Origin of the sequence: Spirabiliibacterium pneumoniae, from assembly GCF_014884995.1 — a bacterium.
In the GTDB taxonomy this organism is placed as follows: Bacteria; Pseudomonadota; Gammaproteobacteria; order Enterobacterales; family Pasteurellaceae; genus Spirabiliibacterium; species Spirabiliibacterium pneumoniae.
In genome coordinates, this window is record NZ_JABMII010000004.1 from 1 (window position 1) to 52,104 (window position 52,104).

General features: G+C 42.3%; 76 protein-coding genes and 1 tRNA gene (1 of these 77 only partly in view). 30 read left to right on the plus strand and 47 right to left on the minus strand.

Annotation, left to right across the window (positions count from 1 at the left end):
- Positions 1-248 precede the first annotated feature (248 nt).
- The 4 genes from HPC38_RS02225 to HPC38_RS02240 form a co-directional block, all read right to left on the minus strand.
- Entirely contained in the window at positions 249-686 is a 438-nt protein-coding gene (locus HPC38_RS02225; protein WP_208119663.1) for a type II toxin-antitoxin system YafO family toxin, read from the minus strand.
- A complete protein-coding gene (locus HPC38_RS02230) occupies positions 671-1,126 on the minus strand; it encodes a hypothetical protein (protein WP_208119664.1) in 456 nt (151 codons plus the stop codon). The genes HPC38_RS02225 and HPC38_RS02230 overlap by 16 nt, the downstream gene beginning before the upstream one ends.
- A gap of 489 nt (positions 1,127-1,615) precedes the next feature.
- On the minus strand, positions 1,616-2,008 hold the full coding sequence (locus HPC38_RS02235; protein WP_208119665.1) for a hypothetical protein: 393 nt from the start codon (positions 2,006-2,008) through the stop codon (positions 1,616-1,618).
- A 64-nt stretch (positions 2,009-2,072) separates the two neighbouring features.
- Positions 2,073-2,246, minus strand: a complete 174-nt coding sequence (locus HPC38_RS02240; RefSeq protein ID WP_208119666.1) for a host cell division inhibitor Icd-like protein — start codon at positions 2,244-2,246, stop codon at positions 2,073-2,075.
- Between the two features lie 354 nt (positions 2,247-2,600).
- On the opposite strand from HPC38_RS02240, the gene HPC38_RS02245 reads away from it, so the two are divergent.
- On the plus strand, positions 2,601-2,825 hold the full coding sequence (locus HPC38_RS02245; RefSeq protein ID WP_208119667.1) for a hypothetical protein: 225 nt from the start codon (positions 2,601-2,603) through the stop codon (positions 2,823-2,825).
- A gap of 290 nt (positions 2,826-3,115) precedes the next feature.
- Here HPC38_RS02245 and HPC38_RS02250 read toward each other — a convergent pair whose 3' ends face one another.
- The 32 genes from HPC38_RS02250 to HPC38_RS02400 all read right to left on the minus strand — a co-directional run bounded on the left by HPC38_RS02250 (position 3,116) and on the right by HPC38_RS02400 (position 23,241).
- Entirely contained in the window at positions 3,116-4,366 is a 1,251-nt protein-coding gene (locus HPC38_RS02250) for a tyrosine-type recombinase/integrase (RefSeq protein ID WP_208119668.1), read from the minus strand.
- 170 nt (positions 4,367-4,536) lie between these two features.
- On the minus strand, positions 4,537-4,659 hold the full coding sequence (locus HPC38_RS10525) for a hypothetical protein (RefSeq protein WP_268932815.1): 123 nt from the start codon (positions 4,657-4,659) through the stop codon (positions 4,537-4,539).
- 15 nt (positions 4,660-4,674) lie between these two features.
- A complete protein-coding gene (locus HPC38_RS02255; protein WP_208119669.1) occupies positions 4,675-5,640 on the minus strand; it encodes a hypothetical protein in 966 nt (321 codons plus the stop codon).
- Positions 5,641-5,653: 13 nt separating this feature from the next.
- Positions 5,654-6,580, minus strand: coding sequence for a hypothetical protein (locus HPC38_RS02260; protein WP_208119670.1), 927 nt, complete (start codon positions 6,578-6,580; stop codon positions 5,654-5,656).
- 74 nt (positions 6,581-6,654) lie between these two features.
- Positions 6,655-6,852, minus strand: a complete 198-nt coding sequence (locus tag HPC38_RS02265; protein ID WP_208119671.1) for a hypothetical protein — start codon at positions 6,850-6,852, stop codon at positions 6,655-6,657.
- Between the two features lie 142 nt (positions 6,853-6,994).
- Complete coding sequence (locus HPC38_RS02270; protein ID WP_208119672.1) at positions 6,995-7,204, minus strand: DUF7940 domain-containing protein; 210 nt, start codon at positions 7,202-7,204, stop codon at positions 6,995-6,997.
- Positions 7,205-7,225: 21 nt separating this feature from the next.
- Positions 7,226-8,290: a hypothetical protein gene (locus HPC38_RS02275; protein WP_208119673.1), complete on the minus strand. Its 1,065-nt coding sequence runs from the start codon at positions 8,288-8,290 to the stop codon at positions 7,226-7,228.
- A gap of 11 nt (positions 8,291-8,301) precedes the next feature.
- On the minus strand, positions 8,302-9,198 hold the full coding sequence (locus tag HPC38_RS02280) for a hypothetical protein (protein WP_208119674.1): 897 nt from the start codon (positions 9,196-9,198) through the stop codon (positions 8,302-8,304).
- A 5-nt stretch (positions 9,199-9,203) separates the two neighbouring features.
- The gene (locus tag HPC38_RS02285; RefSeq protein ID WP_208119675.1) at positions 9,204-9,569 is read right to left on the minus strand and encodes a hypothetical protein; all 366 of its coding nucleotides are present in this window, start codon (positions 9,567-9,569) and stop codon (positions 9,204-9,206) included.
- Positions 9,566-9,982 carry a hypothetical protein gene (locus tag HPC38_RS02290; RefSeq protein ID WP_208119676.1) on the minus strand — a complete coding sequence of 139 codons (417 nt, stop codon included), beginning with the start codon at positions 9,980-9,982 and terminating at the stop codon, positions 9,566-9,568. Before HPC38_RS02290 ends, HPC38_RS02285 begins: the two co-directional genes overlap by 4 nt.
- Positions 9,964-10,335 (minus strand): hypothetical protein, encoded by a 372-nt coding sequence (locus tag HPC38_RS02295; RefSeq protein WP_208119677.1) that lies wholly within the window; start codon positions 10,333-10,335, stop codon positions 9,964-9,966. Before HPC38_RS02295 ends, HPC38_RS02290 begins: the two co-directional genes overlap by 19 nt.
- A 10-nt stretch (positions 10,336-10,345) precedes the next feature.
- Positions 10,346-11,227 (minus strand): hypothetical protein, encoded by an 882-nt coding sequence (locus HPC38_RS02300; RefSeq protein ID WP_208119678.1) that lies wholly within the window; start codon positions 11,225-11,227, stop codon positions 10,346-10,348.
- 11 nt (positions 11,228-11,238) lie between these two features.
- Positions 11,239-11,841, minus strand: a complete 603-nt coding sequence (locus HPC38_RS02305; RefSeq protein ID WP_208119679.1) for a hypothetical protein — start codon at positions 11,839-11,841, stop codon at positions 11,239-11,241.
- Between the two features lie 11 nt (positions 11,842-11,852).
- On the minus strand, positions 11,853-12,107 hold the full coding sequence (locus tag HPC38_RS02310) for a hypothetical protein (protein WP_208119680.1): 255 nt from the start codon (positions 12,105-12,107) through the stop codon (positions 11,853-11,855).
- Positions 12,100-12,369 (minus strand): hypothetical protein, encoded by a 270-nt coding sequence (locus tag HPC38_RS02315; RefSeq protein ID WP_208119681.1) that lies wholly within the window; start codon positions 12,367-12,369, stop codon positions 12,100-12,102. The genes HPC38_RS02310 and HPC38_RS02315 overlap by 8 nt, the downstream gene beginning before the upstream one ends.
- 8 nt (positions 12,370-12,377) lie before the next feature.
- Complete coding sequence (locus HPC38_RS02320; protein WP_208119682.1) at positions 12,378-14,372, minus strand: hypothetical protein; 1,995 nt, start codon at positions 14,370-14,372, stop codon at positions 12,378-12,380.
- Positions 14,369-15,841 carry a hypothetical protein gene (locus HPC38_RS02325; protein WP_208119683.1) on the minus strand — a complete coding sequence of 491 codons (1,473 nt, stop codon included), beginning with the start codon at positions 15,839-15,841 and terminating at the stop codon, positions 14,369-14,371. The genes HPC38_RS02320 and HPC38_RS02325 overlap by 4 nt, the downstream gene beginning before the upstream one ends.
- The gene (locus HPC38_RS02330; protein WP_208119684.1) at positions 15,841-16,371 is read right to left on the minus strand and encodes a hypothetical protein; all 531 of its coding nucleotides are present in this window, start codon (positions 16,369-16,371) and stop codon (positions 15,841-15,843) included. Before HPC38_RS02330 ends, HPC38_RS02325 begins: the two co-directional genes overlap by 1 nt.
- A 1-nt stretch (position 16,372) precedes the next feature.
- Positions 16,373-16,687, minus strand: coding sequence for a hypothetical protein (locus HPC38_RS02335; protein ID WP_208119685.1), 315 nt, complete (start codon positions 16,685-16,687; stop codon positions 16,373-16,375).
- A 13-nt stretch (positions 16,688-16,700) separates the two neighbouring features.
- Entirely contained in the window at positions 16,701-17,171 is a 471-nt protein-coding gene (locus HPC38_RS02340; protein ID WP_235977610.1) for a lysozyme, read from the minus strand.
- Between the two features lie 9 nt (positions 17,172-17,180).
- Positions 17,181-17,423, minus strand: a complete 243-nt coding sequence (locus HPC38_RS02345) for an HNH endonuclease signature motif containing protein (RefSeq protein ID WP_208119687.1) — start codon at positions 17,421-17,423, stop codon at positions 17,181-17,183.
- Between the two features lie 12 nt (positions 17,424-17,435).
- Positions 17,436-18,122, minus strand: coding sequence for a DNA-methyltransferase (locus tag HPC38_RS02350; RefSeq protein ID WP_208119688.1), 687 nt, complete (start codon positions 18,120-18,122; stop codon positions 17,436-17,438).
- A gap of 245 nt (positions 18,123-18,367) precedes the next feature.
- Positions 18,368-18,730, minus strand: coding sequence for an antiterminator Q family protein (locus HPC38_RS02355; protein ID WP_208119689.1), 363 nt, complete (start codon positions 18,728-18,730; stop codon positions 18,368-18,370).
- A 9-nt stretch (positions 18,731-18,739) separates the two neighbouring features.
- Positions 18,740-19,099 (minus strand): RusA family crossover junction endodeoxyribonuclease, encoded by a 360-nt coding sequence (locus HPC38_RS02360; protein ID WP_208119690.1) that lies wholly within the window; start codon positions 19,097-19,099, stop codon positions 18,740-18,742.
- Complete coding sequence (locus HPC38_RS02365) at positions 19,092-19,394, minus strand: DUF1364 domain-containing protein (RefSeq protein ID WP_208119691.1); 303 nt, start codon at positions 19,392-19,394, stop codon at positions 19,092-19,094. Before HPC38_RS02365 ends, HPC38_RS02360 begins: the two co-directional genes overlap by 8 nt.
- Before the next feature lie 16 nt (positions 19,395-19,410).
- A complete protein-coding gene (locus HPC38_RS02370; protein WP_208119692.1) occupies positions 19,411-19,869 on the minus strand; it encodes a DUF1367 family protein in 459 nt (152 codons plus the stop codon).
- The gene (locus HPC38_RS02375) at positions 19,866-20,366 is read right to left on the minus strand and encodes a DNA N-6-adenine-methyltransferase (protein ID WP_208119693.1); all 501 of its coding nucleotides are present in this window, start codon (positions 20,364-20,366) and stop codon (positions 19,866-19,868) included. Before HPC38_RS02375 ends, HPC38_RS02370 begins: the two co-directional genes overlap by 4 nt.
- Complete coding sequence (locus HPC38_RS02380; protein WP_208119694.1) at positions 20,356-21,042, minus strand: replication protein P; 687 nt, start codon at positions 21,040-21,042, stop codon at positions 20,356-20,358. The genes HPC38_RS02375 and HPC38_RS02380 overlap by 11 nt, the downstream gene beginning before the upstream one ends.
- Positions 21,032-21,886, minus strand: coding sequence for a replication protein (locus HPC38_RS10420; protein WP_235977589.1), 855 nt, complete (start codon positions 21,884-21,886; stop codon positions 21,032-21,034). Before HPC38_RS10420 ends, HPC38_RS02380 begins: the two co-directional genes overlap by 11 nt.
- Positions 21,886-22,593: a Rha family transcriptional regulator gene (locus tag HPC38_RS02390; RefSeq protein WP_235977591.1), complete on the minus strand. Its 708-nt coding sequence runs from the start codon at positions 22,591-22,593 to the stop codon at positions 21,886-21,888. Before HPC38_RS02390 ends, HPC38_RS10420 begins: the two co-directional genes overlap by 1 nt.
- Positions 22,594-22,696: 103 nt before the next feature.
- The gene (locus tag HPC38_RS02395; protein WP_235977593.1) at positions 22,697-22,924 is read right to left on the minus strand and encodes a hypothetical protein; all 228 of its coding nucleotides are present in this window, start codon (positions 22,922-22,924) and stop codon (positions 22,697-22,699) included.
- A gap of 89 nt (positions 22,925-23,013) precedes the next feature.
- Positions 23,014-23,241, minus strand: coding sequence for a helix-turn-helix domain-containing protein (locus HPC38_RS02400; RefSeq protein ID WP_208119696.1), 228 nt, complete (start codon positions 23,239-23,241; stop codon positions 23,014-23,016).
- 120 nt (positions 23,242-23,361) lie between these two features.
- Between HPC38_RS02400 and HPC38_RS02405 the strand changes: the two genes are divergently transcribed.
- The 4 genes from HPC38_RS02405 (at position 23,362) to HPC38_RS02420 (ending at position 26,249) form a co-directional block, all read left to right on the plus strand.
- Positions 23,362-24,048 (plus strand): S24 family peptidase, encoded by a 687-nt coding sequence (locus tag HPC38_RS02405; protein WP_208119697.1) that lies wholly within the window; start codon positions 23,362-23,364, stop codon positions 24,046-24,048.
- A gap of 94 nt (positions 24,049-24,142) precedes the next feature.
- The gene (locus HPC38_RS02410; RefSeq protein ID WP_208119698.1) at positions 24,143-25,348 is read left to right on the plus strand and encodes a hypothetical protein; all 1,206 of its coding nucleotides are present in this window, start codon (positions 24,143-24,145) and stop codon (positions 25,346-25,348) included.
- Between the two features lie 9 nt (positions 25,349-25,357).
- Positions 25,358-25,699: an STAS-like domain-containing protein gene (locus HPC38_RS02415; protein ID WP_208119699.1), complete on the plus strand. Its 342-nt coding sequence runs from the start codon at positions 25,358-25,360 to the stop codon at positions 25,697-25,699.
- Position 25,700: 1 nt separating this feature from the next.
- A complete protein-coding gene (locus HPC38_RS02420; RefSeq protein WP_208119700.1) occupies positions 25,701-26,249 on the plus strand; it encodes a type II toxin-antitoxin system VapC family toxin in 549 nt (182 codons plus the stop codon).
- Positions 26,250-26,416: 167 nt separating this feature from the next.
- Here the strand turns inward: HPC38_RS02420 and HPC38_RS02425 are convergent, their stop codons facing one another.
- The 3 genes from HPC38_RS02425 to HPC38_RS02435 form a co-directional block, all read right to left on the minus strand.
- Positions 26,417-26,755: a helix-turn-helix domain-containing protein gene (locus tag HPC38_RS02425; RefSeq protein WP_235977595.1), complete on the minus strand. Its 339-nt coding sequence runs from the start codon at positions 26,753-26,755 to the stop codon at positions 26,417-26,419.
- Between the two features lie 6 nt (positions 26,756-26,761).
- On the minus strand, positions 26,762-27,061 hold the full coding sequence (locus HPC38_RS02430) for a hypothetical protein (protein WP_235977597.1): 300 nt from the start codon (positions 27,059-27,061) through the stop codon (positions 26,762-26,764).
- 330 nt (positions 27,062-27,391) lie between these two features.
- Positions 27,392-27,676 (minus strand): hypothetical protein, encoded by a 285-nt coding sequence (locus HPC38_RS02435; RefSeq protein ID WP_208119701.1) that lies wholly within the window; start codon positions 27,674-27,676, stop codon positions 27,392-27,394.
- A 273-nt stretch (positions 27,677-27,949) separates the two neighbouring features.
- Between HPC38_RS02435 and HPC38_RS02440 the strand changes: the two genes are divergently transcribed.
- Positions 27,950-28,225, plus strand: coding sequence for a hypothetical protein (locus HPC38_RS02440; protein WP_208119702.1), 276 nt, complete (start codon positions 27,950-27,952; stop codon positions 28,223-28,225).
- 133 nt (positions 28,226-28,358) lie between these two features.
- Here the strand turns inward: HPC38_RS02440 and HPC38_RS02445 are convergent, their stop codons facing one another.
- Positions 28,359-28,820, minus strand: coding sequence for a hypothetical protein (locus HPC38_RS02445; RefSeq protein ID WP_208119703.1), 462 nt, complete (start codon positions 28,818-28,820; stop codon positions 28,359-28,361).
- A gap of 499 nt (positions 28,821-29,319) precedes the next feature.
- Here HPC38_RS02445 and HPC38_RS02450 point away from each other — a divergent pair, with 499 nt between their 5' ends.
- The 19 genes from HPC38_RS02450 to HPC38_RS02535 all read left to right on the plus strand — a co-directional run bounded on the left by HPC38_RS02450 (position 29,320) and on the right by HPC38_RS02535 (position 40,573).
- On the plus strand, positions 29,320-30,216 hold the full coding sequence (locus HPC38_RS02450) for a P22AR C-terminal domain-containing protein (protein WP_208119704.1): 897 nt from the start codon (positions 29,320-29,322) through the stop codon (positions 30,214-30,216).
- An 89-nt stretch (positions 30,217-30,305) separates the two neighbouring features.
- Positions 30,306-30,581: a hypothetical protein gene (locus HPC38_RS02455; protein ID WP_208119705.1), complete on the plus strand. Its 276-nt coding sequence runs from the start codon at positions 30,306-30,308 to the stop codon at positions 30,579-30,581.
- On the plus strand, positions 30,578-31,240 hold the full coding sequence (locus tag HPC38_RS02460) for a hypothetical protein (RefSeq protein ID WP_208120072.1): 663 nt from the start codon (positions 30,578-30,580) through the stop codon (positions 31,238-31,240). Before HPC38_RS02455 ends, HPC38_RS02460 begins: the two co-directional genes overlap by 4 nt.
- A 92-nt stretch (positions 31,241-31,332) precedes the next feature.
- Positions 31,333-31,659, plus strand: a complete 327-nt coding sequence (locus tag HPC38_RS02465) for a hypothetical protein (protein WP_208119706.1) — start codon at positions 31,333-31,335, stop codon at positions 31,657-31,659.
- Positions 31,647-32,558 carry a hypothetical protein gene (locus HPC38_RS02470; protein WP_208119707.1) on the plus strand — a complete coding sequence of 304 codons (912 nt, stop codon included), beginning with the start codon at positions 31,647-31,649 and terminating at the stop codon, positions 32,556-32,558. Before HPC38_RS02465 ends, HPC38_RS02470 begins: the two co-directional genes overlap by 13 nt.
- Positions 32,555-33,433 (plus strand): phage recombination protein Bet, encoded by an 879-nt coding sequence (gene bet / locus HPC38_RS02475; protein ID WP_208119708.1) that lies wholly within the window; start codon positions 32,555-32,557, stop codon positions 33,431-33,433. Before HPC38_RS02470 ends, bet begins: the two co-directional genes overlap by 4 nt.
- Entirely contained in the window at positions 33,430-34,041 is a 612-nt protein-coding gene (locus HPC38_RS02480; protein ID WP_208119709.1) for a YqaJ viral recombinase family protein, read from the plus strand. The genes bet and HPC38_RS02480 overlap by 4 nt, the downstream gene beginning before the upstream one ends.
- A 3-nt stretch (positions 34,042-34,044) precedes the next feature.
- Entirely contained in the window at positions 34,045-34,509 is a 465-nt protein-coding gene (gene ssb / locus HPC38_RS02485) for a single-stranded DNA-binding protein (protein WP_208119710.1), read from the plus strand.
- Between the two features lie 266 nt (positions 34,510-34,775).
- Positions 34,776-35,207, plus strand: coding sequence for a nucleoside triphosphate pyrophosphohydrolase family protein (locus HPC38_RS02490; RefSeq protein WP_208119711.1), 432 nt, complete (start codon positions 34,776-34,778; stop codon positions 35,205-35,207).
- 95 nt (positions 35,208-35,302) lie between these two features.
- Positions 35,303-35,431, plus strand: coding sequence for a hypothetical protein (locus HPC38_RS10530; protein ID WP_268932816.1), 129 nt, complete (start codon positions 35,303-35,305; stop codon positions 35,429-35,431).
- Positions 35,432-35,650, plus strand: a complete 219-nt coding sequence (locus HPC38_RS02495; RefSeq protein ID WP_208119712.1) for a type II toxin-antitoxin system death-on-curing family toxin — start codon at positions 35,432-35,434, stop codon at positions 35,648-35,650.
- Between the two features lie 245 nt (positions 35,651-35,895).
- Positions 35,896-36,792 carry a BRO family protein gene (locus tag HPC38_RS02500; protein ID WP_208119713.1) on the plus strand — a complete coding sequence of 299 codons (897 nt, stop codon included), beginning with the start codon at positions 35,896-35,898 and terminating at the stop codon, positions 36,790-36,792.
- A gap of 180 nt (positions 36,793-36,972) precedes the next feature.
- Positions 36,973-37,521: a DNA methyltransferase family protein gene (locus HPC38_RS02505; protein WP_208119714.1), complete on the plus strand. Its 549-nt coding sequence runs from the start codon at positions 36,973-36,975 to the stop codon at positions 37,519-37,521.
- Positions 37,522-37,833, plus strand: a complete 312-nt coding sequence (locus HPC38_RS02510; protein ID WP_208119715.1) for a DUF6378 domain-containing protein — start codon at positions 37,522-37,524, stop codon at positions 37,831-37,833.
- Positions 37,830-38,090, plus strand: coding sequence for a hypothetical protein (locus tag HPC38_RS02515; protein WP_208119716.1), 261 nt, complete (start codon positions 37,830-37,832; stop codon positions 38,088-38,090). The genes HPC38_RS02510 and HPC38_RS02515 overlap by 4 nt, the downstream gene beginning before the upstream one ends.
- Complete coding sequence (locus HPC38_RS02520; protein ID WP_208119717.1) at positions 38,087-39,046, plus strand: riboflavin synthase subunit alpha; 960 nt, start codon at positions 38,087-38,089, stop codon at positions 39,044-39,046. The genes HPC38_RS02515 and HPC38_RS02520 overlap by 4 nt, the downstream gene beginning before the upstream one ends.
- Positions 39,043-39,312 carry a hypothetical protein gene (locus tag HPC38_RS02525; protein WP_208119718.1) on the plus strand — a complete coding sequence of 90 codons (270 nt, stop codon included), beginning with the start codon at positions 39,043-39,045 and terminating at the stop codon, positions 39,310-39,312. Before HPC38_RS02520 ends, HPC38_RS02525 begins: the two co-directional genes overlap by 4 nt.
- Positions 39,312-39,614: a helix-turn-helix domain-containing protein gene (locus HPC38_RS02530; protein ID WP_208119719.1), complete on the plus strand. Its 303-nt coding sequence runs from the start codon at positions 39,312-39,314 to the stop codon at positions 39,612-39,614. Before HPC38_RS02525 ends, HPC38_RS02530 begins: the two co-directional genes overlap by 1 nt.
- On the plus strand, positions 39,524-40,573 hold the full coding sequence (locus HPC38_RS02535; RefSeq protein ID WP_208119720.1) for a site-specific integrase: 1,050 nt from the start codon (positions 39,524-39,526) through the stop codon (positions 40,571-40,573). The genes HPC38_RS02530 and HPC38_RS02535 overlap by 91 nt, the downstream gene beginning before the upstream one ends.
- Positions 40,574-40,596: 23 nt before the next feature.
- Here the strand turns inward: HPC38_RS02535 and HPC38_RS02540 are convergent.
- From HPC38_RS02540 to rpsU, 4 genes are all read right to left on the minus strand, one after another.
- A tRNA-Ile gene (locus tag HPC38_RS02540) sits at positions 40,597-40,673 on the minus strand.
- A 113-nt stretch (positions 40,674-40,786) separates the two neighbouring features.
- Positions 40,787-42,646 carry an RNA polymerase sigma factor RpoD gene (gene rpoD / locus HPC38_RS02545; protein WP_208119721.1) on the minus strand — a complete coding sequence of 620 codons (1,860 nt, stop codon included), beginning with the start codon at positions 42,644-42,646 and terminating at the stop codon, positions 40,787-40,789.
- Between the two features lie 79 nt (positions 42,647-42,725).
- Complete coding sequence (gene dnaG, locus HPC38_RS02550) at positions 42,726-44,471, minus strand: DNA primase (protein ID WP_208119722.1); 1,746 nt, start codon at positions 44,469-44,471, stop codon at positions 42,726-42,728.
- 108 nt (positions 44,472-44,579) lie between these two features.
- A complete protein-coding gene (gene rpsU / locus HPC38_RS02555) occupies positions 44,580-44,795 on the minus strand; it encodes a 30S ribosomal protein S21 (RefSeq protein WP_013745715.1) in 216 nt (71 codons plus the stop codon).
- Between the two features lie 212 nt (positions 44,796-45,007).
- On the opposite strand from rpsU, the gene tsaD reads away from it, so the two are divergent.
- Entirely contained in the window at positions 45,008-46,027 is a 1,020-nt protein-coding gene (gene tsaD, locus HPC38_RS02560; protein ID WP_208119723.1) for a tRNA (adenosine(37)-N6)-threonylcarbamoyltransferase complex transferase subunit TsaD, read from the plus strand.
- A 9-nt stretch (positions 46,028-46,036) separates the two neighbouring features.
- Positions 46,037-46,543: a DUF308 domain-containing protein gene (locus tag HPC38_RS02565; RefSeq protein ID WP_208119724.1), complete on the plus strand. Its 507-nt coding sequence runs from the start codon at positions 46,037-46,039 to the stop codon at positions 46,541-46,543.
- Between the two features lie 34 nt (positions 46,544-46,577).
- Here the strand turns inward: HPC38_RS02565 and plsY are convergent, their stop codons facing one another.
- The gene (gene plsY / locus HPC38_RS02570; RefSeq protein WP_208119725.1) at positions 46,578-47,186 is read right to left on the minus strand and encodes a glycerol-3-phosphate 1-O-acyltransferase PlsY; all 609 of its coding nucleotides are present in this window, start codon (positions 47,184-47,186) and stop codon (positions 46,578-46,580) included.
- Between the two features lie 96 nt (positions 47,187-47,282).
- Here plsY and folB point away from each other — a divergent pair, with 96 nt between their 5' ends.
- Complete coding sequence (gene folB / locus HPC38_RS02575; protein ID WP_208119726.1) at positions 47,283-47,639, plus strand: dihydroneopterin aldolase; 357 nt, start codon at positions 47,283-47,285, stop codon at positions 47,637-47,639.
- Here folB and HPC38_RS02580 read toward each other — a convergent pair.
- Positions 47,634-48,344, minus strand: a complete 711-nt coding sequence (locus HPC38_RS02580; RefSeq protein WP_208119727.1) for an HAD family hydrolase — start codon at positions 48,342-48,344, stop codon at positions 47,634-47,636. The two genes, folB and HPC38_RS02580, sit on opposite strands and share 6 nt — an antisense overlap.
- 122 nt (positions 48,345-48,466) lie before the next feature.
- Here HPC38_RS02580 and HPC38_RS02585 point away from each other — a divergent pair, with 122 nt between their 5' ends.
- Complete coding sequence (locus HPC38_RS02585) at positions 48,467-49,300, plus strand: class I SAM-dependent methyltransferase (RefSeq protein ID WP_208119728.1); 834 nt, start codon at positions 48,467-48,469, stop codon at positions 49,298-49,300.
- Positions 49,301-49,329: 29 nt separating this feature from the next.
- Here the strand turns inward: HPC38_RS02585 and prlC are convergent, their stop codons facing one another.
- On the minus strand, positions 49,330-51,363 hold the full coding sequence (prlC, locus tag HPC38_RS02590; RefSeq protein ID WP_208119729.1) for an oligopeptidase A: 2,034 nt from the start codon (positions 51,361-51,363) through the stop codon (positions 49,330-49,332).
- Between the two features lie 134 nt (positions 51,364-51,497).
- On the opposite strand from prlC, the gene HPC38_RS02595 reads away from it, so the two are divergent.
- Positions 51,498-52,104, plus strand: the 5' portion of a protein-coding gene (locus HPC38_RS02595; RefSeq protein ID WP_208119730.1) for a 23S rRNA (adenine(2030)-N(6))-methyltransferase RlmJ. It continues 239 nt past the right edge of the window; 607 of the gene's 846 nt are visible here — the first part of the coding sequence; its start codon is at positions 51,498-51,500; its stop codon lies off the right edge, out of view.

The window sequence follows — 52,104 nt, forward strand, 5'->3', positions numbered from 1 at the left end:
CATCAGTGGGCATGGTTAAGTAACGGTTACGCAAGCATAAAACGCGCTAGCCCTTGCGGTGTGGGTGTGGGTGTTGGCGTGGTTGCTGGGGTTGCTGTTTAACTTTCACCGCTGGTGGTTGTTAGTGTTGTTGGCTTTGCTGTTCCGTTAGGGGTTCCGCTCTGCTTGTTCAATCTTGGCAAGCCTTGCGCGGTGTGGGTTCTTGTTCTTTGGGGTGTTCCGCTTTTGGGCTTTGTGGTTTATTGGTGTCAGTGCTTTTGGGTGGCGGTGTAATGTTTGAATTTCTGCAACGCCTGCAAGTTTAACGCGTGAAACTCTTCAGCCTTTGCGATTAATCGGGGCAATAGATTATCAATTCTCGCGTGTGCGTTAGGCGTAATAATACCTAGCACTAAAAAATAATTTTGATACAAAAAATGCTGTGCATAAATCACAAAATTATCGCTTGTTCGTTTATGGCCGTCTTTGCTACGCCAGTGCTTGGAGAAAAAATCCGCTTGATTGATTGCAATGTGAAATTTAAATAGCTGGCTTGCCGTCGCATTCTGATTATTTTCAAAAGCGCCATAATGCCCTAAAAAGTCCGCGTAAATACCATAGTCATAGAACACCGCTATCGCCTGCGCTATTTGCTCAATAAATAAATGCGATTTTAGGCTATCGTGAACAATTACACGGCTTTGCATAGCTTTTCCCATTGCGCGTTGATGGCTTGCCATTCCCGTGTGGTCATTTGGGTGGCTACGGTTTTATAAACCTGCACGCCCTCTAACCGCTCTTTGATGTTTTGCAAGTGCGCACTAAACGCGGCTCTCTGTGCTGAAAATTGGCGATACTCTGCGAAGTAGTGCGCGTGAATTTCCTGCCCATAGGTTTCCGCCATCATCTGCGCGCAATAATTCAACGCTTGATTAGCCAGTGACAAAATCGCCCGTTGTTGTGCGGTGATGTTATCTTTTTGGGCTTTAATAAAACCATTCAGCTCGGTTAATGTTTGGGTTAAGTGATTAACGCTTCCCATTGCCTGCGCGATAGTATGCGCCTGTGGTGTTAACGTGTTGATCTGCTCAATATTGGCTGATATGTTCGCCAGTAACCGCGCGCTTGTTTGGTTGGCTTTGTTCATAGATTGCCCCCTTTGTGCCTATTCATAGCATATCATAGCGTGTTATTTTGGCGTATTCTAGTATTGATTTTGTTTTTCAGTGTTTACCCTTTGGGTTTTGCATGGTGTCGGATCTGTTCCGTGTGTTGATTTGATTTCAGCAGATAACCGCACTTTGATTTTTTTCTACTTCACTCACTCACAAAAAACCGTTTTCAATGACCAAAATTTTTTTAACTGAGTTTTTGTTTTTTTCTGTATGGTGAAAACTGATTTTTGTGCGCTGGTTTTTGCATGGTTAAAAAATCTCTTTACGGCGTTTTTAAAGCAGTGCATATGGTATATATATATAAAGGAGGTACAAATATGAACTACAGAAAAGCTAAAAAAAGCTGTTTTTGGTTACAAATATGAACTACAAAATGCTATTTTTGATTATTTTTTCTTCTCTTTGGTTACAAATATGAACCACAGTAGTTACAAATATGAACTACAAAAAATCGAAAATTTTTACTTTTTCCAGTCATCGCCCGCGTTATGTGTGGCGTGTTGGCCGCTTGGCTTGGCATTGAGTGCGGTTTGTTCTTGCGCGCTTAACAGTGAGCAATCTAAAACGCCTTCCAGCTCTTCACGCAAAAAGCCAACTTGTGACGCGGTCGCATTCTCTAACGCCTGTAATAATTGATTTAAATCAATCTCACGCGGTGCGCTTAGGCTGTGCAACGGGTCGAAGTCTTGCAAGTCAAAAAGCCGTGGCTTGCTCTGTGCTTGGCGGATACTCACGCATAACACGGTAATCGCGTCCGCTTGGCTGATACTGTGCGCACTGGCTAGTCTTGCCAACACGTCCGCAAGGCGTAAGTATTCTAGCTGCGCGTTTAATCTCAATTTAGGCAAGTTCATAGATTGCCCCCTTTGGGTGAAAAAAAGCCCCTGTGCGCTATGGGATACGCATAGGGGCTAGGCTCTACAAGGTCATAGAAACTTTTTTGCGTGGTGCGATTTGGCCAACAAATAAAAACCGCATTTCAGGGCTTAACATCGCCCGTGCTTGGCTTTCTGTCGGTGCAGTAATTCGGATTTTATAGATATGATTTAGTGTGTCGGTGCGGATAATGCCCGCAAAAATGTAAGTAAACATCGTGATAGCCTCTTGAGTTAATCCAAATCTTGCGCCTACTGTCAAATAGGGGTGGCAAGACGTAACGTGGTTGACAGACTGGTAACTCAAGAAACCAGCAAGCCCGTAGGCTTCCGCCGTTACGCCTCGCCATAATTTGGATATAACAAGGCTTTGCGGATATAAAAATACCGCTTAACGTATAGCGTTAAAAGCGGTCTATCCGCTTGAGTTATTTCAGCCTGTCAAAGCTGTTACAAAATAATCTAATATAATCCGTTATAAACTGCAATACTTTTTTCTGTCGGTGCAGTAATTCGGATTAAGGGTAAGTGTTGAGTATTCGGCGTAACGCCTGCAAAAATGTAAATCATCGTGATAACCTGCCTTAATTTCGGCTATCGCTTGGCTTCTCACGGCTTGGGCGATAGCGTGCAACGGGGTGAGAAACTGGCAAAGACAGGGCAAGACCAGCCAACTATAAAAGTTGCCCGTTACACGCCATCATTGAAACCGCGCTTTGACTTTTTGGCGGCTTGTGTGGGTGCTGCGCATAAAAAAAACACGCTCAAGGCGTGCTATTCTCCGCGCCCGTCTTAAATTTCCAGCTTCTCACGGCTGTGCAATCTTTCTTGATTGCCTTGTTACATTAGCGCATACTTGCGCATAATGCAATAACCTAGATGATTTTATTTTTTACCCTTTACCTAAATCTGAAACAATACTTTTCCCTTGATTAAAATTCTCTTGCTGAAACCATTCAGCTTTCGATTTAAGCGTTTCAAATGGTGAAGCAATACAATCTATCGCCTAAAAGATAAAAACGCCCTAAGGGATTTATATTGCGATTTTTGCCATTGGCACCAGCACCACCACTTTTTAAAGTGCGGTCAATCAAAAAGATTAATTTCACCACCTGCACATTCCTGTACATAATCGCCCCATAACTGCAAGGCTGCGCGCCGTTGCTTAAGGTATTGCGCGCGGTTGTAAACGCCCCTAACGCCTTGAATAGTGTGAGCTAGGCACATCTCTACAACGTCAGGCATTACCTCAGCTTCGTGTAGGTAGGTGCTAGCCATAGCCCGCAAGCCGTGGGCGGTTTGCTTGCCTTTCGTTTCTGGGTGTGTGTTGAAATAGGCGTTTAGCCTGCGCGGAGTATACGCGTGCATTTTTCTTAACAAAAACGGGCTAAACAAAAACGGCTTCGCACTGTTTCGGCGGTCTGCTATCAGTGGCTTTAATTGCTCAATGATTGATTGCGTTTGTGTTGACAGTGGCACCACGTGTGATTTTTCGCCCTTGTTGGCGTGGGTTTTCTTCAGCCTATCCGCTGGGATTGTCCATAGCTGCGCGTCTTCGTCGATTTCTTCCCATAGTGCGCCGCTTGCCTCAGTGGGTCTGCTCATTGTCAGCAGTTGCCAGTAAAACAACGCTTTAAATGCGGGGTCATCGTGTCGGCGGATAACCTCAATCAAGCGCGGTAATTCCTCGTAGTGCAATGTTGCCCTGTTGATTGTTTTGCGTGGTGCGAACGCCTTACTCACTTTTAAGCACGGGTTAAATTCAAGTATGCCAGTATTTACCGCGTGATTTAAAATGCCGTTAATAATCTCTAAGCATTGTTTTAGCGTGGTGATTTTGCCCTGCTCTGCAAGCGGTTTAAACACTTTAACAAGCACCCTTGGCTTGATTTCACTTAGCGGCATAGACCCTAGTTTTTTTAGTGCGTGCTGCTTGATTCTACCGTGGTATCGCTCAAGTGTTCGCGGTGCTATCGTTTGGGCTTTAAAATCTAGCCAGTTGTTAAACGCAACATTAAAAATACTATCACGCTTCGCTTGTTCTGCTCTGCGCTTTCGCTGTTTATGCTCTACTGGATCAATGTCTTTGGCCAACAGTGCGTAACATTCCTCGCGCTGCGCTCTTGCCTGCGCTAGGCTAATCGCTGGGTATTGCCCTAACGAAATTTGCGTGCGCTTACCTGTGTAGGGTTTTGTGTAATCAAGTCGCCAGTGCTTCGCCCCTGTGGGTAATACCGCCAGCGATAAGCCGCGCCCGTCTCTTAGTGTGTAAGCTTTCGCCTTTGGTGCGCTCTTAGCAACTCGTGCGCTTGTAAGTGGTGTTAAAATCTTTGGCATAATGCCCCCTTGCTAACTGTAAAAAATACTGCAAAAACGCTCTGTTATACTGCAAAAAAAAGTAATTTGCTTTACCCGCGTTTGATACGGTATAAGCTACAAATCACTTGCAACATATTGAAAAACAAGGATTAAAAAATACGAAATAATCTCGTTTAATCCGTTATAATTTATTGTAATTTGCTTTCTTCCCAGACCGCACTTTTAATGTGACCATCGGCTGGACGTTGATTAGGAACAATGCGATCTGTAACATCACCATCCCAACCACCTTTAAAAATTTGAAAACTCATATTAACTCCTTAATATTACTCAAAAGCGATACATGCAACTGCAACTTGATCAGGCTGTGTGACATAAGAACCATGCACTTCAGTACCTACTAAATACCAGTCTTGCATACCTTCCCACCATTTGAAGTTATACATATCAGACACAAAACCTGTGGCGTGTTTATCTGCTGCGATAATGTAGTAAATACGTTTACCATTATGAACAGTGCTTAACACTTGGCGATTTGTTTGGTATGGATCGAAGCCAAGAATGGTTTTTGGCAGGTTGCCTTTAACAAGCACGTTGTCTTCACTGCAACAAGTGTTCAATTCAGTGAACAACTTCATTGAGCGGTTTGCAACTAATGTTGGTAAAACCAAAGCGGTATCACCACCAGTTTGCATTGCATTGTTTGCTGACAATACATAGTGCAAATTGAAGAATACACTTTCCAATGCAGCCGCACTTTCTACTGGATCGCGTGGAATAACAATTGGGTTATCAGGCGAACCTAGATTAACCGCACCCATGGCGTTGTTACCAGTATTATCAGCACAGGCCATCATAATCATGTGTGCGAAGTGGCTATCATTCCACGCCATTTCGAGTGAATCGGAAATAGTTTGCTCAATGGTATCAATATAAACGCCATCAAGATCCTCAGCGGACAATCTGCGCAACTGATCAACGGAGACTTTGATTTTGAACTTCTTCAATCCACAAATCTCAGCTTCATCAGTACACAGGTTGATTACATCTGTTTCAGGCTCTTCATTGCCTTGTACCTCTTGGAATAGATCATCGTTGATTGTGTTACGACGAATCCAGGAAATTTTGTTTCCAGCAACAAGATCGCCTTCAAAATCCGCATTAGCCAGCGCAATATTCGGCGCAATAACATCATCAATACGTTTTTCAAATACCTTATGTGAAACCTTAGTTGCAATTAAGTCATCAGGGACAATTTTGCCATGCCCCTGACCCATAATTTGTTTACTCATATTAAATCCTTAATTAACTGTTTTGTTGTTTAAGATAAGCGGCAATAATTTCATTCGCTCGCTTACGTCTAGATGCAACCCCTTTATCCCTAATCGCTTTCATATACTGTTCTTCAGTGATAAGATTTTCTTGCTTCTTAGGCGGTTGCTTTGATGTGTTTTTAACGTTAGGTGTTGTTTTATTTTCAACAACCTTGTTTTTGCCAAGATACTCTGTGATGAGTTTCTTCATAATCTGAATAGCTTCATCGTCTTGATGCTGTGCGCTATCTGCGAACAAAGCTTTTCTAGCTCGATTGCCCATGATGAACTTGTCAAAATCAGGCTCGTTAATCAGCTCAATAAAGCTTGATTCCTCACCTAAATCTTTAAGCTCTTCATCAAGTTTTTGATTGAAGATTGAGTGTCTTTTTTGCTTTTCTTTTTCAGCAAGAATACGCTCAACTTCTTTCTCAACTTCAATATCATCAGCTTTTTTGCTGCCTTTTGACTTTGCTTTTGGCTCTTCATCATCACCCCAATCATAGTCATCTTCAGAATCATCGTCTTGAGATTTGTTTTTAGCTCTCATTTCGGCTTCCAACTTCTCTCTCGCTTTGAATTCTGCAAGGCGCTCTTCAAGCTCTTTTGCTCTTTGTTTCGCTTCGTTTCTTTCACGTTCAACTTGGCTCATCTTTCCTGAAAGGCGTTTGAACTTGCGTTCATAATCGTCTTTAGCAGGTTCAGGATTTGATTCGCTGCCCTCATCTTCTGTGGATTCATCAGGACTCTCATCAGGAAGATTCGCTTGCTGATTCTCTTCGTCATGATTATCGACTTCATTTGATTGCACGTTGTCTGTGATTTCTGTTTCAGTATGATCAGCTCTTTCTTCTTGAGCTTGTGACTCTAACATTTGTTTGCGCTTCTCGTTGATTGCGCGCATTGTTGCACTTGGCATGTTTACTCCTTCTATCGGGCTTAACGCGTGGATAGTTTATAGGTATTAAAAAACCCACCTTTTACAGTGGGCTTCTATGAATTTTTTAAATAATGTATCTGCAAATCTAATTCAGACATAATGCCTTGCCATCGCTTAGTTTCATCAGAATCTCTCAACTCTTTTACGATTTGATAGACTTCTTCTCTTCTAGCTTCTAGCACTTCGATCATAGGTAGCTTTTTATCGCTAGTGTATTTCTCAAAAGTTTTATAGGCATTAGACTTCATCATCGCTTGCAAGCTCCGCATCCGCCAATACGGCGAACATTCTTGCCGTTATCAGGCTTATCACCTTTGCGGACGATAGGGCGGCCATTAGCCTTTGTTCCAGTGCGAACGACTGGACGGCCGCTTGGCTTAACAATAACTCTCATTACTGCTCCTTACTTAGATTAGTTTGTTTTACTGCGCGCGCCAAAATACCAGCCACACTCAATACTGAGATTACTGTTCCATGATATTGCTCAGGAATCAATTTTGAGAACGCTTCCCAATTGTCACTAATAACAGGGAATACTGCTAAAATTGACAACACCCAAACTGACCATGATTGAGCCAGTTGTTTGAATTTGAAAAATTGCATTGATTACCTCCTCTTAATAGATCACGATGCAGGAACAAAATTAAGTAAGCAGTTTTGTACATCTCCTTTGCTGTTTTTCACAAAACCACCTAACAATTTAGGTACGGACTCAAACTTCGATTTTAAATTTTCTTCTGCTAACGTTTCGCCAAAAGAGTGTAGGTAATCATCACCAGAAACCTCTCTATTTACGTTAACAGACGCCCCAGTTTGAATATTAAAAACACCGTAATCAAAAGCACTCTCATTAATCGCACCTTTTGTTTTTTCATAATAACAACGGTGAAATTTGGCTGATACACCTGCACCATTCCATGATTCGGAGATAAATCGTACTTTTGATGCGTCTTCATCAGCATCATGAATAAAACGACAATTAAAAAAGATAGCACTTCCTCTATCGCCGTAAACAAACGAACCAGACCAATAACCTAATCCTTCAGCAGACTCTGATCCATAGAACCGATCTCGCAACCCTTGAATACTAACTGCACCTTTTGTATGAAATTCAATATTTTCAAATTTGATAGTAGAACCAAAGTGTGGCCAAAATGACGGTTTACCATATTTATTATTTACTGTTTTTTCATTTTGAATTACACCCAAAAATAACTTAGCGTGTTTTACACGTTTAGATGAACGACCGTTGTATTGTGGTGCTTGTGGCGTAATCTTCACCTCTTTTTCGACCACAGGATCGCCATAAGTATTTATATGAACATATGCACTATTCGTAATATCTTTAGGACCAGCATAATTATTTTCATCTGATGTCCAAATAAACGTTTCCCCTGCTTTAAGATGCACGTTATAGGACAAATATGAAGGAACCATAGAAAGTGCTTTGCGTAACGTTTTAAATGGCTTACTGCGTGAACCATCACCACTGAAATCTGAGCCTGAAACAGAGCTAACATAAATGTCACGTAATTCTTTAGGCGCAACTGTCCCATAATAAAGCCCATCATTACGCATTTCGATAAGATTACCACCATCTTGCGAGAGCGGAATTAAGCCCTTATCTAGCTTATCTGCAACTTCGTGCATTTTGCGTTCATTGTCATACTGAACTGCTTTCTTACTCATTGTTTAACTCCTTAGATTGTATAAGCTGGGATAACGGTATTGTCACCAACAACAATCCATTTTGTTGGGCGACCCAGCACGACATCGTGGCCACCAATATATGTTGTTGCGATCTCACCATTTTCATTTTCTGTAGGATTTCTCTTCGCTTGTGTACTCAAATCTAACCGCAACGGATTACCGCTTGAACCATCACCAGTAATGCCACCATTAGGTTTGACCGCACTTTGCGCTAAATCGGCGATAGGCGCTTCCAGGTTTTCACCACCACTGACAGTGAATTTGATTGTTTTTGTTTCAGAATCGTAATTCACGCCAGAAAGAAATTTATCTACTGGGATTTCAGATTTAATGCGCTCATACATATCATTCAAGTCTTTACATGTTGTAATGCAAGCGCCTTGAACTACATCTTCACCTGAGTTATCAACACCAAGCTTAATACCTGCACGGCCTTCTTTCACCGCTTTCATATCCGCTTCTTTAGCCACACCATTTTCAAATAGTTTTTTGGCCAACTTATTCAGCGATAACTTAGCTTTTGAATCATCATCGTTAGTGATAATCAGATAGTCATCATCAACATCTACATCTTTAACTTGATCAAGATCGAGATTAATACTCTTTTCAGAACCGTCTTTACGCGTGAATATAAGTTTTCCGCCCTCCACTGCAACATCTTCAAATAATTTATCTGTTGCTGTGTCTAGCGCATCAACTTTATTCTCAACATCTTTGGCTTTGTCTTTGACTTCATCAACTTTGCCAGCTAAATCTTCTTTGACTGCGCCTAAATCAGCACAAGTCGCCAGTGTTGCGCCAGCATTTACGATATTGCCTGAGCAATCTTTACCAAGTACCGCTTCAGCTGTAAGTGCATCAGCAATCACTTTGTCGCATTTACTCATTGCTTTTACTCCTTAATTAAAATAATTTCTTCGCGATTATCACCATGATAAATTGCGCGATACATCCCTTTGCCTTCAATGAACAGTGAATTGTTTTTGTGATTCATCTGCACATCACAACCATCTTCATCTTGCAATGGTGCTGAAGCGATTGCGCCACCTTCAATGATTCCTTTACACACAACATCATAATCACCATCAAACAAGACTCGCTCAAACGTGATGAAGTCACCACAATTTGATTCTGTAACAATGCCATCAACAAACGTATGTTCATCTGCTGTGGCATTAAATAAAGATAATTGCGCTGGAGCTGAAAATGTTGCTGATACAAGGTTTGTTTTACCTTGATCAAATAGAACCTGACTCATTCAACACCTCGCATTTCATTGATTATTTCTTTTGTGACTTTTTCTCTGATTAATACAACGTGAGCTTCTTCTCGATTCTCACCAACAAACTCAAGGATAAAATCACCACTTGCATCAATCACAACTTCAGGCGCTTCCGCTGTGAGTTTTACCTTTCTGCGGCCAACATAATGCGGCTGCTCAAATAGTGTTGGCATTGATAACAAGTGACCGCATGCATCGCGATTCAATGAAGCTGAAGGCTTTAATACACGATTCACATTAACAACATCATTACCTGTTAAACCAAACGCAACTATGCGCGCTGGCGTTTCGCCAATACGAAAAGAACGGCTCGTAGTGTCCGTTCTTCCGTATTCCAAATAAGCATCTTCGCTGCTCACTTCCTGAGTGTTTAATCGTCTGCCTGCCATTGCTCATTTCCCTTAGCTTCACCGTCAGGGATAACATATTTATCCACCAACATTTGTATAACGTGATCATACTGCTGCTTAATTGTTTCAAACTTCGATTCTGTGATCTCAAGATGCCGCTCAACATCTCGTATTCTTGCTTTCAACTGCTCTTCTTTGCTGTCATCAGAACCAAAAAGGCGCGGTAAAGCGCCTGTTGCTGTTGACATCAACCCACCTATGATGATCAAGATGACTTTCTCACTTGTATCAGGCATAGGGATATAAACAAGGAATCCAATCAATCCAACGAGAATCAATAAGAAGATAAAAGCAGCAAATTTTTCAAAGACCACTTCAACTTTGCTTGCCATTTAGTTTTCCTTAATATGGGTCAGTCCAATTAACATGACCTTTCACAGTGATATTGTAGGTTTTGCCATCAACTTGAATTTCAATTGGTAATGTGTAGGGTTCATGCAAATCACCTTCACCCAATACTCCAGTACCACTAACATCGATCTTGTACATACTGTAACCCTTACTCACAGAGACTGTGAATGGCCCTGCTGTTGTGCTGCCTGTTAATACTGCTGTTTCAGCCGCATGATCGCTGCTGGAGTAATCAGATTTATATTCATCTCGTGAAAAAGCGAAGCCTACATCAAACGTTGAACTAACATCTACATTGTCAAACTCCATGCCATCGTACAGTTCTTCCCAACTGCTAATATAAGAGCGCACAGTATTTTCATTGACTTGTTTAATATACGCTTTTGGTTCTTGAGGTAACTCAACCGCACTTTCATCAAATTCATCGATATAACGGATAAAGCCATAAACGGTATCAAATGAACCTTCTAACGGCGTAATCTCGTGTGTGCCAATTGGTAAAAAACGACCACCGTTAATATCAACTGACCCATCAAAACTCACACCACCTGAACCGAGATTGCGATCAACCCAGCGTGCCACATAAGCTGGCTTAGTGAGCGTAATAGTATCTGACTTCAATAAATCACGTAGATTTTTTGGATCAGTCACGCTGTCACTGTGTTCTGGCAATTCATCAATGCCGTTCACTTCACGGCTAAGGGTAACTTTCTCCACTTTCGGCAAACAACACGATGCAAATAATCCATCGTCTTTGCTGGTGAGAATGTTGCCTTTCTCCTTCGAGATAGCTACATTCACTTTTTGCTCATCTTCATTGACATCAAAGCCCACACCTAAATCATCTTTAATAATAATTTGTACTTCTGTCATCGCTTACCACCTTATGAGTTAGTTGAGCTGATATAACCTAGAATTTGAGTGCCAAATGCGTTTGTGATTTTAGTATCAAATACAACAGCTTTATTGAGTTTCGCTTTACCCTCTTCAAAGGTAATTGAGCCATCATCAGCGACCATCAAGTTACCCAACGCTTCGAGATTCACATCTGCTTTCAATGGATCGTCTGTTTTACCAGTACCACTCAAAGTAACTGTTTCTGTTGCTTCAACCGCACTTTCGGCTAATTTACCCAAATCAACGGTAACTGGAGCTTGGCTTTCTGTGCGAGTTAAAGTAAGTGTAGTTGACTCTGGGTCGTATTCAGCCGCTTCAACATTGATGTCTTTTGCGATCTCGGTTAAAGGTACTTCAATATCATCACCACCATTAACAGTGAATACGAGTTTTGGCGTGCCGCCACCGTTTTCAAAACGAACATTAGTGATTGCGGCTAGCTTTTCAGCTAACGTTTTAAGTGCGCCTGATTCATCAAATCCGATAGTTTTGTTATCAACCTTGACATTGATTTTTTGTTCGCTCTGATTAATATCAAAGCCTTTTTTATCGTTTAGGTTTTCGGGTGTAACTACTTTATAATCTGCCATTTTTATTCTCCTTATTTCGGTGCATTAAATGTTTTTTTGAAAATTTCTTTGCCAAAAGCATCTTGCACAATCATTGTGTAAGTTTCGCTTTTATCTGCGGGTAAGCCTGATAACAAAATCGCCTTGAGCGTTTCATTCAGATTTGCCATTTGTTTTGCAACTTCACTATCCGCCTCATCACCACAAGTCTTTACATAGACTGGGCGATCACAACTCGATAGGATTCGCACTTTGTCTGAGTTAGGATTGCATCTGCTTCTACTCATTAATCATCTCCTTTAAAGCGAGAAATAAATTCACTGCTTTCTTGTGTTTTGCGATCTCACCTTTAACTGGAGCAATAATTGTTGGTTCACCCCAAAAGAAAAGGCGGCTACCATTGGTATAACCGCCTTCACTCATGTTTTTAATACCACCGCCCTTGTTCATACGAATCCTTGCAGTGCCTTTTTCAATGGTTTCAACAACGCCATTGCCTAGCGTTAAATGATGAACTTGATCGCCAACTTCGACTAATACGCCATCCATTAGCATTGTTAAGCTCCTGTTGTTAAGCCACCAACACTATTATCCTCACCGATTGTCGGTTCGGGCGTTGCTGGTGCTAGACTTGGTTTTAAACTTTGGCTAAAGGCATTAAGCTCTTTAGCCTGATCAGGATTACCCATTAGCTGTTCAGCTGGTAATCCGCCTGATTTCATTGTTTCAAATAGCAAGTATTGAACAATGTTTTGATTGGTTTGCTGATCCAAGCCTGCCCCTTGAATAAGCTGTGCAATCACTGGTAAGACATCCGTTCTTTCTGCATCAGCAATTTCTTTTTGCATTAATCCAGCCGCACCACGCGCCACAACACGCACATCAGCTTTAATGCTTTCATCTTTGCTCATTAGCATATTCCAGCGCCATAGGTTTTCTATCAGCGGCTGGAGAACGGTCTTATCAATATTTAGGAATGAAGCCTTCACAATGGTGTTGGCTGTATTGGCCAACATCTTCATTCCTCTAAATGTGCTTTCACCGCCAAACTGTTGACTATTTCCACTCAGCAATGCTGGGATGCCACAAATATCATCAGTTAAGCGATAAAACATATTGAATAGGTTTACGATTTCACCTGAGTGAGAATCAAATCTGACTTGATAATATGGTGCGCCAGCTCTTTGACCTGTTACATCAGGATTGAAAGCAATCAATCTATTCTTTTTATTGAGATCAATATCATCAGCGCTTTCAAACTGCGAAGCGTCATAGAAGATAGGCGGAGATACTGTTTTATCTACGTTATCATCAAGTTTTTTAATGTAGTCATTTAATCTGTCTTCCGTCTTGGCCAGCAACATGGCCACACCCAGCCCCCAAAATTTTGAGCCAGCCAGCATATATTGCGCTGAATAATAGGAGCGATTACCTTTCAGGTATTCAATCAATCTAGCGCCTATGCATACGCCAGCAACAACCATTGCTTCAACGTCATAGAATTTGTGCGACTTGATTTTATCGCTGTCAATGTAATCCTTGAGCACATCGCCTTTAACAACGCCTTCATGAATGATTACATCAATATAATCATCATCACCCCACGATGTTTTCTCAGCTGATTCATCAAGCCATTTGAAGTTTTCTTTCGCTTTCTCGTAAGCTTCTTCAATCTTATCTTCTTTAATCCAGTCAATATCCGTACACGCCCACAAATCCTGCTTGCGCATACTGGCTCGTTCAATGAAGTATGTGCCGCTATTAGCATCAGAACTGTCTGCGCTTGGATAGCAGTTGGCAAAAGGAACGTGCCGCCATGTAATGATGGTGTTGGTTGTTTCTGCCAGCTTCTCGCCATTCCACTTGAGCGATTTAACCTGCTTCATTTCCTGCCTGATACACCCTGTGCCATATAGGCTAAAATCTCTGAAGAAGTCCAAATACGCTGTACGCCAATCACCTTCATAAAGCTGATCTTGCATTAGCTTACTGACTTTATCGCAAGCCTCACGCGCAATTAATGCTTGCTTGAACTCAACTGTTTTTCTTTGCTTCTTAGCTTGTTCACGAAGCCATTCACGCGCTTCAGGGATAAGCTTTAATCCACCTTCTTCCATAATTGCATTGAAGTTAGGGATTTGCTCACCTGTAACGGGATCTTGAATAACCACACCACTTTCAATTAATTTCTTCGCGAGTAACTCTTCAACATCCAATTGCACACTTTCTGTTTGCTCTTTGGATAACGAAGGAATAGGTGTAGGAGTAACAACAAAAGGCGCATCAACTGAGTTGATCACCATATCTTGCACTTTAGATGACAAGACTGTTGTCTTAATACGCACAAGATCAAGCTCACCTTCGCAATCGTTATTTGACATATAACGATTGAATATTTCATCGCTCCACTGATCAATGGACTTACCACGATAAAACACTTCTGAACGAGCAGCAGAAGCACTTTCATAGCGATCAAGAATCAGCTGTGTGAGCTTATCTCTCTGCTCTTCCTTCAGCTCAATCTCTTCATTTTTTGTTTTCTTTCTGCTCATTTATATGTACTCACTGTTGTTTTTCGCTTCATCACTGGATAAGCAAACGTTAAAGCAGCCGCATCTGCCAAGTTAGGAGATCTTCTCATTTCCTTTTTGCTCTCCAACACTTCTTGGCCATCGTTATTGATCTTGGATTTAGTCAAGCTTAACTCTGCGGCCAGTGCTGGATTGTTAGGAATATCCCCTTCTTCATCCAGCCAATTGCGCAAGTTGCTGTACATTTCAACACGCTTGTTAGGATAGAACATTGAATTACTTGCCTTTGCCCCAAACGGAACAATTGTTAGCGATAATCTTGATACGCCCCATCCTATCAGCAATTCATAAATCTCTTTTCCACTACCACCCTGATCGATAAAAACGTGATCGGCTTTCGTTTCCATCATGAATTTTCTGATCACATCCGCGCGCTCTTGTACTGTTTCGCGTCTAAATTCAGCAACTCTTGTTATCTTGTTACCTTGTCGCACCACCATTCCAACGCTATCCCCACTTTCACTGCTTGAAGGGTCTACGCCTAGAATGATGATTGAATCAGGGTAAGCTGAAATGTTTCTGTTAATTGCCTTCTGCACAGTTTCAGGTTTGATAAACGCTTCAGCGCTATCTTGCATAAATGCATCAGCTGGCATAGCTGGATATTCCCTTCTGAACTTGGCTTCGCTTTGAGTTGAAAGCTTGCGCCTTCTAAAAGCGAGATTTTCCAAAGTCATTTCAGGGTAAATCTTTAATAATTCTTTTTCTTCTGAGGTTGGTATCAATCCAGTTGCATCAGCAATATTTCTTTCTGATTTATACCAAGCATAGAAGATAGGCATGTATTCACTCTTGCCTTCAATAGCAAGATTCCAAACATCTTCAAAATAAGTTGCTGGAGCGCCTGTGCTTTCTAAAATGATTTCAGTGTTAGGTTTATCACCCACAATTTCAAAAGCGGAGCTGGCCACTTCATCAGCATTACGCCAGTATGCAACTTCAGATGCATGAAATAAGTGCGCCAACGCTGAACGGCCAACACCTTGACCGCCAGCAGTACCAAGTGAATAACTTGAATTGTTTATAGGGAATGTGAGCGATTTAGCACTATCTTCAGCTGTTGTTGGCTTCATCCAAGCTGGCAAATTGTCGTGGAACATCTTCACCATTTTGAATAGGGTATCTGTTGCATCCTGTTTATGTGTAAGGATGTATGTATTAAGCCCATTGCCAAAAATGGTTTTATGAAAAAACCTAGCGCCGATGTATGTACTCATACCTTCTCTTCGTGGTTTAAGTACAATCGCTCTAACTTTCCCAAAATGTGCTAGTTGCTGATTAAGCCGATTATCCAAATCAAGCTGAGTGCTATTCAGTGTTAATGCACCAACACCACCTTCTTCAAGCTTAATGCGTAACAAGTCATGGCAAAATGCGGCCAAGTTGTTTTGATGACTGTAATAGCGCGCTAAGTCCAATGTTTTACTCATTACATCCCCCCTAAACGCTGTCTATGCAATTCATCAATCGCTGAAGTTTCTCCATTATTGTTGTTGATTTGAATAGCTGTATCAGGATTTTTACCTAATATTGTTTCTTTGTTGTTTTTGGTTAAACGGCTATGAGCTTCCACTGCGCCAATCTTCGTATGAAGTTTCAGGTCTTCGTCATAGCGCACTTCGTTAAGCAGCTCATCAGCAATTTGTTGATTGCGTGTGGCTGAGTCAGTAAACATCTTCTCAAGCCGTAACCGCTCTTTTACTTCGTAATCGACTGCGATCAGTTCGGGTTCCGCTAAGGGTTCCGCTAGGGTTTCACACTCTCTCAACTCTTTGAACGCATTAGTCTTTTTACTTATAAGCTGTTCCGCTTTTCCTTTTTGCCACTTTTCTTGTGACGCGCGCCGAGATAATGCAGCTTTGCTTGTTTGATATTTATCAATTAACTGATTGTAACTCATGCCATGAATTTCATAATCCACGCGCACTTGCAGCCATTGCTTTTCTGTCAGTCTTGCCATATCACTCACTTAGTCCGATTACGGGTTGATCGTCATCATCTTCGTCTTGAAGTGATTCCTCATACTTAATCAATCTGTAAACAGTGAAGGCAATTGCTAACATACCGCCAGCGCCAATAGAAAGGCCAAGTGCTGCGACTGGATAAACCACCGCACAAAGTCCTAATGCCACACCTATGATAAATGCCAATAAGATTCTCCACCCTAAACAACAAGGGCAATCAGTACCTGAAGCAAGGAAGCTAGTGAAGTAACCCACCTTGCCCAAAATACTTTGATCATCTACTCCGCATAATTCATAAATGTACTTAATCATTTTATTGCTCTCTTTATGCAGTGATATATTCACCACGCTCAAACATTTTTTTGGTTCTTGCTCTACGTCGTGCAAGTCCTTCAACTGTTCGCTTTGTTTTTGTTCTAGGATCGTATGCTTTCACCCACCAAGTGATTGCTTCAGCGGCTTTAACTACGTTCCCCTTATTAAATTCTCTTAGTGCAGTTGATTTTGAAAAGGCTGTAACGCCAATATTGAAAGCAAGATTTACGAAGGCATCAAATTGATGCTGAGAGATAGGCTGTTTTAAATGGTAGTTAATGCTATTCTCTGCGATCTCTACATCTTGCTTCAAAAGCTCTAACGCTTTTGATTTTGTGATTTGCATACCTTCGTGGATTAATACCCCATCCACCTTTCCAGTATGGCCAACGCCAATAGTCCAAATCCCTGCGCTGTCTTTATATGCTTTTAATCTCAGACCTTCATCATGCATTAAAGCTTGAAGGCCTTTATGACTCATTTTCACGATTTACTTTCCGCCCTTCTTGCGGTTGGTAGATCTGCTAACGACTCTCAAATTATTACGTTTGTTAGTGCCACCCTTAGATAGCGGCTTTTTATGATCAATCTCTTTGCCTTTGATTGCAGATTTTCCAAGCTCATTCTTCATGATGCGTCTTGCTTTGTTGCGCAAAGAACGGTTTTTTATCTGCTGTGGCTTACCATGATAAGTTTTATATTCTCTTTTGTAGTTTCTTGTAGTGCTTGCCATATCACACCAACATTAAACAATTTCATTTTCAATACGCTGTTTAGCTATATTGAAGTAATTTTCATCAAGCTCAATTCCTATGAAGTCACGATTCAATCTTCTGCAAGCAACGCCAGTTGAGCCACTTCCCATTGTGAAATCAAGAACAGTTTCGCCCTCTTTTGTGTACGTTTTAATGAGATATTCAAGTAAGGCAACTGGCTTCTGTGTTGGATGTTGTCTATCATTACCTTTTGAAAAGGTAATAATATTTACAGGGTATCTATATCCATTTGAGCTTCTGCTTCTTCTTGCTTCATGATTACTATATAACTTAGACATAACCTCATTGTTGTTATTTTTTTTCTTATAAGGAGAAAAGCCAGCTCTCATTTGAGGATTATATAAGGGCTGTTTCCTATAAAAGACAACAACATCTTCAGTCTGTCTTAATGGTTGTTTCTTTGAATTTAAAAATCCTACTCCACGCCCCTTATCCCACACCCAGCAATACTTAAAATCTTTAGCATTGCTCATGATTAAGGAGCTTGTGAAAGGTTGTGAACCAAATAGAATAATTGCTGCATTGTCTTTGGTAATGCGTTTTAATTCTTTCCACATAGGCTCAAAAGGAATAACACTATCCCACTTACAGGCGGTTGTGCCATAAGGTGGATCTGTTAAAACAAGATCAATACTGTCACCTGGAATATCTTTCATCAACTCCAAGCAATCACCTTGCATTAATCTCATTCGCAATCACCAAAAACAAAAAAGCCCTGATCGCGAGATCAAGGCCTTAGCTATTATGAAAAAAATCCCAACACCAATATCAGTGCTGGGAGAGAACAATGTTAACCTACCAACAATGGTTAAAAAAAAAGCCCAGCGATTGCTGAGCTTGTTTAGGATGCAACTTCACATCCTGATACTTTTATACCACTTTCAGTCCGTACTGTCAACAATTAAGCGTAAAATACAATTTGTTTTCCATAAAATCTGATAGCCCCTTGCACATAGGCTTCCGCTGAGCTTAATTCATTGAAGTATGTTGTTCTTGAGATATTGAGAAAGGTGCAAATATCGCGATCACTGATTCTGTGGATGTATCTAGCCATGATTAAGTTGAACCACAATTCATTCTCTTCTCTTAGGCTTAGAATGACTTCCTCAACAATCTCAGCAGATTCTTCAGATAGGCGCTCAACATATTCGTGAGATGATGATGCCGACTTATAAAACGGAGAAATTGAAGGATAATCAACGCCCAATCTTGGCGTAGCCCACCTAGCCCATTTGATTAAAATATCCTTTATTGCCGACTGCATCTCAACTCCTTAATCGCCCATCTGATTAACTATAATCTTCCCTTCATAGCCCCATATCTTACTTACGCGGCCATCCCAAATTCTGCAATCATCTTCAAAGATTGAATCCAGCAACGCTTTCTCAAGGTTGTCTTTATCAGGCTTCTGTTGATGCGGCTTCCCATTCATCTCAGCCATCTTTTTCTTGCTCCAGCTCTTAGGCATAGGCAATACGAAGATAACGTGATAACCGCTTTCAGGTAACTGAATACCCCTCAATCTAACTTCATCTTTAAAGGCGCGATAACGCAAAACACTATCACGCTTTTTCCACTTATCAGACCAAGTCATGCGCGGCTTTGGTACTGGATTAATGTTATATTCAGACAATGATGATCTTCCCTTCTTTGAACAACTGAATAATTGTTCTGATTGTTCCGTTAGCGTGATCGAGATCTCTTTGCAGCTTATCAATATCAGTTTTAACGCGGCCATCAATAACATCATGGCAAGCGCTGCAAGCCCACGCACCACACAAATCAACTGGCTTCATTCCAACACCGCACTGGCCTTTAAGTCTGTAATGCGCAAGCACTGTTGTTTCGGGATTGTGATTGCACACTCCAGCAATCCTTACTTGGCAATCTCTCTGCTTGGCTTCTTTTCTTAAATTTGTCTTGGCCATTTATAACCACTCCACCTTAAAAAAATGAATAAAGTTGATTAATAACATCTTCGTCTTTGCAATCCTTGAACACTGTTGCAAGTGCTGCATTAACAAGTGCGCTGTAAAGCTTTTGTCTTTCCGTATCATCAGGGAATTTCTCAAAAGATATGCTTTTGGCTCTTAACTTGAACTTCCCATTGTTTCTAATATCAAAGACCATTTCGCAATGGCCAGCTTGAATCGTCATCCACTCTCTAAACTCATCAAATTGTGCAGACTGGCAACTGTATTTCTTGAATCCATGATCTGCACAATAGTATTCAAAGCAGAATTTAAAGAACGCAAACATCATTCTGTGAAGTTTTGGATTAACCTTTAACTTAATATCAGCTGTGAACATATCCCCTGTTTTGAGCTTGGTTATATCTTCAAGATACATATCATCAGCAACTTCAAACACGCCACCATGCCGCTTGATAAGCTCAATTTTCATTTAGCTCTCCAAGCGAGTTGACCAAACGAATTAATATCAATACTTCTGATTGATTGAGTCATTCCAATATGCTTCGGATTGAATATGGCCAAGTGATTTCCCCTACAAACATCAGTCCATTTTTTGCTTTGCGGATTGAAGAATTTAATGCGGCCACCATGAATGAATCTGATTTCTGTTGCTTTGTTGAAGATACTAGAAAACCATCCTGTGCTTATATCGACTGGAAGCAACATCACAACAAGGCAATTGTGTTTTTCAAATAACTCAATTGCGCGATTCACAAAAGGCTCAGGCTTGCTGTAAGGCGGATTAACCCATACCCTTTCATTCTCTAGTGGATATTCAAGAAAATTCATCTCAGGCGATACGAACCTTGATAATCGTGCGTTATGTGGCATGGCCGCGCCATCAATAGTAAAATTAAATTCCTGATTGATTTTCTCGAAGATAAAATCAGGCGTTTGATATGTATCACGATCAAATTTAGTTTCCATTTTGTGCAAATCCCATTCTCAATTCACGTCTTAAACTTCTCACACGCTTGTTTAACTCTTCAGCTGGCAAGCACTTCTTGCTTTTCTCAGGTAAAGTGATTCGCCTTTCAGGAATCTTTTCGCCTCTCTCAATACGCTTAGCCATCTTTTTGAGTGCTTTGCTAGCCTCTTGCTCTAGCATTTTCGTAGTCCACTGTTGAGAGCGGTTGCGTGAGTACAAGTCAACGATAAGCCAGTATTCAGCATCTGATTTGAATTTGAATAGATGCTGATTACTCATGCCATAACCCATAAAATTTGTAATGCGCTGGATTAATTCATCTTCATCAGGTAAGCCGTAAGCCTTGTAATTCACTTCCTTGCACCAGCCAATAAACTCTTGTACTGTCGGGAAGAAGCGATTGCCTGATTCTTTTGCACGTTCTAGGCCATGTTCAATCTGCGCGGATGTTTTCACGCCTTTGCGCACAAATTCTTTAAGCCATAAAAGTTTTGCATCGTTGTAAACGCCCTTGCTAGGGAATGAATGTTTCCACGCTGGGCAAATCAGTGTTAGCTCGTAGAACAATTTATCCATGCCATCAGCGATTTCTTGTGGTATTTCCACCTCAACTTCATTCGGTGCTTTGTAATCAGGCTGACTTCCAACAAGGCTCATTAAGTAATTACCGTTCATAACTACCCCCGATTTTTATCGTTTTGCCATGACTCCAGCCACCTGATTGCTTAGGATCAAATGAATTTGAAGCTTGCTTGGCGTTATTGATTGCGATGCTTTTGAGATATAACTGATCCCATTTTTCCCTTAACTTTTTAGGCGAAAGGATATTTGATTGCCAAAACGGATCATTGTTAGCCCACGCGAACAATTTACAAATCTCTCTTAGATTTCTGTTATCGCGCTCACGCATTAATCGTATTTCGTTAGCCCAGTTATCGAGGTTGTCAGGCTCTTTGAAATTCGGTTGGATTGATTTGATTTTTTCAAGAATGTATTTTGCAGCCTTGATGTCGTCGTCAGTGAATTTGAATTTTTTATCAGCCGATTTTTTCTCCGACGAAGAGTTTGTTTTTTTAGTAGTGTTTTTATTGTTATTTTGTGTGTGAACTTTTTTCACAGGATCTTGTGAACTTTCTTCACAGGTGCTATGAACTTTTTTCACAGGTGAACTTTCTTCACAGGTGCTATGAACTTTTTTCACAGGTGAACTTTCTTCACTAGTGAACTTTTTACACAGGTTGGCGGAGTAAACGCTTGTATTTCTACTTCCTGATGACTTGACCAGCAAGCCAATCTCAACTAGACGACTACACGCATCAATAACTGCTCGATTACTTAACCCTGTCACTTCCATGAATTGACTGATAGAAATAGCGTCAGACTCCTTTTGCCAGCCCTTTGTTTTACGAATTGTGACTAAGTAACATTTAAGCTCTGCCCCACTCAATTCAGATAGTAATTCATCAACTAACGAATTAGGTATCTGAAAGGAGTTAGGAATAAATCTATCGTTGCTCATTATGCCACCACCGCTAATTTATCTTGAGTAAATGACCTATTCCAAGTAACCTTCATAGGAAGCTTGCCGCCGAGATACATATCAAATAATTTTGAAGCGCCTTTGGCTAGCAAGATAGGTTTATAACAAACGCGCTTTTCTTCCTTGCCATGCATATCTATTGAATCTATCTGCTCGCTCAGGAATCTATCCCTTGCTTTAGAAGTAACACGCCAGTTGCCACGCTGATCCTTATAAAACCAGCCAATGTTGAATAGGTATGAATTGATTTGTTGTGAGTTGACTCCATTGAGTGTTTTGGCAAATGCCGGAACAGTCATACCGCTCACAAAATAGTTTTTGTATGACTGGATTTGCATATCTTTATGCTTGTTCTCAATGGCCAGTTGTTGTTTTTCTTTTTCGCTCTCCACCAGTTTTTCAAGCGCTTCAAGATAGTTTTGTGGTAACGCCAATTGATTAGCGCTTCTCTCAAGCTCTTGCCAGCGATCAACTAATCTTGCTGTAAATTCAGGGCAAAGCTGAGCCACAACAACATAAGTATCTCGCTTAATTAACTGATACTCAGATACCTTTTGACCCAAGTGATTTTTAACTTCCACCAATGGTGTAAGTTGAATCAATCCCTTGTCTTGCAAGCGTTCAACAGTTCTTTTCACAGAATCGTGACGCGCATCAACTAACTCAGCAATCTCGCGACTGCTCATTGTTAACTCACTCTTGCAATTTCTCATCAATTCGTTCACAATTAACCTCGTTTTTAGTTGATTAAAAATAAGTCTATTGGCCACTGCTCCCAACAGTGGCTTTTTATTTGTCTAAATATTTTTGTCTTAGACGTTCAGCAAAGCCCTCACTTGCTAAAAGCAAAAGCTCCAATTCTTTTTTATCAATTGCGATTTGCGTTTCCGTGTCATACACACCGCACTTTGTCGCGGCGATCAAGTTAAACGTCTGCACCGTTTGATTGTTGCCCACCAAGCGGCTCACCGTGGACGGATCGCAATCCATCGCCTGCGCCACTTCGCATTGTTTCATTTGGTAGTATTTCGTCATTACAAGATCAGAATGTGACCTTGCAGATCGTGTTAATTCATTGCGTGCCATTGCGGATATCTCTTATTAAATTATTTTGTAGATAACTCAGGCCAGCGAGCTTCCCAATCAGGGATTAAATCTTGTCGGGTCACACAATTCTTTGACTGCTGTTCGATAAGCACACATAGCTCAGTACCAAGACGAGTATTTTGTGAAATGGCCTTACGCAAGTAATTGATCGTGGTATTGCAACGAAGAGCAAACTCAGCTTGCTCCTGTCTTGATAATGCATTTAGGTATTGTCTTAACTTGTCCATACATGACCTTTTTTACTATTAAACGACAAGATAATACCTAATGGTAAGGGCAAAATCAATACCTTTTGGTTATTTACCTGCTGGTAAATGAGATTAAAATATCAATAAAAGGAGTTAGAAATGGACAGAAGAGAACATAGAAGGCAGAGGCTTCAAGAACTAATTGATAGCGTAGCTCATGGAAAGGTGGCTGAATTTGCAAAATTGGTCGATAAAGATCAAAGTTATATCTCAAGAATGCTGTATCCAGCCGATAAAAATCAAGCTAAGCCAATTGGAGAGAAGGTGATTAGTGATATTTGCAACGCACTAAACATACCTAGTAGTTGGTTCGATAAAGATGAGCCTTTGCCAAAAATCAGACCCTCCTCAGAGTATCAGATCGAATTTTTAACCGAAGTTGAAGCCAGTGCTGGGTATGGCGTGGTTGGTGGAGATACATATAACGCTGTTGAGTTAATTCAATTTACAGAGGAGCAATATACTAAACTTTTCAGTAATACTCGGCCTGAGCATATAAAAATGATTAACGTGAGTGGGGACAGTATGAGTCCAACATTCGAAAGTGGAGATCTCCTTTACGTTGATACTAGAGTTAATCAATATGATGGTGACGGGATCTATATTTTCATCTATTCGGGTTATCGACACGTTAAACGCTTGCAGATGGCTGGCTCTAAACTTCTTGTTCTTTCAGATAACAAAACATACAAAGAATGGGAAATAGATCGCTCAAACGAAGATGAATTTTACATTGTTGGCAAAGTAATGGTATCTCAGTCTCAGGCAATTAAGCGATTTGGTTAAGTGAATGCCAAGTGCGGTTGAGCACCGCACTTATCTGTGATGCGTATCTTTAAGTAGGAGCGGTAGGTTAGTATAGATAAATCAATTAATTCTCATGAAAATTAAATATATTAACATTTCAACAAAAAGAGACACAAGAGATGATATTGTCTCTATATTAAAAACTATTCAGAAAATAATTGATGAGCCTGAAAACAGTTTTACATTTTTATTTAAAAAATGCGAATACTTAGGGTGTGCATCAATATCAATTCTTGGAGCTATAGCTAATTTGCTTTCTAATTTATACCGAAAAGAACGTCGTAATATACTGAGTAGTATATCTAGTGGAGGTGAATGGACAACAAAATTTAAAGATGAAATTCAAAATATTTTTGACGCAGTTCTCAGGGAAGACGATTTGCGGAACGCAATTTACTATCATGTTGAAAATGTAAAGAAAAAAAATAAGGTTAACACAAACGAAGCTTTAAAAATTGTCATGACCGATATTATAAATCATAAAGAGTTTATTCATCTTTTAACGACTCTCTTTATTGAACGTCATGCAAAAAAAATTGGTGTTATGTTTGATGTAAATTCAATGAAAAATCAGCTTAGAAAGCAATTAATTAATTGTAATTTTCTATCTCATTACCATGCTGACTTTAAAACTCCTTATCCAGAAGGGAAATACATAGGTTTCAGGGAGCATAAAAGATCTAATGAGGGAGGTGATGAAAAAATCATCAACCACATACAAAATGAATGGTTGACGAATGAAAAGATTCATCTATCACCGCTCCTTAAACAAGATATAGTCAGTCGAATATTTGAGCTTTATCAAAATGCTTTTGGTCATGGGGTGTCTAAGGCTTTAGAAGAAAATAACAATATTGATGTGGTAAGTTGTGGTTCTTATGATAATGGCTCGAAAACTATATCCTTGTGCATCATTGATTTGGGAGGGGGTATATGTAAGAATGTGCTAGAGTATACCCGAAATTTTAATCATCTTTGTCATATTGATAATGACCAAAAAGCTCTAGCATGGGCGCTGAAAAGAGGCAATTCAACAAAAACAGATAGTATTGATGAGGATATGCCAAGAGGCGTGGGTTTAGATATATTAAAGGAATTTGTCGTCTTGAATAAAGGGAAACTAGAAATCTACACAAACAGCTGTCGTGCGTTTATTGGTGAATCAGGTGAATATGAAATTGAAGAGTTAGGCTTTAATTTTGGGGGAACACTAGCCTTCATTAGTATAAATTGTCAAGAAGATGTCGTCTATTTATACCAGCACGGAAATTATTTTTAGGAGCTATGCATGAACCGTATATTAGTAAAGAATTTGATAGAAAGTAATATATCTGTATCTATGGTGCTTGGTGCTAAGCTTTACCAAGAGATTAAAACGAAATTGTCTGAAAACAATAAAGTAAAAATTGACTTTGAAGGAATTGATACCTTCGCAAGTCCTTTTTTTAATGCAGCCATTGGTAAACTTTTAAAAGACTACTCTATTGAGCAACTGCAAGAGAGTTTAGATTTCCTGAATATAAATCAAGGTGGTAAAAACTTACTAAATAAAGTAATAGCAAATGCTATTGAATATTATAAAGATCCAAATAACAAAACTGAAATAGCAGAAAAACTCTCAGAGGATTGATATGGGTATAATGAAAATTAGTAATATTTCTAAATCCTCTTTGTCTGGTCAGAAGTTCTTTGTGGATACTAATATATGGATCTACCAAACCTATGTTTCTGGAGCTTTTCTTAGTGAACACTCCCAAAAGAAAGCCATAAAATACTCTGATTTTATTCAACAAGTCCTTTCTAATAATGGCAAATTATTTACATCCTCGCTTTGCTTAAGTGAATTGGCTCATGTTATTGAGAAAAAATCTTTTGAAAACTATAAGGTTAATAATCCCAATATTACGTTAAAGAAATTTAGGGGAATTAAAACTGAGCGAGAAAAAGTTATTTCTATTGTGTCTTTGGCTTGGGAAGATATAAAATCTATCTCAACCATAATAGAAATAAATATTACAAAAGACAATGGAAATCACATCATAGATAAATTAAGAGAAGCACCATTGGATGCTTATGATGCTTACTACTTGTTAATAATGGAAAATAATAAAATTAGTAATATATTGACAGATGATAAAGATTTTCAGACCGTACAATCTATTGATGTCTATTCTATTTAATAGCACCTGCAACTTTTCTGATATACTATAAATAATCTGCTATGGCGTTATACATATTACATCCGCCCCTTTGCGATACGGTTTCACTATCCGAAATCACATGACCACTGGGGCTTTTACCGCACTTTAACCCACAAAAAAAAGCCACGCTTAACGTGGCTCTTAATTTAACTTAACTCCCCCACCAATTCAGGGCGTTTGCTTAACAGTTTAATCAACGCCGCTGCTGCGCCACTGGGTTTACGCTGCCCTTGCTCCCATGATTTCAACGTATTCACAGAGATGCCCAGTTTTTCGGCAAATTTACTCTGGCTTAAGCCTGCTTTATTGCGTGTTTCCACGATCGGGTGAACGTGGACAACCATTTTTCGAGCATATTCCCCACGTTTCATTTGCTCAATCGCTTCTTTTAGTTCAGCTGATTGCGCCGCTAATTCAGGCTCATCAGCAATTAATGCACGAAGTACATCGTCTGTATTCATATCTTTGTAAGTTTGTTCTTTCATAATCTCTTACCCCTTTAATTTAGATAGCTGCTTTCCTATGATATTAGCTGTTTTCTTTTTCTCATAAATCGTTAACAGCTCAATAAAACCGTCATCTAACTGATTAAAATAAATAACCCTTGCACCGCCACGCTTACCTTTTCCTGATGACGACCAACGCACCTTGCGAATACCACCCGAATGCGGAATAACATCGCCTACAAGCGGATTTTGCGCTAAAAACGTAGCAAATTCTGCTCGCTCGTCCTCGCTCCAAATATCCTTGGATAGGCGTTCAAATAGCGCACTTTCTACAATGGTAAACATAGCTTATTCTCATAACAAATATAATGCAAAGTATTATACTAATACAAAGCATTATAGTAAAGCATTTTCTCACTGGTTCGAGAAACCGCCTTAACTCAAACTAAGCACCGCCACTAGTTCGACTTTTTGCGAAAAAGTGCGGTTTTGCCTCGTATCAGCAAAAAAATTCAAAATAAATTTCTTTGGAAATTAATAGGTTGAATAAAAAAATCGGACTTCCCATAAATAATTTACCTTTTGGTATTTACTTTGTGATTACCTTAAGGTATTATACATCCATCAAAACGAGATACACATCTCAACGCTCTTTAAAAATATGGAAGGTATGAGTTAGGGTTTGTTGGCAAGCCTAGCGCTAAAAATAACGTCTATAAGGTAGTAAATACCAGTTGAAATAGCGATTGTTACGATAAGCAATAAACAGCCGTCAGATAATTCTGGTAATGAAATTTTGTTTATCCACACTTTCACAGACAACGGTAAAAATAGCCACGTCAAAATAAACAGATTTAGCCATTTTGTTAGTTTTTTCATATCAGTATCCTCAAGCAAGATGGCAAGTGATTCATCAAAATTCATGGTGGGAATCCTTAGCATCTGTTGTGGTATTCCCATTATAAATCCTTATCTGTTGTGGTGACAATAAGGGACTTGAGCCTTACAAGGATAAAGAAAGGCACTCTAACTCATACCTTCCAGCTCGATTAAGTGGAATTAAGTTAGTGCTACAACTACCACGCTGGAACGGCCAGTAAAGCGCATTTACATCATTAACCGCACTTACAGAGAACCGATTGCGACGTCGAAGCTGATCAATGATACGTCATACACCGATACTTGAGGGAAATGCTAGAAAGTGCGGTTAATAATGGAAATAAGGAGTCAATCATGTACACCAAAGCCGAGAGAAAAGCTTACTCAAAATCAATTAAGCAAGCTAAAAGGATTAAACAAAAACAGAAAGCATTTTCTGCAAGCGTTAATTCTAAAAGACAAAGCAAGGTTGATTATGCAGTATCAGGATTGCAAAAGGATCACATTGACTGCTCAAAATACTTGAGCAACTCAAGAAACACTTTATCGCTATATAAAGTACCAAGTTCACTTACAGCAAGCGGATCACAAAAGCGCACTTGTAAGGTGAAGGAATTAATCAGAATTTAAAATATGGGCGGTGTCCCCACATAGGTCTTCTAAACCTATAGCATAAAAAAGTGGGAAGGAGCTGAGAGGTTCGATTCCTCCACCGTCTGCCAAATTAATGCAATGCAGTTGTTGCCCACTTCGGTGGGCTTTTTTACTCAACAGGAATAATGATTGGCTTCCCCCAGCGAAAAGGGAAATGCTCAGACTTGAATAGTAATCGCATTTTATAAGTGATATTTTGAGTTCCATCTAAATCAATAAAAAGAGTTATAAAAGGCTCTTCTTGAAGTTCCTGATGGCAAGAATGTATGACCTTATGAATATCCTCTTTATTTAAGGCATCTATAAGTTTGACTTTGCCCTTACAGAGCCTGTCAACTCCCTTGTATTGAGTATATAAAGGGCGTACTGACTCAATATTCTCAAGAACATATGGATACTTAATCCGCTTAGGATGAATTGTAATTCGATAGATATGTGGGTAAGATAACCGATGAGCAGTAAAACTCACATCTGGCATTCTAGCTTGGCATAATTTATTAAACCAAACATACAATCCACCGAATAAACCTAATGCTGTACACACAGCAGTTATCCAATTAGGATCTAACATAGCAATCTCCTTGTGGTAAAAATAATTGTTTAGCCGCATAATTCTATCACTTGGAGATTGCACCTTAACAGGAGTAAAAATGCACAACTGGATTAATCTACTCTTTGGTATATGCTTCAGCGCAATTGGTATCATCTTACTCATAGTCGGCATTTCGTTAATTTTTGACAGGCTATAATTGACACCCCCCCCGCTCTGTATTATGATAACCGCACTTTCAAACGAAAGTCGGGATTAGCCTCCTGAATTACGTGAGCGGTGAAAAAGAATAGACGCTCAAAGCGTCTTTTTTTATAACTGAAAATCTAGTCAATCAATACTTGATAAGGTCTATTCAAATTGAATACCCCTTTTTAAAGTTGTCAATGGTGGGCTAGGTTGGAGGATCGAAAGATCCGCCGTCACTCACGTAACGGTAAGGCTAATCCAATCTAGTTCATCACCAATAATTAGCCTTTGCGGTGATGAGTTTTTTAAACTTATTACGTGAGACAATATTATGACAACTTTAACATTTAAAAATACCGCCTTTTCTGTTGTTAATCAAAATAATCAAATCTGGCTGGCTGCTTCTGATATTGGTAAGGCATTAGCTTATAAAAATCCAATTCAAGGAATAACGCTTTTATTCAATCGCTATCAAGACGAATTCACCCCTAACATGACCGCACTGATTGAAATGCAAACCAACGGCGGTATGCAAAAAGTGCGGATCTTTAGTTTACGTGGCGCACATTTAATTGGCATGCTTTCACACACCAAAGTCGCCAAAGATTTCCGCCGCTGGGTGTTGGATATTTTGGATAAAGAAGTTCAATCACAAAGTGTAGTGCAATCTGAACCTCCACAAAAGCTGTCCGCCGAACACCAGCAGTTCATCAAAGACTTTGTGAAAAACCGCACTTTGCAGTTACCGAAAGACCAACAAGCCAAAGGCGCGATTGTGCAGTGGTCGGCGTTAAAATCCCATTTTGGCAAGACCTACAAAGAAATTGATGACACGCAATTTATTGAAGCCGTCGGCTTGTTGGCAAGATTGCCACTTGAAGGTGAACTGCTAGACGGCACAACCGCACTTTTGCCTAAAAACGACTTCCGCACCAGTTGGAATGACGACGAGATTAGACGTTTAGCCTCATTTTGGTGCGCCACCTATGAAATGCACGGCACATTAAAACAGCTTGAGCCAATCCTTAATATGCTAGGTTCAACATTTCACCCGAGAGTGTTCAGCCAAGTGCATGAATACAAATCTCTCATACGCTCTGTTCATAGCCGATTAGTGCGTGACATCGACCACTTGCAATATGCCGATCCGCACGATAGACACTGGCAATATTGCCTTGAGACGATTAACCGCTTTAACAAGCCACGAGTAAAGCGCCTTAATTTCTAACTAACCAACCGACCGCACTTTTCGCCCGAAAACCGTGCGGCGGTTGCCTGCACCCTGAATTTGAGATTTTGATTAAAAAGGAAACGATTATGTTAAGACACCTCTTCTCCCCACTTTGGATTATTGAATGGCTCGGCGTTTTTTGTCTTGGTGCTGCACTCGCCGTCAGCTGCGCACCACAACCGCAGGAAGCTAAAAACACCGATTACTACGACCACACGGTCAACTACCACCCCACAGCCGAGGATATTGCCGCCGCCAAAGCACAATGGCGGCAAGACGAGGGCGAATTTCAGCCAAACTTAACGCCCGAAACGGAGCGGTATTTGAAACAGAAAGTGGCGGAAATGCGAGGAGTGAAATGATGTTGTTCTACAAAATGACAGGTAAAAAATTTTCGCTGGAAATTCACCAATTCGATGATGACCGCTTTATGGGCATGATTTTCATCGAGGGCAAAAAGGTGAAACAAACCATTGAATACCGCTCAGCGGAACACGCCCGCATTGGGTTAAATAGCGCGGTCAGAAAGTTCAACCGCGACAATCCGATTTATCAAGTTTCACTGATTGAGAAATCAGAGTTGGATCGACGAAAAAGCCAACGGTTAAACCGACAAGCCCCTGACAACGCGCCTCTGGCTATGACGGAAGACACCGTTGTCGGAGATACCTTTAGACCGCTCGAAAAAGAGAAATCAACAGTCTACAGCGAAAAAATTAAAGCGTTACAGGCACAACTCAAAGAGAACAATACTATGAGCCAGTCCGCACCTATCAAACCCAGTAAACACGCACCTTTAAGCAATATTTCGGACGATCAGACCGCACTTACCAACAAGCCCAAAAGACAAGCACGCAAACCTTTCACGCCTTACGGCTTGAATGGGTACTTAGTCGATAAAAACGGCAAAGTGCGGTTGATGTTAGATCGAAAAGCGACCGCCAAAACCATCACCCTTGAGCCTGAAATGTTTTCAATGCTGGCGGATATGGTTAAGGCTACTCAGTCACAGCAGAGTTAGTTATGAATACCATAATCAGCTCAATCATCCAAATCTTAATCGCTTCATCAATTCTTCTCACAATATTCAATTTAATTTCATAAGGGGGCTTTATGGCCAGCTACTGTTACATATCCAGTCAAATTGCAGACCATGCAGAATATCTCAGCAAGATTGACAGGATTGATGATCAGATTATTGAAAAGTCCGATGAATTAGTTGAAGAGTATCTCTCGCTTAAAGGCGATTATTTTATCGAGAATGACATTCAGGATATTCCTGAAAGTGACGATGAAAACATTGAATACCTATACCAAAAACTGGCCTTTGATGACGAATATATCAAGGCAATAAAAAGCCATGACAGTACTAAAGCCAGTGCAATTAGAAATGACTATGCACAAGAAATCATAAAAGGGGAAATAAAATGGATAATTTAATTTTAAGTATTGAATCTAAGGTTGTGGCTTGCAACGTTCAAGACTTTAAAAAGCAAGCTGAGAAATACTTGCTATCGCTCACAAGCGAGTTTGAAACTGATGATGACTTTGCAAATGCAAAGAATGAAATCAAAGAGCTGAAAGAGCTTGAGTCAAAAACAAAAGAAGCGATTGAAGCGGCTGAAACTGGAAACTCAGATGTGGCGATCTCAATCAACATTGCTAAAGATATTGTTGAACAATTCAGGCAAGAAAGACTCAAGCGAGAAAAGATTGTAAAAGAAAAGGAAAAAGAAGTTAAGGAGCGCATTGTTGATCAAGCTTATGCAGATGTGAGTGAGCTTTATAAAAAGCTTCCTTCATGCAGCACTGTATCACTAGCACTATCACGCACCATTACAACAACGAAGATATTTGAACGGCTTATAGACGCAACAGCTAGAAAGAAAACAATTAGCGGCCTAGAAGCGGCTATAAACGCTGAAAAGCAAGCAATCATAGCCGACATTACCACTGAGGTTAGCCGCTTAAAAGGAAGGCTTGAGCAACTACCGATTATCGCTTATCAGCACTTATTCAAAGATGACATTGATTTGATTTGTTCTGATGTTGATCTTGAACCTATCGTTAAAGAAAGGATTGAGAAAGAACAGGCTTTAATTGAGCAGAAAGCAAAAGAGCTAAACAACGATAAGAAATCAAATGAAGTTGCTGATTCTGAAGTTACCGTTAAACCAAAGAATATCAAATTAGAAAGTGATGACAACACTGCTTATCAAATCATCTTCACACTGAACAAAAATGTTAGCTATGAAATGGCAAAGAAAATTGGTATCGAAATGAAAAAACTACATTCAGACAGCATAGCTAAATCTACATTAAGAGGAATAAAACAATGATCAACCTACCAGCAAATATCTCAACTGAATTGCAGCAAAAAGGTATTAGTGAATCTACATGGAGCGCACTTAAAAATAGTATTTTTATTGGCGCACGAGATGAAAGCATTATGATGGCGATTGACTATTGCAAGGCAAGAAGCCTAGATATTCTTAAAAAACCTTGTCATATCGTCCCTATGCCAGCTGGAAGAGATCGAGATGGAAAAGCAATTTATAGAGATACTGTGATGCCTTCAATCTATGAGCATAGAACAACTGCTTTTAGAACAGGCCAAATGGCTGGCCAAGATGATCCAGTGTTCGGAGATGATATTCAATATCTAGGGCATACTGTGCCTTCTTGGTGCAAAGTTACTGTGTATAGATTCATTAATGGCCAAAGATGTGCATTTTCACACACTGAGTTTTTTGAAGAAGCTTGCGGTACTAAGTCTGAAAGAGGGAGAGATGGTAGTTATTCAAAAGTCTTGAACTCAATGTGGAGTAAACGGCCGCGCGGTCAGCTTGCAAAATGTGCAGAAGCTGGCGCATTGAGAAAGGCATTCCCTGATGAAATTGGTGGAGTGATTTCAATGGAAGAAGTAAACACTGAAGAAGTTACCGATTTCAATAAGCCTGAAGCTCAATCCCAATCAACTGAATCCACTTCTCAGTTTGAAGATAAGATTGAAATAATCAACAAACTTTTAGAAGAAACTCATTACGATATGAATAAGCTTCTGAAAAAATGCAAAGTTGAATCAATCACTGAAATCTCTCCAAAAACGGCTGACTTTATTATCAACACTCTCTCAGCCTATAAAAACAGAATGGCTGAAAATATTGTTGATGTGAAGCCCGATGAAGATGGTACATATACGGAAGAATTATGATTGAAGGATTAATTATTCTTGATTGTGAACAAGGAAGTGATGAATGGCTGGAAGCTAGAAGGGGGATTCCAACAGGAACAGGAATTGGCTCAATCGTGAATGGCAACGGTGAAAAGTCAAGCGGCTGGGTCAATTACCTTTCTGAGCTTGTTGAAGAGCATATCAATGGAATCAATGTTAAAAGCAAAACTAGCTTCATGGAGCGCGGAACAGAGCTAGAGCCTGAAGCTAGAAGTTATTATGAAATAGTGAATGATTGCGAAGTTATTCAAGTTGGTGGGGTTTATCTCAATGACAAAAAGGAATTGATGATAAGCCCTGATGGTCTTATTCCTGAGAAGCGAAAAGGCCTTGAAATAAAATGCCCTCGATTAAGTACGCATGTTAAGTATTTAATTAATGGCGTTCTACCTAATGAATACAAGATGCAAGTGCAATCAGCTTTATGGGTTACTGGTTATGATACTTGGGATTTTGTGAGCTACTGCCCTGAGTATAAGAAAGAGCCGTTCTTTCTTATCACAATTGAGCGTGATGAAAAGATTATGAAGGCGCTTGATGAACATATACCTAGTTTTTTAAGAATGTTGAAACAATTTAAGGATTAAAAAATGGCTGGAGTAAATAAGGCGATCATCGTCGGCAACTTGGGAAATGATCCTGAAGTGAGAAGCATGCCTGATGGATTGATTGTTGCAAACATTAGTGTTGCAACATCTGAGGCATGGAAAGATAAAAACACTGGCGAGCATCGTGAAGTGACAGAATGGCATAGGATTGTGCTTTATCGTCGCCTTGCTGAGATTGCCAGTGAATACCTGAATAAGGGAAGCAAGGTTTATATCGAAGGCCGCATCAAAACGCGAAAATGGACTGATCAAAATGGAGTTGAGCGTTATACGACTGAAATCATTGCAGGCAACTTGCAGATGTTAGATAGCAAAAATAACGCACAATCTGATACAAACAACAGAAGCACGAATGAAAACAAGCCAAGCGCACAATCAAAAAGAGAGAATGTGCAAAATAAACAAGATGATTTTGATCCGTTCGCTGATGACCCGATACCGTTCTAGGCAAAATTGCGTAACCGTTGTTTAACCAAAAGCCCATATTAGTGGGCTTTTTAATGGAAGTAAATCCCAATCAGGTGCCCGACGGCGAAACTCTTATGGATAAAGGCTTCTAGCGTTTTTTATAGTGCAAAAAGTGCGTTCGGTGCCCCTATTGTAAAACCGTTCTAAATTAAAAGCGTAAGAAAAATAAAGCTCACTTAGGTGGGCTTTTTCTTTTGGCTTAATGTAAAATCCGAATTAAACAATCATCACAGAAGGAATAAGCAATGACAGACATCACCCCTATTTCAGACTGGTTTAAAAAGGCTGTGCCAAATCCCACCCAACGAAACACTAAAGTGCAGATAGGCTGCCATTTTGAAGAGGTCGTGGAAATGTTTACTGCTTTAGGCTGCGAGGCACCTAAAGAGTTAGTCGAAGCGTCAAACGCCTTTAAAGAGATGGACGACCTATATGCCGCAAAATTTAACACCACAATAGACCGTAAAGAGCTTTTGGACTCTCTATGCGACCAAATCGTCACCGCTGTTGGCGTTGCTTATATGCTAGGCATGGATATTCAAGGTGCGCTAGATGAAGTAAATGCCTCAAACTGGAGTAAGTTTGAAAATGGTGAGCCAGTCTTTTTAGAAAACGGCAAGATTGGGAAAGGCAAAGACTACTTTAAGCCAAAACTAAACAAGTTTATTGGTAAGTAGTTAACGACGATTTACAACAGACCGCCTTAATAACACACATTGACACAACCACATTTTGTATTACTATATTCTCAAACCTCGTGAGGATAATTTAAATGAAACAAAATAATCAACCAATCAAAATCGAACTGAAAGGCGAAGCAGGCAAGCGGGTTATTCTCACCGCTGCAAAGCGCGTCATGAAGACGCATAAGAAAGAAATCCAAGCGCTGGCGCACAAATGATTGCCTGCGCTTTATGCTGTTGCCATTGCAAAAGCTCACGCATTCCCTGATGGCAACAAGCGCACCGCACTTGTCACAATGCTAACCTATCTTGACTTGCAAGGAATTGAGATTCCGCCTGATCATGGATTAGATGATGCCATGGTCAACATAGCCAGTGGAGACTGGGATTTTTCTCAGCTGTCATCTTATCTGCAACGGATTACGTCAGCACATTGACACCACCCCCAATTTATACTACTATCCGCCTTAAGGTCTCAAAACCTAACACGAAGGCGGTAGTAATCAGATCGCCAACAGGCGATTTTTTTATGTCCGTAATCCTGACTATGTCGGGAGGGCGAGGAATACAATACCCGAAAGGGGAATAACTCCAGCCCTTGCCTTTGTGTGGGCTTTTGAGCCTCCCGACGCCATTCTCAAAAGTGGCTTGTTTTAAACAAATAGACACAAAGGATTACATTATGACTAATCAAGTTCAAACATTTAACTTCAAATCTAACATCGTCCGCGCTGAATTAATTAATAGTGAACCGCACTTTTGTCTTGCCGATGTGTGTGCTGTCATGGATATTAAAAACTCGCGTGATGTGGCTTATAGATACCTTGATAAAAAGGGTGTCGTTACTGCCGACACCCTTACAAACGGAGGTAAACAAGAGCTTACCTTCATCAACGAACCGAACCTTTACCGCATCATCTTCAAATCACGCAAAGCCGAAGCGGTAGAATTTCAAAACTGGGTATTCGATGAAGTGTTGCCGCAAATTCGCAAAACAGGCAAATACGAAAAAGCCGAAATCAGCAAGCCACAAAAACTGTCCGCCGAACATCAACAGTTCATCAAAGACTTTGTGAAAAACCGCACTTTGCAGTTACCAAAAGACAAACAAGCCAAAGGTGCGATTGTGCAATGGTCAGCGTTAAAAACCCATTTTGGCAAAACCTACAAAGAAATTGATGACGCACAATTTGTTGAAGCCGTCGGCTTGCTGGCAAGATTGCCACTTGAAGGTGAACTGCTAGACGGCACAACCGCACTTTTGCCTAAAAACGACTTCCGCACCAGCTGGAATGACGACGAACTGAAAAACCTTGCCTCATTTTGGTGCGCCACCTATGAAATGCACGATACACTAAGACGGCTTGAGCCAATCCTTAATATGCTAGGTTCAACATTCCACCCGAGAGTGTTCAGCCAAGTGCATGAATACAAATCTCTCATACGCTCTGTTCATAGCCGATTAGTGCGTGACATCGACCACTTGCAATATGCCGATCCGCACGATAGACACTGGCAATATTGCTTAGAAACCATCAATCGCTTTAATCAACCAAAAGTAAAGCGACTATCTTACTAACCACCAGCCGCCTACGGGCGGTTTTTATTGCACCGCACTTTGCATTATACACCGTCAGTATAATTATATTTTGCGTGGCTAAAAATGTATAAAACACGACGCATTAATTTATACGGGCTTATACCCCCTTATATCTTCTTATCCCCGCCACCGAAAGGTGGCTTTTTTATTGGAGCAAATATGACAAAACTCATCAAATCAAAAGCTAGAGTAAAACAATATGGCGAGGTATTCACGCCAAGTCATATTGTGAGCAATATGATGAACCGCCTACCAAGTGAAGCCTATGACTTAAACAAACGCTGGCTTGAGCCTACTGTGGGTGAGGGCGTGTTTCTCACTTTTCTTTTAGCGCACCGCCTTGAAAATATCGAAGATGAATATGAAAAACGGGATTACTTTGCCGCTATATTTGACGCGCTGTCATCTATGTATGGCATTGATATTCAGCGCGATAACGTCGTCATTACTCGCTCAAGACTAAGAAAAATGGTTGAAGATTTTCTCAAAGCACGCGAATGGCGCTTTTCAAGTAGTGAATGGCAATACATCGACAAGGTGTTAGAGAACAACATCATCTGTGGCGACACGCTCAAAGGCGACTTCCCTATCTCATTTTTTCAGCGTGATAACGACATAGTTACGCAGGCAATGTTTCTGTATTCCGACTTAATGAATAGCACTAGCGAACCAAAGCTTGTTGTTAAATTCCATTTGGAGATTTTTTAGATGAACATTAACGACACATTAAACGAACGCGCAGAAACCCACGGTGATTTCACCGTCGGCGCAACCACCTTTAACACAATCATGCGTGAGATTAACAAATCCACCACGCTCGACAGTGTGCAATACTACGCCGCCACAATGATGGCCGCTAAACTGGTGCGCATCATTCACGGCAACGCTAACGAGATCGATCACTGGCGCGATATTGTCGGTTATGCCACGTTAGGCGGACGGCTTGCACTGGCGGACGAACAAGAGATTGCTCAACCAGTAGAGCCTTATATTGCAATCAAAACAGGCGGTACAGTATGAGCAAAAACCGACTTATTGATGCCAACGACCATCTCTTTACTGCGCTTGAGCGACTGAATAATGAAGATCTTGATGCGCAACAGATGGAAGAAGAAGTCAGGCGAGCAAGTGCTATCGCAGGTATTTGTGACCGCGTTGTGGCGGTGAATAAATTAATGCTTGAGAGTGAGATAGTCAAGACCGAAAGACTGATGCCAACCCAAGTTCTACCACCAACCTTTGACAATCAACCAAAAGCACTAGGAGTGAAGAAATGAACCCAATTAGTGAGATGAAAGCCCACGTTGAAACGAAAACAGAGTTGATGATTAACGACGCGCTGCAAGCACAGTTCAAGGCGGCTAAGAAAAACCGACTACAAACGATGCGTGAAAACCTTACTGAATACAACACACGAAAAGTTATCGCTGCAAACACTCCTATGCAAGCCCCAAAACCTGAGTCAGTCGTGAAGGCTGCACTACCACAAGCCGCATTGCCGAATGATGATATTGTGGAGAAAGTTCTTGCGTGGGCAAAGGATAACTATCATAGCTACAAAGACATTCCTGCGGGTGCGCAAGCCTGTGACACCAACGCAGGCGCGGTATACCGCACTTTGAAAGCCCACGGCTTGGTGGCGGAGCAAGATACCACGGAGTATCGCGTGATTAAGGCTTACTTTAAATACAGCGGCAATCTGCGCTTTATGACAGAAGACTTAGGTCTCGGTGTGTGGGTGGTGGCAAAAACCGTGGAGGCATTAGGTTATTCACCGCGTTGGCATGAATACCGCGAAAGCCGTTATTTGAGCCGCTCAAATTTCTCTGGCGTTGGCGCAGAAGCCGAATTTAAAAAACTCGTGCCCAGCGCACTCGATATGAATGAAGACTATCAAGAGTGCAATCCTGTGTTTGACTTTGTTGTCAATGGCAAAACAGTCGACGTGAAAGAATACACGCAATCCTATGACAGACGGGTAGACATAAACTCCTACCGTTGTCGGATCAGTAAAAGAGACCGCCCTGATTATTACTGCTTGTTTCTCTGCCACGATAAAGAAAAGCGCATTAAAGGCGGTTACACCATTCTGCTTATTCCGACAATCACGCTCCCCAAAGAGAGCAGCTCTTTTTACATCAATGCCGACCCTAACAGCGACGGCTGGAAACGTTGGAGCGAGTTTGCTGTTGACCCCAATTCCTTAAACTACATCTTAACAGGTGAATTATGACCGAAGCCGCCGACGTTTATCAAACAAAGAAATTCCTAGGATTTTTCACCACGCTATGCCTTGCCGCGCAGTTATCCCGCACGCCAGATGAAACCGTGGCAAAGCTAGCCAAACGTTACCGCAAACAATTAAATGCCACACAGCTCATTGCGTGCATGACAGGCATCAGCAAAAGCCCTACACCTGCTGCGGCTACACTGATTGCCTACCGCACTTTTCGCAATGAACTACCCTTTTCGATGTGGTTTGAAACAGGAGAGTTGTGATGACAGATGAAATTTTAACAATGCAGCAAGCCGCTGATTATTTAAAGCTTAATTATCATACTGTGAGAAATCATCGCGAGAGCTGGGGATTTTTTATTGTGAGTGGTACATCACGATCTTGGAGAGTCTTGAAAAGCGTTCTTGATAAAAAAGTCAATCAGCATTACGATTGTAACCGATCAGCTTCGTTGGTCGGTAAGGAGAACAATTCATGCCGATATTCAAACGTGGCCAAACATGGTGGATTGCTTTCACTACACCAAGTGGAGAAAGAATTAGAAAATCTGCTAAAACAAAAGTGAAGAAAGAAGCAGTTGAACTTCACGATAAACTTAAAGCAGCTGCATGGGATCAGGATGTTTTAGATAAAACGCCTGATCGTTTTTTTGAAGAAGCTTTGTTGCTATTCCTAAAAGATAGCGAAGGGCAAAAAAGGCTAGATGCCAAACGTTCTCATGCCGTCTATTTCAGAAAGAAATTTGGTGGACGAACGTTGAGATCTTTAACAAGTGATGAACTTAGTGACTCAATACCACAACTTAACGCAAATACTGGTAAAGAGCTATCCAACGCGACACAAAACAGGTATAGATCAACTTTACTGCGCATATTATCGCTTTCTATGAAGGCTGGATGGATCGACAAAATCCCTTATATACCAAGAAAGAATGAGCCAAAAGTGAGAGTAAGTTGGATAACAAAAGAACAGGCCACCTCATTAATTGAGTCATTACGGCTACAATGGATGAAGAATGTCTGTTCTTTTGCCTTATATACTGGCGCTAGAATGAGCGAGATTCTAACGCTAACATGGGAGAACGTTGATTTTAAAAAGCGTATCGCAATCGTTACTTGTGATAACGCAAAATCAGGGAGATCACGTTCTCTGCCCTTAAATAGGGATGCTTCTATCCTTCTCAAAATTTTAAAAGCAAATCAGGCTTCAAAATATGTATTTGTTAGGGATAGCACATCCAACAACATCAATGATATAGACAGGCGCGATTTCAAGCAAGCGTGCGAGAAAATAGGACTACCAAATCTCCACTTCCATGACTTACGCCATACTTGGGCGAGTTGGCATGTTCAGTCAGGAACGCCTTTATTTACGCTTAAAGAAATGGGCGGTTGGGAAACCCTAGAAATGGTCAAAAGATATGCTCATTTAAACGCTGATCACATGATTGACTACGCAAATCGTGTCACATTTTTGACACAATTTGAGGAGTTGTCACACTTGAAAATCGTAAAGTGTCTATAACTCATTGATTTTAAATGGCTAAATGGTGGCCCCAACAGGGCTTGAACCTGTGACCAATCGATTATGAGTCGACTGCTCTAACCAACTGAGCTATGGGGCCGTGGAGTTTTGGGATTATAGTGCAATGTGTTGACATTGTCTATAAGTCGCTAAATAGTTGTTGAAAAAAAGCACTATATACAAAAGTGCGGTCATCTGACCGCACTTTGATGGTTATTCATCCAAAAAACTTTTGAGATTTTCTGAGCGACTTGGATGGCGCAATTTGCGCAGGGCTTTCGCCTCAATTTGACGGATGCGCTCGCGAGTGACGTCGAACTGTTTGCCCACTTCTTCTAGCGTGTGGTCGGTGTTCATATCAATACCAAAACGCATACGCAGCACTTTTGCCTCACGCGGAGTAAGCCCATCAAGCACTTCTTGAGTTGCCATTTTCAGGCTTTCAGCTGTTGCAGAGTCCAGTGGCAGCTCAAGAGTGTTATCTTCGATGAAATCGCCCAAATGTGAATCGTCATCGTCACCAATTGGCGTTTCCATTGAGATGGGTTCTTTGGCGATTTTGAGCACTTTGCGGATTTTATCTTCAGGCATATTCATACGCTCTGCCAGCTCTTCTGGTGTGGCATCGCGCCCCATTTCTTGCAACATTTGGCGCGAGATACGATTGAGTTTGTTAATGGTTTCAATCATATGCACAGGAATACGGATCGTGCGCGCTTGGTCTGCAATAGAGCGTGTTATCGCTTGGCGAATCCACCAGGTAGCGTAGGTCGAGAATTTGTAACCACGGCGGTATTCAAATTTATCCACCGCTTTCATCAAACCAATGTTGCCCTCTTGAATCAAATCCAAGAATTGCAAACCGCGGTTAGTGTATTTTTTCGCAATCGAGATCACCAAACGCAAGTTAGCTTCAATCATCTCTTTTTTCGCCCGACGTGCCTTGAGTTCGCCTTGAGAGATGCGCTCACCAATTTCACGAATTTGTGAAATGGTCAAGCTACTGTCTTTTTCGATCACTTCAAACTCAGCGATTGCGGTGCGGATTTCGCTTTCATAGTTTTTCAGTTTATCTGACCAAGGTTTACCCGCATTAAGTGCTTTTTCAAGCCACGCATCGCTGGTTTCTTTACCTGTAAAGCCTTTCGGGAAGTGGCTGTCTGGCACTTTGCTGTAATCTTTCACTAAGCGGCGCAATAGGCGTTCTTGAACACGAATGCGTTTAAGCATGCCACGCATTAATAATACTAAGTTATCAAATTGTTTTGGTACAAGGCGGAATTGTTGGAACACAGCAGATAAAATAACAATTTGTTCGCGCGCTTTTTTGCTGGTGCGCCCGTGTTTACGAATGGCTTCTAAAGTGACGCTATATTGTGCTTTTAGCTCGGCAAATTTTTGGCGCGCAAATTCAGGGTCAATGCTGTTGTCAGAATCATCAGCATCCCCACTCTCATCGCTGTCGTCTTCATCGTCTTCATCGAGATCGTCAGCCACCACATCGCTGCTCTCGTCTTCTTCGGAAAATTCAGGCACCATTTCGGCCGTTTCTTCATCGACCCCTTCATTTAAGTCTACAAAACCCGTGATAAGGTCAGTCAAACGCAGGGAGCCAGCTTCCACTTGTTCATATTGATCTAAAAGTGAGGTGATCGCCTCTGGGTATTCAGCAACCGCACTTTGCACCTCATTGATGCCCTCTTCAATGCGTTTAGCGATGTCAATTTCACCTTCACGCGTGAGCAGTTCAACGCTGCCCATCTCACGCATATACATCCGCACAGGGTCGGTGGTTCGCCCCAGCTCCGCCTCCACACTAGAAAGCACCTGAGTGGCTTCTTCAACTGCATCTTCATCAGCAATGTTTTCGTTGAGCATCAAGTCATCGGCATCAGGCGCACTTTCGAGCACTTGAATACCCATGTCGTTGATCATTTGGATAATATCTTCAATTTGCTCAGCATCGACCAATTCTTCAGGCAGGTGGTCGTTGACCTCTGCATAGGTCAAATAGCCTTGTTCCTTGCCTTGAGCAATGAGTAATTTGAGTTGAGATTTAGGGGTTTGCTCCATAAATTTGATATCCGCACTTATTGATAAATGATTATAGTTAAGCAAAGGCTAAGTATAACATAGATTTTGCACCTATACCCTATGATTTCTGCGCAAGGAGCAACGCTGCCAGCTCTTGTTTTTCTTTCGCACTCAGGCTTGTGCTGCGGTCTTTGGCAATGAGCTGCGCCATACGCTTGTCAATCAATTGGCTATAAAGAAAGTTCAGTGTATCTTTAAAACTGTCTTCAATATTCTCATCGCTTATTAGATGATCCCACATGGCTAAAATTTCAAGGGCTTTGCTGTGTTCTTTTCCGCGCCAATGCTCCAAAATTTGCCCTGTGGTCAAGCCCACCTGCTGTTGACAAAGCAAGGCGAGCTGATAAAGCAGCTGTGCGCCCGTATCATCTAAGGCTTTAAATGGCTCAATATCAGGCACAAAGGCAATTAAGCGCGGATGTTGCAGCAACAAGGCGATCACCAAACGCATTGGGGTTGATTCCACCTTAAGTTGCGGTTTATGCGCGACCGCACTTTGTGTTTTGGGAGCAATCAAGTTGCGTAAGCGATCAGGGTCAAACACACCTAATTTATTTTTAAGCATGTTAAGCACTTGATCTTGCAGTACTTTGCCAGGGATTTTATGCAAAATCGGCTCACACAACGCCACCAATTTAGCCTGCCCTTCTTTTGAAACCAAATCCACTTGCGCAAGCAGGTGGTCAAACAAAAATTCGCTAAAACTTTTGGCTTGCTGTACATAATCTAAAAACGCGTCTTTGCCTCGGTTGCGAATATAGGAATCAGGGTCTTCGCCGTCAGGCAAAAACACAAATTTCAGCTGTCGCCCATCATGTAAATGCACCAGTGCATTTTCCAGCGCGCGCCATGCAGCATCACGCCCTGCTCGGTCACCATCATAGCAACACACCACCTGCTCACTGGCGCGAAACAGCTGTTGAATTTGCTCACTTGTCGTGGCCGTGCCCAACGCAGCGACAGCATTATCAACCCCAAATTGCGCCAGCGCCACCACGTCCATATACCCTTCCACCACCAGCAAAAACTCGGGCACGTCGTTTTGCTGCAAGGCTTCATAAAGACCATAAAGTTCATTGCCTTTATGATAAATCACCGTTTCTGGTGAGTTAAGGTATTTGGGTTTTTCATCTCCGAGTACACGCCCACCAAAAGCGATCACTCGCCCGCGTTTATCGCGAATAGGGAACATTAAACGGTTTCGAAAACGGTCATAGGTGCTGCCACGCTCGTTTTGTGAGAGCATCCCTGTGGCAAGTAATTGTTCGCGCGCCTGCTGCCCTTGCCCAAAACGGTTGAGTACCGTGTTCATGGTGTTTGGCACGAAACCAATTTGATAGCGTGCAACCACCTCGTCACTTAACCCACGCTTGGCCACATACTCCACCGCCTCAGGGTGCGCAGGCAACGTGTCAGCATAAAATGCTGCGATGTCTGCCATCAGTTGATGTAAATCGCGCCGACGCTGATAGTTCAAGTGCGGTTTGCCATCATCAATATGGCTTTCGCGCGGCACCTCTAGCCCATGGATAGCGGCCAATTCTTCAATCGCTTCAGGAAATTCGAGCTTGTCGAACTCCATTAAAAAAGTGATAGCATTACCGTGCGCGCCACACCCAAAGCAGTGATAAAACTGCTTGGCTTGGCTGACCGTGAAGGAAGGGGTCTTTTCGTGGTGAAATGGGCAGCACGCTTGATAATCACGCCCCGCTTTTTTGAGCTTAACGCGGGTGTTAATGAGGTCAATAATATCGGTGCGAGCGAGCAGATCGTCAATAAACGTTCTTGGGATAGATCCTTTCATTGCAAACACCCTCAGCTAAAAACCTCAAAAAAGAGCATACAACAAAACCGTGAAGCCTAAGCATTCACGGTTTCGATACAGCTTGCCGACAAGCGGCACACGCAATAATTAGTAAAGACGTGTGTGACGTGCGTTTTCGCGAGCTAATTTTTTAGCATGGCGTTTTGCCGCAGATGCTTTTTCGCGCTTACGAATTGTGGTTGGTTTTTCGTAAAATTCACGGCTGCGGACTTCCGCTAGGATACCCGCTTTTTCGCAGGAACGTTTAAAACGACGTAGTGCTACGTCAAATGATTCGTTTTCACGTACTTTAATTACAGGCATTTGCCAATCACCTCAAAGGAATTTTGTTATTTTTCATACACATCGTCAAAAAATGACGACAAGACTTAATTAAGGGTTGCAATTTTACTCTAAAAGCGCACGCAAAGTCAAAACAAAAAGGCAAAAAGTCGGCAAAATTCACATCACACATAGAGCAAAAGGGCAAATTTAGTGTAGAATAGCCTCCATTGAAAACTGAATTTGGAAACACTATGCGAGTGCTTGGAATTGAAACATCATGTGATGAAACTGGCGTTGCCATTTATGACGAAACGCGCGGCCTAATCGCCAATCAGCTTTATTCACAAATTGCACTCCACGCTGATTACGGCGGTGTCGTGCCTGAGCTTGCCTCACGGGATCACATCCGCAAAACTGCTCCCTTGATCACCGCCGCCCTTGCTGAAGCTAAATTAACCGCCAGCGACATTGACGCCATTGCCTACACCGCAGGCCCAGGCTTGGTGGGCGCGCTGCTGGTGGGGGCGAGTGTGGCGCGCGCGCTGGCGTATGCTTGGCAGGTGCCCGCGCTTGGGGTGCACCACATGGAGGGCCACCTGCTCGCGCCTATGCTGGAGCCAAACCCACCGCACTTTCCCTTTTTGGCGCTGCTTGTCTCAGGCGGGCACACACAGCTTGTGCGCGTTGATGGCGTGGGGCAATATCAGCTGTTAGGTGAATCCATCGATGATGCCGCCGGCGAAGCATTCGATAAAACCGCCAAGCTTTTAGGGCTAGACTACCCTGGCGGTCCTGCGCTTTCTCGCTTGGCGCAAAAAGGCAAAGTGCGGTTTCAATTCCCGCGCCCGATGACCGACCGACCAGGGCTGGATTTTAGCTTTTCAGGGTTGAAAACCTTTGCCGCCAACACCATTGCGCAAAATACGCTTGATGAGCAAACTCGTGCCGACATCGCTTTTGCTTTTGAGCAAGCCGTGGTTGACACCTTATTAATAAAATGTCGCCGCGCACTCAAACAAACTGGGCTGAAACGCTTGATTATTGCAGGTGGCGTGAGTGCCAACCGCACTTTACGTCATGCTCTACACGAGATGATGCAATCGCTTGGCGGCGAAGTTTTTTATCCGCAGCCACAATTTTGCACCGACAATGGTGCGATGATTGCCTACGCTGGCTTTGTTCGCTTAAAGTGCGGTCAACAAACTGATTTGAGCATTCATGTTCAGCCACGCTGGGCTATGACAACCCTAGAACCAATTTCAAAACAATAAGGAAGGCTTATGAAAAATTGGCATATTTGGCTCGCCATCGGCGTGCTTTCTATCGCATTTGGTATTATCGCGGTAATCAATCCGTTTGCTGCCAGCATTGCCGTTGAGCAACTGATTGCCGGCATTTTTATTTTTATTGGCGCAATTCAAATCTATTCTGCGTGGAAAACCCAACGCTTTTCGTGGGTGATGCTCGCAGGTGTGGTTGGGTTGTTGCTTGGCCTAGTGATGCTCAACAACCCACTAGAGAGCTTAATTTCTCTTACAGTGATGATTTCAATTCTGTTATTGCTGCTAGGTGTGGCGAAACTGCTGGCCTCGTGGCGGCTACGCCAAACGCCATTTTTCGGCTTTGTGATGTTTTCAGGGCTGCTCTCGCTTTTGATTTCACTAGTGATTTTTGCCAACCTCGCCACCGCTGCGGCAACCTTGCTCGGCTTGCTGCTGGCCATTGAGCTGATCTCCAACGGCATTTCTCTGCTCACCTATGCCGTGATCATCAAAAAGATGCAGTAACCAAAAAGTGCGGTTTGAACCGCACTTTGCATTTTCAATTGTCGTTTTTCTTTTTGAGTTTCGCCCACATTTTATCTTCCTGCCCGCGCCAAAGGCGTTGAACATTGTCGTGGTGACGATAGATTAACAAGCAGCACACCAACGCCACTGGGAACGTAAATTCGGGCTTAAAAAAGTAAACATAAAATGGCACAACAAGGGCGGTGACAATCGCACTGAGGGAAGAATAGCCACTGAGAATAAACACCACAAGCCATGTGCCTAACATCGAACCCGCGACCACCCAGCCAATCGGTGCAATCGCCCCAAACGCTGTTGCCACGCCTTTGCCGCCACGGAAACGGTAATAAAGCGGGAAAATGTGCCCCAAACACGCGCAAAGTGCCACCATGCCTAACTCAAACTGGCTCAATCCAAGGTAATACCCCGCCCACACGGGCAGCATTCCTTTGAGCATATCAAACACTAACACAACGAGCGCAGGGCCTTTTCCGCCGATGCGCAACACGTTGGTCGCGCCTGGGTTGTGTGAGCCTGATGTTCGCGGATCAGGCAATTTCAACAAACGGCAGACAATGATCGCACTGGAGATTGAGCCGACGAGATAGGCGAAAAGCATATAGGCAAGGGCAAATAAGCTCATGATGTTCGTTCCTAATTAAAGAATTAGGTACATTATACCTAATTTTAGTGGCATAATCTTAAAAAATGTTGATTAACGCAAAAATTGAGAGAGAAAATGAACGATCGTGTTGTCATTGAAGGCTTAACTGTGCTCGCACGCATTGGGGTTTATGACTGGGAGCAGGCCATTGAGCAACGTTTGGTGTTGGACGTGGAAATGGCGTGGGATTGCCAACGTGCCGCGCAAACGGACAATGTCCAATTCTGCCTAAACTATGCTGAAGTAAGCCAATTTATCACGGATTATATCCGTAAGCGTGCGTTCAAACTAATTGAGCGCCTAGCCTATGAGCTGTGTGATGAATTACAGGCGCAATTTTCCATTTCTGCGCTACGGATCAAGGTCAGCAAGCCAACAGCAGTGGCGAATGCGCAGAATGTGGCGGTGATTGTAAGCCGTGGGCAATTATAACAACTGCGTCAACGCAGAAATGTGAGAAATCACAACCGTTGGCAAAATCCGCGCTTCAGGTGTGTGCAAAATATCACCTGAAGTGTGGCACAGCCACGCCGCTTGGCAACCTGCGTTGATCGCGCCTGCCACATCCGTTGTGAGGCTGTCGCCCACATGCAAAATCTCACTTGGCTGAACATGAAAATGCGCAGCCGTTTGCCAAAATAAATCGGCATGGGGCTTTGCTCGCCCATGCTGCCCACCCCGAAGATATAAACAAAAGTGCGGTAGATTAATGTGATGCGGCACCAAATTGCCGTTACTGATGGCCGCTAGCGGAAAGCGCTTCGCTAATTGGTCAAGCGCTTGGACAGTCTGTTTATCCGCAGCCACTTTATGTCGCCACACCACAAACTCCGCCATACAATCCACGATGATCTGTTGTGCTTGTACACCACTGATGCCATGATGATTGAGCAATGAGCGCATTGCCACCACGCGCCATTGCACCACATCTTCACACAATTGCGCATCACGCTGGCTGACCAGCTGTTTCCAGCTCGCCCAATAGTCTGCATCGAGCTGTGAAAGCGCACTTTTTTCGGACAACATAGCTAAAAAAGCCCGCTCTGCCGCCGCAATCACGGGGCCATTATCATAAAGGGTATCGTCTAAATCAAAACTTATCACCTTAATTGGCGTCAAAGTGCGGTAAAAATACATTTCTCCCCCTTGTAGCGTTTCGTTAAGCCTACCACATCTTGCGCGCGCAATAAAAGCCTCTTATTTGATATTGATTATCAATTAGCTTCGGCGTAGGATAGGCTTAACCTAAGGGGGAAAATATGGCCACTGATTACCCATTTCTTGCCGATCCTATTTCTGAAACACTGCTTATTCCGCTGTACATGCGCGCGCAGCAAACCCTCGTCACCAACCCACTCATTCAAGATGAAAGTGCGGTCAAGTTGGTACAAACCATTGATTACGATTTCAGCCAGTTTAACAATAAGCCGAAAAGTGCGGTTGGCACCGCGTTGCGCGCGGCATTTTTCGACCAGCAATGTCGTGAATTTATTATTGCCCACAGTCAGCCAATTATCGTCAACGTTGGCTGTGGCTTAGATGACAGGTATGCACGGCTTGGCGCCCTTGCACAAAACGCACTTTTCTACGAATTGGATATGCCTAATGTGATAGACATTCGCCAGCAACTGCTGCCCACACACCACAATCAACACCTGATCGCCTGCTCAATGTTTGACACGCCTTGGTTGGATAAACTGGCCAGCGAACACCCTAACGCCCATTTTTTATTTGTGATTGAAGGGGTGCTGATGTATTTTGACGAGCAACACAACCGCCAATTTTTCAGCCAAGTGGCTGAACGCATTCAACACGCTGAATTTTTATTCGATATGGCAGGTGCCTTTATGGCTCACAACACACAAAGGCATGATGTGGTCAGCCAAATGCAAGCCACGTTCAAATTCGGCAGCGACGATGAAAAAGTCGCCGAGCGCTGGCACCCTCGCCTTGAACACTTACATACCACCTTATTCCACCAGCTCAAAGGCTATCACCGCATGGGCTGGTTCATCGCACTGATGATGCGCTTTGTGCCCAAATTTAAACGCGTTATGCTCTTGCAGCACTACAAACTCAAACGCGTCACATAAAAAAGTGCGGTCTAACCGCACTTTTACTGTTATTGAATGCCTTTGTGGCGCAAGAGCGCGTCGAGTTTTGGCTCACGCCCTCGAAAGCGTTTGAAAAGCGTCATAGGCTCTTCGCTGCCGCCGCGGCTTAAGATGTTATCCAAAAACGCTTTGCCCGTTTCAGGGTTGAAGATGCCTTGCTCTTCAAACAACGAGAACGCGTCGGCGGAGAGCACTTCCGCCCAGAGATAGCTGTAATACCCTGCCGAATAGCCTCCAGCAAAAATATGGCTAAAGGCATGGGCTGGGCGTGTCCAATCCAGCGGTTTGAACACCGACACTTGATCGCGCACCGCACTTAACGTTTGTTGCACTTGCGCGCCTTTGTTTGGGTCAAAACGGTAGTGCAACGTGAAATCAAACAAGCCAAACTCAAGCTGACGCAGCACAAACATCGCCGCTTGGTAGTTTTTTGCTTTGAGCAGTTGTGTGAGTTTTTCCGCTGGCAGCGGCTCACCTGTTTCGTAATGGCCTGAGATAAAATCCAGCGCCTCTTTTTCCCAGCACCAGTTTTCCATAAATTGGCTTGGCAATTCCACTGCATCCCACGGCACGCCGTTAATGCCCGACACGCCACTGACATCAATAAGCGTGAGCATATGGTGCAGCCCATGCCCAAATTCGTGGAACAGCGTGGTCACTTCATCGTGGGTGAACAGCGCTGGCTTGTCGCCAATCGGTTTATTGAAATTGCATACTAAATACGCCACGGGCTTTTGTAAGTGTTCACCCACGCGCTTGCGCCCAATGCAGTCATCCATCCATGCGCCGCCACGTTTGTGAGTGCGGGCGTATAAATCAAGGTAAAAGCTGCCACGCAGCTCGCCACTGGCGTCCCAAATTTCGAAAAACCGCACTTTATCATCCCACACATCCACATCAAAACGTTCTTTCACGCGGATGCCATAAATGCGCTTGACCACTTCAAACAAGCCGTTTAACACGCGCTCTTCGGGGAAGTATGGGCGCAATTCTTCGTCGTTAATAGCAAACAAATGTTGCTTTTGTTTTTCGCTGTAAAATGCCACGTCCCACGGCATCAGTTCACTAACATTAAAGTGCGCTTGGCAAAATTGCTCAAGCTCAGTGCGCTCTTTTTCGCCCTGCGGCTTAGCGCGTGTGGCAAGATCGTTTAAAAAGTCCATCACCTGATCAGGGCTTTCAGCCATTTTGGTGGCGAGAGAATAGTCTGCATAGGTGTCAAAGCCGAGCAATTGCGCCAATTCATAACGCAGCTGCATAATCTCTTCAATAATCGCGCTGTTGTCCCACTTGCCTGCATTCGGGCCTTGATCGGAGGCGCGGGTGGTGTAAGCACGATAGAGCGTTTCACGCAAAGTGCGGTTTTCGCAATAGGTCATCACAGGCAGATAACTTGGAATTTCAAGGGTGAACCGCCAGCCGTCTTTCTCGACTGATTTTGCCGCCTCGCGCGCTGCTTGCAAAGCCGATTCTGGCAAGCCTTCAAGTTCATTTTTATCCGTAATGAGAATATCCCAGCCCATCGTGGCATCAAGCACATTATTGCTAAATTGCGAGCTCAGCGCCGACAAGCGCGCAACAATTTCGCCATAGCGTTGCTGTTTGTCTTTTTCAAGCCCAATGCCCGAAAGGGTAAAATCAAGCAAAATATCATCAATGGCTTTTTGCGCAGCGATGTCAAGCTTGGCGTATTCCTCGCTCTCTTTGAGTGATTTATAGGCTTGATAAAGCCCTTGATGTTGCCCCGCCCAGGTGCTGTATTCAGACAACAGCGGCAAGCATTCTTGGTAGGCTTGGCGCAGCTCAGGGCTATTTTTCACGGCATTCAGGTGACTCACTGGCGACCACGCGCGCCCAAGGCGATCACTGACCTCGCTTAACGGCTGATAAAGATTTTCAAAGGTAAAGTGCGGTTGCTTGAGCACGCGTTCAACAGTGTCGCGACAATCTTGAATGCAGTGTTTAATGGCTGGCACCACGTGTTCAGGTTTGATTTGGGAAAATGGCGGCAAGCCGCCGAATTGCAATAATGGGTTTGACATAATTTATCCTTTTTTGAGTTATGCCTATTAGATTAGGCGAAACGGGCAGAAATTCAAGGGCTGATGGATTTTTCATATCAAAAAAAGACAAAAGTGCGGTACACTTACGGCTGAATTGGAATAAGGACGAAGTCATGTTAAGTTATCGCCACAGTTTTCACGCGGGCAACCACGCTGATGTGTTGAAGCACACGGTGCTGGTCGCCATTTTGCGCGCCTTACAACAAAAAGAGAAAGGCTTTTTTTATCTCGACACCCACGCGGGCGCAGGGCGTTATAGCCTGCAATCGAAAGAATCGGAAAAAACCGCAGAATATCTCGCGGGCGTTGCTCCGCTTTGGGACGCACCTGGTTTGCCTGCTGTGGTGGCGGATTATCTCAAACAAGTGAAAGCCACTAACGGTGACGGGCAGCTGCGTTATTACCCTGGCTCGCCGCTGATTGCGGCTAATTTACTGCGCAGTCAAGATAGCGCCTTGCTCTGCGAGCTGCATCCGAGCGACTTTCCCCTACTGCGGCGCGCCGTGCAGCCATTTACAAACATGAAATGCCTGCGTGGCGATGGCTATCAACAGCTCAAAGCGGCTCTGCCGCCGCCCACACGACGCGGCGTGATCTTAATGGATCCCTCTTATGAGCTAAAAAGCGATTATGAACAAGTTGTGACCGCACTTTGCGAGGGCTACAAACGCTTTGCCACAGGCACTTATGCTATTTGGTATCCTGTGGTGCTGCGCACGC

Excerpts from the sequence above, each read along its gene's own strand:
- HPC38_RS02305 (WP_208119679.1), bottom strand. The coding sequence starts at position 11,841 with ATGGCAGATTATAAAGTAGTTACACCCGAAAACCTAAACGATAAAAAA.
- HPC38_RS02395 (WP_235977593.1), bottom strand. The coding sequence starts at position 22,924 with ATGAAACAATGCGAAGTGGCGCAGGCGATGGATTGCGATCCGTCCACG.
- HPC38_RS02295 (WP_208119677.1), bottom strand. The coding sequence starts at position 10,335 with ATGGCAAGCAAAGTTGAAGTGGTCTTTGAAAAATTTGCTGCTTTTATC.
- HPC38_RS02410 (WP_208119698.1), top strand. The coding sequence starts at position 24,143 with ATGAAAATTAAATATATTAACATTTCAACAAAAAGAGACACAAGAGAT.
- HPC38_RS02300 (WP_208119678.1), bottom strand. The coding sequence starts at position 11,227 with ATGACAGAAGTACAAATTATTATTAAAGATGATTTAGGTGTGGGCTTT.
- HPC38_RS10525 (WP_268932815.1), bottom strand. The coding sequence starts at position 4,659 with ATGAGTTTTCAAATTTTTAAAGGTGGTTGGGATGGTGATGTTACAGAT.
- HPC38_RS02450 (WP_208119704.1), top strand. The coding sequence starts at position 29,320 with ATGACAACTTTAACATTTAAAAATACCGCCTTTTCTGTTGTTAATCAA.
- HPC38_RS02390 (WP_235977591.1), bottom strand. The coding sequence starts at position 22,593 with ATGAGCAGTCGCGAGATTGCTGAGTTAGTTGATGCGCGTCACGATTCT.
- HPC38_RS02435 (WP_208119701.1), bottom strand. The coding sequence starts at position 27,676 with ATGGGAATACCACAACAGATGCTAAGGATTCCCACCATGAATTTTGAT.
- HPC38_RS02440 (WP_208119702.1), top strand. The coding sequence starts at position 27,950 with ATGTACACCAAAGCCGAGAGAAAAGCTTACTCAAAATCAATTAAGCAA.
- HPC38_RS02270 (WP_208119672.1), bottom strand. The coding sequence starts at position 7,204 with ATGCAATTTTTCAAATTCAAACAACTGGCTCAATCATGGTCAGTTTGG.
- HPC38_RS02310 (WP_208119680.1), bottom strand. The coding sequence starts at position 12,107 with ATGAGTAGAAGCAGATGCAATCCTAACTCAGACAAAGTGCGAATCCTA.
- HPC38_RS02400 (WP_208119696.1), bottom strand. The coding sequence starts at position 23,241 with ATGGACAAGTTAAGACAATACCTAAATGCATTATCAAGACAGGAGCAA.
- HPC38_RS02355 (WP_208119689.1), bottom strand. The coding sequence starts at position 18,730 with ATGCAGTCGGCAATAAAGGATATTTTAATCAAATGGGCTAGGTGGGCT.
- HPC38_RS02320 (WP_208119682.1), bottom strand. The coding sequence starts at position 14,372 with ATGAGCAGAAAGAAAACAAAAAATGAAGAGATTGAGCTGAAGGAAGAG.
- HPC38_RS02345 (WP_208119687.1), bottom strand. The coding sequence starts at position 17,423 with ATGGCAAGCACTACAAGAAACTACAAAAGAGAATATAAAACTTATCAT.
- HPC38_RS02370 (WP_208119692.1), bottom strand. The coding sequence starts at position 19,869 with ATGAAAATTGAGCTTATCAAGCGGCATGGTGGCGTGTTTGAAGTTGCT.
- HPC38_RS02505 (WP_208119714.1), top strand. The coding sequence starts at position 36,973 with ATGACAAAACTCATCAAATCAAAAGCTAGAGTAAAACAATATGGCGAG.
- HPC38_RS02405 (WP_208119697.1), top strand. The coding sequence starts at position 23,362 with ATGGACAGAAGAGAACATAGAAGGCAGAGGCTTCAAGAACTAATTGAT.
- HPC38_RS02420 (WP_208119700.1), top strand. The coding sequence starts at position 25,701 with ATGGGTATAATGAAAATTAGTAATATTTCTAAATCCTCTTTGTCTGGT.
- HPC38_RS02530 (WP_208119719.1), top strand. The coding sequence starts at position 39,312 with ATGACAGATGAAATTTTAACAATGCAGCAAGCCGCTGATTATTTAAAG.
- HPC38_RS02535 (WP_208119720.1), top strand. The coding sequence starts at position 39,524 with ATGCCGATATTCAAACGTGGCCAAACATGGTGGATTGCTTTCACTACA.
- HPC38_RS02290 (WP_208119676.1), bottom strand. The coding sequence starts at position 9,982 with ATGGCAGGCAGACGATTAAACACTCAGGAAGTGAGCAGCGAAGATGCT.
- HPC38_RS10420 (WP_235977589.1), bottom strand. The coding sequence starts at position 21,886 with ATGAGCAACGATAGATTTATTCCTAACTCCTTTCAGATACCTAATTCG.
- HPC38_RS10530 (WP_268932816.1), top strand. The coding sequence starts at position 35,303 with ATGAAACAAAATAATCAACCAATCAAAATCGAACTGAAAGGCGAAGCA.
- rpsU (WP_013745715.1), bottom strand. The coding sequence starts at position 44,795 with ATGCCTGTAATTAAAGTACGTGAAAACGAATCATTTGACGTAGCACTA.
- HPC38_RS02470 (WP_208119707.1), top strand. The coding sequence starts at position 31,647 with ATGGATAATTTAATTTTAAGTATTGAATCTAAGGTTGTGGCTTGCAAC.
- HPC38_RS02515 (WP_208119716.1), top strand. The coding sequence starts at position 37,830 with ATGAGCAAAAACCGACTTATTGATGCCAACGACCATCTCTTTACTGCG.
- HPC38_RS02335 (WP_208119685.1), bottom strand. The coding sequence starts at position 16,687 with ATGATTAAGTACATTTATGAATTATGCGGAGTAGATGATCAAAGTATT.
- HPC38_RS02425 (WP_235977595.1), bottom strand. The coding sequence starts at position 26,755 with ATGAAAGAACAAACTTACAAAGATATGAATACAGACGATGTACTTCGT.
- dnaG (WP_208119722.1), bottom strand. The coding sequence starts at position 44,471 with ATGAAAGGATCTATCCCAAGAACGTTTATTGACGATCTGCTCGCTCGC.
- HPC38_RS02280 (WP_208119674.1), bottom strand. The coding sequence starts at position 9,198 with ATGAGTAAATGCGACAAAGTGATTGCTGATGCACTTACAGCTGAAGCG.
- HPC38_RS02365 (WP_208119691.1), bottom strand. The coding sequence starts at position 19,394 with ATGGCCAAGACAAATTTAAGAAAAGAAGCCAAGCAGAGAGATTGCCAA.
- HPC38_RS02315 (WP_208119681.1), bottom strand. The coding sequence starts at position 12,369 with ATGGATGGCGTATTAGTCGAAGTTGGCGATCAAGTTCATCATTTAACG.
- HPC38_RS02465 (WP_208119706.1), top strand. The coding sequence starts at position 31,333 with ATGGCCAGCTACTGTTACATATCCAGTCAAATTGCAGACCATGCAGAA.
- ssb (WP_208119710.1), top strand. The coding sequence starts at position 34,045 with ATGGCTGGAGTAAATAAGGCGATCATCGTCGGCAACTTGGGAAATGAT.
- HPC38_RS02255 (WP_208119669.1), bottom strand. The coding sequence starts at position 5,640 with ATGAGTAAACAAATTATGGGTCAGGGGCATGGCAAAATTGTCCCTGAT.
- HPC38_RS02490 (WP_208119711.1), top strand. The coding sequence starts at position 34,776 with ATGACAGACATCACCCCTATTTCAGACTGGTTTAAAAAGGCTGTGCCA.
- HPC38_RS02380 (WP_208119694.1), bottom strand. The coding sequence starts at position 21,042 with ATGAACGGTAATTACTTAATGAGCCTTGTTGGAAGTCAGCCTGATTAC.
- plsY (WP_208119725.1), bottom strand. The coding sequence starts at position 47,186 with ATGAGCTTATTTGCCCTTGCCTATATGCTTTTCGCCTATCTCGTCGGC.
- HPC38_RS02285 (WP_208119675.1), bottom strand. The coding sequence starts at position 9,569 with ATGAGTCAGGTTCTATTTGATCAAGGTAAAACAAACCTTGTATCAGCA.
- folB (WP_208119726.1), top strand. The coding sequence starts at position 47,283 with ATGAACGATCGTGTTGTCATTGAAGGCTTAACTGTGCTCGCACGCATT.
- tsaD (WP_208119723.1), top strand. The coding sequence starts at position 45,008 with ATGCGAGTGCTTGGAATTGAAACATCATGTGATGAAACTGGCGTTGCC.
- bet (WP_208119708.1), top strand. The coding sequence starts at position 32,555 with ATGATCAACCTACCAGCAAATATCTCAACTGAATTGCAGCAAAAAGGT.
- HPC38_RS02460 (WP_208120072.1), top strand. The coding sequence starts at position 30,578 with ATGATGTTGTTCTACAAAATGACAGGTAAAAAATTTTCGCTGGAAATT.
- HPC38_RS02325 (WP_208119683.1), bottom strand. The coding sequence starts at position 15,841 with ATGAGTAAAACATTGGACTTAGCGCGCTATTACAGTCATCAAAACAAC.
- HPC38_RS02500 (WP_208119713.1), top strand. The coding sequence starts at position 35,896 with ATGACTAATCAAGTTCAAACATTTAACTTCAAATCTAACATCGTCCGC.
- HPC38_RS02480 (WP_208119709.1), top strand. The coding sequence starts at position 33,430 with ATGATTGAAGGATTAATTATTCTTGATTGTGAACAAGGAAGTGATGAA.
- HPC38_RS02265 (WP_208119671.1), bottom strand. The coding sequence starts at position 6,852 with ATGATGAAGTCTAATGCCTATAAAACTTTTGAGAAATACACTAGCGAT.
- HPC38_RS02520 (WP_208119717.1), top strand. The coding sequence starts at position 38,087 with ATGAACCCAATTAGTGAGATGAAAGCCCACGTTGAAACGAAAACAGAG.
- HPC38_RS02235 (WP_208119665.1), bottom strand. The coding sequence starts at position 2,008 with ATGAACTTGCCTAAATTGAGATTAAACGCGCAGCTAGAATACTTACGC.
- HPC38_RS02580 (WP_208119727.1), bottom strand. The coding sequence starts at position 48,344 with ATGTATTTTTACCGCACTTTGACGCCAATTAAGGTGATAAGTTTTGAT.
- HPC38_RS02240 (WP_208119666.1), bottom strand. The coding sequence starts at position 2,246 with ATGTTTACTTACATTTTTGCGGGCATTATCCGCACCGACACACTAAAT.
- prlC (WP_208119729.1), bottom strand. The coding sequence starts at position 51,363 with ATGTCAAACCCATTATTGCAATTCGGCGGCTTGCCGCCATTTTCCCAA.
- HPC38_RS02250 (WP_208119668.1), bottom strand. The coding sequence starts at position 4,366 with ATGCCAAAGATTTTAACACCACTTACAAGCGCACGAGTTGCTAAGAGC.
- HPC38_RS02565 (WP_208119724.1), top strand. The coding sequence starts at position 46,037 with ATGAAAAATTGGCATATTTGGCTCGCCATCGGCGTGCTTTCTATCGCA.
- HPC38_RS02525 (WP_208119718.1), top strand. The coding sequence starts at position 39,043 with ATGACCGAAGCCGCCGACGTTTATCAAACAAAGAAATTCCTAGGATTT.
- HPC38_RS02415 (WP_208119699.1), top strand. The coding sequence starts at position 25,358 with ATGAACCGTATATTAGTAAAGAATTTGATAGAAAGTAATATATCTGTA.
- HPC38_RS02455 (WP_208119705.1), top strand. The coding sequence starts at position 30,306 with ATGTTAAGACACCTCTTCTCCCCACTTTGGATTATTGAATGGCTCGGC.
- HPC38_RS02340 (WP_235977610.1), bottom strand. The coding sequence starts at position 17,171 with ATGAGTCATAAAGGCCTTCAAGCTTTAATGCATGATGAAGGTCTGAGA.
- HPC38_RS02260 (WP_208119670.1), bottom strand. The coding sequence starts at position 6,580 with ATGCCAAGTGCAACAATGCGCGCAATCAACGAGAAGCGCAAACAAATG.
- HPC38_RS02585 (WP_208119728.1), top strand. The coding sequence starts at position 48,467 with ATGGCCACTGATTACCCATTTCTTGCCGATCCTATTTCTGAAACACTG.
- HPC38_RS02375 (WP_208119693.1), bottom strand. The coding sequence starts at position 20,366 with ATGGAAACTAAATTTGATCGTGATACATATCAAACGCCTGATTTTATC.
- HPC38_RS02350 (WP_208119688.1), bottom strand. The coding sequence starts at position 18,122 with ATGAAAGATATTCCAGGTGACAGTATTGATCTTGTTTTAACAGATCCA.
- HPC38_RS02430 (WP_235977597.1), bottom strand. The coding sequence starts at position 27,061 with ATGTTTACCATTGTAGAAAGTGCGCTATTTGAACGCCTATCCAAGGAT.
- HPC38_RS02510 (WP_208119715.1), top strand. The coding sequence starts at position 37,522 with ATGAACATTAACGACACATTAAACGAACGCGCAGAAACCCACGGTGAT.
- HPC38_RS02225 (WP_208119663.1), bottom strand. The coding sequence starts at position 686 with ATGCAAAGCCGTGTAATTGTTCACGATAGCCTAAAATCGCATTTATTT.
- HPC38_RS02230 (WP_208119664.1), bottom strand. The coding sequence starts at position 1,126 with ATGAACAAAGCCAACCAAACAAGCGCGCGGTTACTGGCGAACATATCA.
- HPC38_RS02275 (WP_208119673.1), bottom strand. The coding sequence starts at position 8,290 with ATGAGTAAGAAAGCAGTTCAGTATGACAATGAACGCAAAATGCACGAA.
- HPC38_RS02330 (WP_208119684.1), bottom strand. The coding sequence starts at position 16,371 with ATGGCAAGACTGACAGAAAAGCAATGGCTGCAAGTGCGCGTGGATTAT.
- rpoD (WP_208119721.1), bottom strand. The coding sequence starts at position 42,646 with ATGGAGCAAACCCCTAAATCTCAACTCAAATTACTCATTGCTCAAGGC.
- HPC38_RS02445 (WP_208119703.1), bottom strand. The coding sequence starts at position 28,820 with ATGTTAGATCCTAATTGGATAACTGCTGTGTGTACAGCATTAGGTTTA.